This is a genomic window from Colwellia sp. E2M01 (assembly GCF_018860585.1).
Classification (GTDB): domain Bacteria; phylum Pseudomonadota; class Gammaproteobacteria; order Enterobacterales; family Alteromonadaceae; genus Colwellia.
In genome coordinates, this window is sequence record NZ_JAHKPR010000010.1 from 219,479 (window position 1) to 266,514 (window position 47,036).

Consider the following 47,036-nt stretch of genomic DNA (forward strand, 5'->3'; position numbering starts at 1 on the left):
CCTATAAGCCTTTTAACTTTCGCTGAGTGGGAAAGAACTTAATCAACTTGGTATTACTTATTTGCATCTCGTCCTAAGTTTATAAACGTCTTAGTACGAGAGAATACTATGTTGTTATAAACTTGGTGTAGTAACTTTTAGTTCGAGCTAAGCTTGTTGGAGCTAAAGTACCTTGAACTAAGGCACATTTTTTGTTGAGCCAACTTTGAGATATCCATATTTATCCTGACATTGCATTTATTGTGTTACTTTATACTTGTTTTATGTATTAGTAAACACTAATATAAGTAGTATTAGTAAACACTAATATAAGTAGTATTAGTAAATACTAATATTTATAAAAACTTAACTTATTCATCATGTAAGAGTGTTGGATGTAATGAACTGAATAATAGTCAAACTTATTTATTTTACTATGCAGCTAGAGGGAATATGATGTTAAAAACAATACCGGAAGTCGTAGCACATGCGCGAGAATCATTAACCGTTGTTAATGCTGAAGAAGCCGTGCAACAAGCCCAACAACACAATGGTGTTATTATTGATGTTCGTGAACCAAGTGAGTTTTCTGATAAATCAGCGAAAGGGGCAATTAATATTCCCCGCGGTTTATTAGAAATGAAAATGCTGCAATTGTACCCAGATGATCAACAAGTTATCTTTTTGCATTGTGCTACTGGCGCGCGCGCTGTGTTTTCTGCGGAGCAATTAAAACGAGTGGGTTATAAAAATGTTTCAGTAATAACCTCTTGTATTGACGATATTTGTAATGCGTGCCTTTAATAATATTTGTAAATGTATAACAATCAACTTATGAACAATGATAGGAAGTAAAGCATGACAAAGCCTTTGGTTATAGACTATTACAGTGATGTATTATGTGTGTGGGCTTGGATAGCACAACGACGTATTGATGAGCTAAACGAAAAGTTAGGTGATAAAATTGAATTTCGTTACCACTATGTCGACATTTTTGGTGATGCGAGTCATAAAATTCCCAATCAGTGGCGTGATAAAGATGGTTTTTTAGGTTTTGCTAAACACGTACAAGAATCTTCAGCGCCTTATGTTGATGCGCCGACAAATTCTGAACTATGGAAAACTGTGCAGCCAAAGTCATCGGCTAATCCGCACCTTGTATTAAAAGGCATCGCTATAACGCTCGGAGAAAATATCAGTGCTGAAATGGCGTTACTATTTCGTCAGGCATTTTTTATTGAAGCTAAAGATATTAGTCAGTTGAATGTTTTGTTTGCATTGATTGAAAGTGCAGGACATAACGTAGCCGCAGTAAAAGAGGCATTAAATGACGGTAGTGCTATCGGCGCGTTAATGGCTGATTACCAACAAGCTAAGTTATTAATTATAAAGGGTAGTCCAACTTACATTATTGATAATGGTAGACAAGTTCTTTACGGTAATGTTGGTTATCGGGTGTTATTCGCGAATATTGAAGAGCAGTTAAAATCGCCAACTAATGAAGCTAGTTGGTGTTAATTCACTCTTTGCAAAGCTAAAGAGCATAAGCATAATGATAAGCATAGCTTTGTCTTATCATTATGTATTATATAAATTTATTAAAGCTTATCTGCCATACTGCTTTACAAGTATTATAACCAGTCAGGGGTTATATCTTGTTTGATAATATCTTCATAACTTGGGCGAGTTCTTACCACCGCAAATTCATCGCCTTTTACCATCACTTCTGGCGCTAACATACGGGTATTGTAAGTAGACGACATAACCGAGCCGTATGCACCACTGCTCATTATTGCAATTAAATCGCCTATTTCAGCGTCATGCACTTGTCTTGCTTTGGCAAAAGTATCGCCGGTTTCACACACTGGGCCCACAATATCGTAGGTTTTTAAAGGTTCTTCATTATTATCAATACTCGCTTTATCAACGGCGATGATTTGATGATAAGCATCGTACATACTTGGTCTGATCAAATCATTCATGCCCGCATCAATAATTAAAAATTCTCGCTCTTCGCCTTTTTTAACAAATACCACACTGGAAACGAGGATCCCTGCGTTACCTAATAATGAACGTCCAGGCTCAATAATAATTTTACAGTTTAAGTGTCCCAGTTGTGCATGAACCATTTCTGCGTAGGTTTGCTTACTTGGAATAATTTCATCGCTATAAGTAATACCTAAACCGCCACCAACATCTATCACGTTAATGTCATGACCATCTTCTCTTAATTCAACAACGAGCTGGGCGATGTGTTGATATGCTTCTGTAAATGGCGTTAAGTTTGTTAATTGCGAGCCAATGTGTACATCAACACCTTGCACTTTTATACCTGGTAATGCAGCAGCTTCTTTATAGGCAACTCGTGCTTTTGAAATAGGTACGCCAAATTTGTTTTCAGCTTTACCTGTGGAAATTTTTTCATGAGTTTGGGCACAAACATTAGGGTTAATACGAAAAGCAATAGCTGCAGTTTTGTTAAGAGCAGTGGCAACCTTTGAAATTAACGCTAATTCAGGCTCAGACTCTACGTTAAATTGAAATATGCCTAAAGATAGCGCGTAGTTAATTTCTTCTTCTGTTTTAGCAACGCCAGAATAAACAATTTTATTTGCGGGAATACCAGCCATTATTGCCCGTTGAATTTCGCCCATCGAAACCACATCAGCACCAGATCCTAACTTAGACAAGGTTGTTAAAACAGCTTGATTGCTATTGGCTTTTACCGCGTAACAGATTAACGTATCTTGGTTGCTAAAAGCGTTTTGATAGTCTTGAAAACTTGCTTCAATCGCTGTATGTGAATAGCAATAAAAAGGCGTTTGTACTTTTTTGGCGATATCACTAACCGCAATATTTTCAACAAACATTTGATTATTTTTATGCGGGAAATAGCTAGTTGGAGTCATAGAATTATCATTGGGCTTAAAACGAATAGATTGTAGCTAAATTTATGCTAACTCAGAAGACTATTCAAGCGCTAACTGAAGATGGGGTTAAATGAGCAAGGAGGAACAATTATTCAATACTAGCTTGATTAAATAACAGTGTTTCTAGCAAACAGAAAGCTAGGGTGGCATAAAGATCAGAGCAATACTAAATTTTAGCATTGCTCTGAAAAATTAAGTAAAGCTATACAGTAAAAGGTTATAGCTGAGCGACTGCAGCTTTTAATTGTGCAACTATTTCTGGATTAGTCACCGCTTGCTTTTCAATATCAAAGTTTTCATAAAAATTAGGTACCGAAATACTGGCTTTTACATCTGCTGCAAAATAAGGTGCTGAGGCTGTTGCGGCAGCTAAAACTGAACTAGCACCACCTGGGCCTGGTGAGCTTGCTAAAAAAACTACCGGTTTACTTTGAAATAACTTCATGTCTATACGAGAAGTCCAGTCGAATAAATTTTTATAAGCTGTTGTATATGAACCATTATGTTCGGCAAATGAGATGATAATCCCGTCAGCTTGCCCTAGTTTTGCGTAAAATGCTTTGGCTAATTCGGGCTGACCTATTTCAGCTTCTTTATCTTCACTAAACAAAGGCATTTCATAATCATTGATATCTAATATTTCTACCGAAGCGTCTGAAACTAAAGATGTGGCATAACTGGCAAGTTGCTTATTGATAGATTTTGAACTGCTGCTGGCAGCAAAGGCTAATAACTTCATGTGTAGATTCCTTATTTACATTTAAACTCAATTAATTAAAACCAAATACTTGAGAGTAAAGTTACTTTAAACTCGATGTAAAGTGATTATGTTAGTAGTATATAGCTATAATTAAATGTAATTAATAACTTTAAATGATAAAAACTATTTCCATATGACTCATAATGAAGACTCTAAAATTTTCGATGGCATGGTGATATTTACCCAAGTGGTAGAATGCGGTAGCTTTTCAGGCGCGGCTATTACTACAGGGCATTCAAACTCTTTTATAAGTAAAACAATAAATAAGCTTGAAGCGCGTGTTGGTGTGCGTTTACTCAATAGAACCACGCGCTCTATTAGCTTAACGCCAGAAGGGCAGGTGTATTATGAGCAGTGCCAACAATTAGTGCTTGATGCGCAAGACGCGATGGCATTATTAACGCAAAGTAATATTGAGCCGAAAGGGGTATTAAAAGTCAGTTGTCCTACTTCGTTTTCAGAGAGTCATTTGCAAGATGTAGTGTCAGATTTTATGCACCAGTATCCTGCAGTTAACTTAGTCTTAGACTTAAACGATCGCCATGTTGACTTAATTCAAGACGGCTTTGATTTAGTTATTCGTGCTACTACTAAACTTGCTGAATCAAGTTTAGTGTGCCGTAAAATATATAGCTGTAAAGGTTATACTGTCGCATCACATGATTATTTACAACGTTATGGCACGCCAAGCTCACCTGAACAGCTAGTTAACCATCAATGTATTTGTTATAGCAATTTAAAGCAGCCCACTAAATGGGGATATGAAAATAACCAAGGGAAAACTAGCCAAGTAGAGGTGACCAGTAAATTACTGTGCAATAGTGCTAGTATGGAATTGGCTATGGTACTTGCCGGTCATGGTATTTGTCGTTTACCTGAGTTTGTGATGGAAAAAGTCCTTAAAAATAAACAGCTAACGGTGTTGTTTAATGACTACATAGCGCCAACTATTGATGTTTATGCTATTTATCCAAGTCGTAAGTATTTATCACCCAAAGTGCGTTGTTTTATTGATTTGTTGGTGGCTAAAATGCCTAAAGCTTCGCTATAAATAAAGCTTCTCTCACTAAAATATTGTCATAATTAACAACTATTCTGCTAAAACTATTCATACGTTAATTATATTTTTCTGAATAGGCTTTGCACTTTGTTAATAATGAGCAAAATGCATTAAGCTCTCGATCAAGTGCGGTTTCAGGTAAAAATAGGTGATACCCCAATGCACTGTGCAAAAGAGTAGTGTGATGCATAAAAGCTGCTAATGGTCCTTTTAATACTTGGCCACAAGACAGTATGAACGGATCAAAATTTAGTTGGCATTGCGCTAAGGTTAAATAGTCCAATTTAATAGCAAGTGCTAACAAAGGTTTTTGTTCATGAATCAATCGATTAGCTAAACGTGGTGATATTTGTTTTGCTAGTGGAGTTAAATCGACTAAGCGAATAGCAACATACGGCGGTTGAATTTGCGTTAAACCGAAGGTTTCATTCATTAATGCTATGCGCTGAATTTGCTGCCATTCAAGTTGCCATTGACCATATCTATGGTGATATAAAAGACTTTTTGGAGTTAAGCATAAACTATATTGTGGTTGCAGGTACTTTGCCAAACCTGTGATAAAAACAACCAATGCAGATAGATAAATAAAAATAAGCACTAACTTAAACTGTAACCAATAGCCTTGACTAAAAGCTAAGGTAGTAAAAGCGACAAATATCCCAGTTAACATTAAAAAAAGCGCATGGTGATTACTCTGCGCTTTAATATTTATTATAGGTAATTGTGTTTGCATCATAACTACTTAATTACATATTTTAATGTAAGTAGATAAGTGCATTAGGCCACCTAAATTACTAACATTTCGTTTTAATTTGTTTTATTAAATGTTTAGTTTTGTCAGCTAACTCTTGATCACTTGTGTAAGTTCGCTCACCATCAGGAGACATAGTATAAAGTCGGCCTCCTTGTTGATAAATAGCAAGGTTACTTTTTAAGCTATCGCAGTAACGTTGTTTTTCGGTTTCAGTTTCATATTTTTTTATGGCTTGCTTTTTTTTAGCTTGTTGTGCTTGTTGAAAATCTTGTTGCCATTGGCTATTAGGGTTCACTGGTTCAGAAAGGTTAGGATCGCCCGCGGGTTGAAACTGTTCAATATCACCTTCAAAGTGAGGTTTATCGCTATAATGCACAACGCCATCGGTATCGGTCCAAGTATAAACCTCAGCATGTAAGCTAAATGACAATAGATAACTTGTTAGTACAAGGTTGTTTACTACTTTAAGTGCTTTAAAAAATATCATTATACTTCCTTTTTTATTAATGAGTTTCTTGTATGTAGAATAAAATATCCCTCTATTTGCTAAAATATTAACACAGCTTTATTAGAATAGGGCAGCTTGATATCATTAATTCTTTATAAAAAGACTATTTAAGAAGGTTTCAATGAAAATAATGTGTACGTTAATGTGCAGAGGTTGGAATAGCTTATTACTCCTTATGTTAATGGCAAGCATTACCCATTGTTATGCTGGGCAGTTGTACAAATACAAAGATGTTAACGGAGGTTGGGTTTTTAGTGATAAGCCCCCCGAAACAGAAGATGATTTTGAAACCTTAGCCTTTTCTAAGGATAAAAAGTCAACCAGTAAAGTTAAACTGAAATACACTATTGATACTGATGGTTATCGTTTACAAGCTCATAATAAATTTTATGCACCTGTTGAAGTCGAGATTGTAAACCCTGAAACACAAATCAGCATTAGCAAAGTTGTTCCCGCACAAGGTGAAATTGATTTATTTACCCTTAAAAATAAAACGAGCCAATTAAAATTTCGTTGGGCAATGGGAGATCCTAACCTGAAGCCTGATAATTATCCCTATCAACCGCCATTTGATTCACCTAAAGGTCACCAGATAACACAAGGATTTAATGGTAAATTCTCTCACACTAGCGAATACAGTAGATATGCGGTAGATATAGCAATGGATGTAGGCACATATTTAACGGCTGTAAGAGCGGGTACGGTCGTGTGGGTAAAAGATGATTACCACATGAGTGGTACAACCACATATTTTTTAGATAAAGCGAATGTGATTAGAGTGCTACATGATGACGGCACCTTTGCCTCGTATGCTCATATTTTGATGGATACCGCCTTAGTGAAGGCAGGTGATAAAGTAGCTGTCGGTGATAAGCTAGCTCGATCAGGCTCATCGGGCTTTTCAACAGGGCCACATTTACACTTTTCAATTATTCGCAATATAGGTTTGAAAAACGTTTCAATTCCGTTCAAATTTGTAAACCCAGATGGTGAAACTTACACGCCTAAGCGAACGATGTTTATGGTTGGTTCAGTCAAGCCATAAAAAAACAGAAAAGCACTTGGTTATTAATCTAGTGACTTTTTAAATCGCAACGCCGCTACTAGTAAGCCGAAACAGGTAAAAGTAATTAACCAAAGCATATCAAAGCTCATATCTACAACCGCCACATCACGTAATACTACGCCTCTAATTAAACGAATAAAATGAGTGGCGGGTAATGCTTCGGCAATATATTGCGCAGCTAGCGGCATTCCTTCATAAGGGAACATAAAACCTGATAATAATATTGATGGCAGTAAAACAAACACCGTCATTTGCATCGATTGTAATTGGCTTTTGGCGATAGTTGATATCACCAACCCTAAAACTAAACTAGCGCAAATAAACAAAAATGTAGCAATAGCTAGTTGAGTTAGTCCGCCATTAAAAGGCACATTAAAAACCCAATAACCTAAGCCGAGAATAATTGCCACCTGAATAGCACCAATAAAAATATAAGGGACTATTTTGCCAATCATTAACTCAAGAGGAGCGAGCGGGGTAGTTATCAACATTTCCATATTACCGCGTTCTTGCTCACGGACAATAGCGGCAGAGGTAAACATTATCATGGTCATGGTTAATATTACGGCAACAAGTCCAGGAACAATATTCACTACACTGCGCTGCTCAGGATTATAAAGCAAGGTCGTTTCAAAGGTTGCGGTATTTCGATTTGCGGGTTTATCTAAAAGCTCAGTTAGCGGCATGTTGCGTAAGCTTTTAATCGTGCTGGCAATCATAGTATCTGAGCCATCAACTAACCATTGCGCTACTGGTCGGCTAGTTTCTTGTTTGCTTGATGCTGGTAAGCCCAAACCAACACTTGAGCTGCGCACTAAACGTTGACTAACGTCTTGAGGAATTATAAATACAGCGCGTACTTTATTACTGTCGATGGCAATTTGGGCTTCTTCAATTGAAGTGTAGCTATGGGTGAACTTTACAATACCGGTTGCCGACACTGTTTGTTGTAATATACGACTCAGTGATGTTTGGCTGTGATCAAGTACACCAACAGGAATATCTCGAATATTGGTATTGATGGCAAAAGCAAATAAAAGCAGCTGTACAAGTGGGATCATAATCACCATGCCAAAGGTCATTTTATCGCGTTTGAGTTGTAGTAACTCTTTAATAACAATGGATTGTATTCGTAATAATGATGTTTTCATTAACCAATACCTCCTTGACTAGTTGTACTTGAGTCATCGGTTATTTTTTGATTAGTACAACTAACAAATACATCTTCAAGGCTTGGTCTAACAAGTGCCAGTTTATCTGATGTATGTAAACAAGGTTGTTGCTGCAATAAAGCAACAGGATCGTCTTCTGCTTTATTCACTAAAACCCGTAAATGTGTGCCCAGTTGAGCGGCTGAAACCACTTGCGGTAATTGGATTAATTGATCTTTTATGTGTCTTAAGTCTTTAGCGCCAATTTCTACAATTTGTGCTGCCATGTTATCCATTAAATTTTGGGGAGTATCATCGGCTCTTTTAATACCATTTTCTAAAATAGCCAGTTTATGACAGCGCTCGGCTTCGTCCATGTAATGAGTTGAAACTAAAATGGTCGTACCTTGATCACAAAGATCAAATAACTGCTCCCAAAACTCACGTCGATTTTGTGGATCAACCGCCGAGGTTGGCTCGTCTAAAAAAAGTAATTTAGGCTTATGAATGACAGAGGCAGCAAGCGCAAGTCGTTGTTTTTGGCCGCCACTCATACTGTCCGCAAACTGGTTACTTTGCTGTGTTAATTGATGAACACTTAATAATTCACTCAAGCGTGCTTTTTGCTCGTTAGGCGTTAAACCGTAAATTTTACTCACAAATTGCAGATTTTCTTTAACAGTTAAATCGTCATAAAGTGAAAATTTTTGCGTCATGTAACCTATTTTCATACGTAGGTTTTGTGCTTCTTTTGGCAAGTTACAACCTAAAATATTTACCTCGCCACTGCTTGGTTTTAATAACCCAGTAAGTAAACGAATTGCAGTGGTTTTCCCTGAGCCATTGGGGCCTAAAAAACCATAAATAGTTTGTTTCTCAACCTGTAAATCTAAGGCTGAAACAGCCGTTAGGTTACTGAAATTTCGTGTGAGCTGTGTAGCGCTTATTGCATAATCATTTACGTTATCAGTGCCGCTTAACTTATTATTTAGTCTACTCATGGCAATAATACTTGTGCAGGAATACCCATTGGCAGTTCATTTGCACTGTCAGGTAATTGCACTTCAGCTAAATACATTAAATTCGCACGCTCTTCTTGGTTAAGCGCAAAGTAAGGGGTGAATGCTGGCTCAGACGATATCCAAGTTACGGTGCCTGTAAAAGTTTTGCTTAAGCCATCAACTTTTACAGTAAGTTTATCGTCAAGTTTGATATTTACACGATAAGGCTCAGGGATATAAACGCGGGCAAAGGGTGCATTACCTGCTAATACTATTGCCACGGGACTGCCTGTCGTTACACGCTCTCCTAAATTCCATGGCAAGTTATCCAATATACCATCACGTGTGGCAGTAACGGTTAAATCGATAAGCTTCTTTTGCTCGCTAGCTAATACTGCGATTGATGTTGCTAACATAGCTTCAGCAATTTGAATATCTTCAATACGTGCGCCGTTGGTCATTTGTAATAGGTTTTCTTGGGCGCTGTTTAGTTTTGCTTGATTTTCATCTCGAGCAGCAAGGGTTTCATCGAGGGTTGCTTGACTCGCTAATTGTTTTTTTATCAGTACTTGTGCACGTTGATAATTAGCTTCACTTTTAATTAATGCTGCTTTCGCACCTGAAACTTGTGCACTTGCGTTGGCTAACTCTTCTTCACGAACACCGTTACGTACTTTGTCTAAATTGGCTTGGGCTTGTTGCATTTCCGCCTGCGCTTTGGCAACCAGTGCGGTTTGAATGGTATTGTCGAGTTGAACTAAAACGGTGCCTTTTGTAACTTTACTACCAGCACTAACAGGTAATGCAGTGATTACTTCATTTGTTGTCGCAGTATGAGCAATTCGTTCTAGCTCTAATGTGCCTAAAGCAACGCCTGTCTTTTTGTTATCACAAGCACTCAATAAGACTATTAAGCTTACAAAGAGATAATGAAGTACTTTATAAGGAGAGGGAAATAAAACCAGCATAATCATTCATCTTATTGAAATGTAGTATGCTTTTAGTTTAAGTTCGATCAATAAAATGTCAATTTAATAATCAAAATTGAAGTTTATAAGAAGGAGCGTAGTTGACTTTTTGGGAAGGATTTATTTGTAAGCCTAAGCTAATTAAACTCAGACTAGAGATCTAGTCTTCAGCCAGTTAGGGGCTAAGTTATGATATTAAACTAGGGTATTAAGCTAGAGGTATTAAGTTAAGACACTAAGATTAGAAACTAAGCTACTATTTGAACTCAGTGTCTTATATACCCGTTCCACTTGAAGATGCTCGTTTCAGGAAGGCTGAGCGATTCATAACCAAGGCACCTTTTTTATCAAGGGTTGTTCTCTTAAAAAGAAATGTAACGCAGGGTATGATTTGCTCAGTCTTCCCCAAGGGCTGGTTTAGAAACGCTTTATGCCGCGTTATTGATTTTGAGAATGAACAACCATTCTCTACAATCAATGCCTTGCCTAAAGGCGTTTCTAATTCCAGCTGAATCCTGCATCTTCAAGTGGAGCGGGTATAGAGTAGAGGTTTTATGAATATTGTTGCTCAAAGTAACTTTCGATAATTAACCGTGCAGACTCGGCATCTATATTATCTTTTTTCAGGTTTTTAAAACCACCGCGCTCAAAAAGTTGGGCTTTAGCGTCGGCTGTTGTTAAGCGCTCGTCTTGAAACTCTACTTTAATACCAAAACGGCCATGTACACGATTACCAAATTTCCTTGCGTCTAAGGTTAGTTGCTGTTCACTACCGTCCATATTTAACGGTAAACCAATCACGATAAAATCAGGCTGCCATTCGGTTAGAAATTTAGCTAAATTGTCCCAATGAGGAATGCCATCATTAGCTTTAACTGAGCCGAGCGGAGTAGCACTACCAGTCACCTCTTGACCGACCGCAACACCAATATATTTTTTACCAAAATCTAATCCGATAACAGTACGTTGGCCAATTGGCGCTTTTGTTTTAGTCGACATTATTTTCCTTGGAATAGCTAATTAAAGACTGAGTAAAATTTATTTACTCAGTCTTTTAATCGTAAATGGCTAATGATTAGGCATGGCCAACTTCAGAAGATAAATGAGCAAGGTCGATACCTAACTTTTCAGTAGCTTTCTTCCAGCGTAGCTCTATAGGTGTGTTAAATAGTATTTCAATATCAGCAGGTGTTGTTAACCATGAATTTTCTTGTAATTCTTGTTCAAGTTGTCCAGGTCCCCAACCGGCATAACCTAAGGTTACTACAAAGTCTTTGGGCGCTTTTTCAGTACCTAAAGCCATCAAAATATCTTTTGAAGTGGTGATCATCAACTCGTCACTTAATGACAAAGAGCTTGCCCAACCTTGTTGCGAGCTATGTAAAACAAAACCACGCTGTTTGGCAATAGGTCCACCGGTTAATACTAATTGTTCTAAACTATTTGTTAAATCGATGTTACTTTCAGCAATGTTAGTATCAGTTGTTTGGCTATCTGCACTTGCTGATTGTTCATTTTCGTCTGGCTCTATTTGTTTTAATAAATCAGACAAGGTGATATTTACAGGTAGGTTAATGATCAAACCCATAGCACCCTCTTCATTATGCTCACAAATATAAGTGACCGTTTTATTAAAATAAGGATCGCCCAATGTTGGCATTGCGATTAAAAATTGGTTCTCTAAACTTTGCATTGATAAGGACTCGTCGGTTTTAGGTAGATCTGCTTTGGCTGATTTTTCCATCTAATTTACCTTTTATTTTTTTATGTTATCTTCTATCGCGTCCATTAGCTTACCACTAATATTGATTGGATAAGCTGCTTCAATTTCACGAATACAGGTAGGGCTGGTGACGTTAATTTCTGTTACTTTATCGCCAATAACATCTAACCCTACAAAGTATAGCCCACGTTTTTTCAATTCGGGGGCAATCGCGTCAGCAATAGCTTTATCACTAACACTAAGTGGTTGCGCAACACCACGTCCACCAGCAGCTAAATTACCACGGGTTTCACCTTGTGCAGGAATACGCGCTAAACAATAAGGCATTGGCTCGCCGTTAACAATCAGTATGCGTTTGTCGCCATCGACAATTGCCGGCATAAACTCTTGTATCATGGCGTATTGCTGACCATGATTGGTTAAGGTTTCGATAATTACCCCAACATTGGCGTCTTTTTCTTTAATACGGAATATTGACGCGCCACCCATACCATCAAGTGGCTTAATAATCACATCTTTATTGGTTTGATGAAATTCACGGATTTTATCACTGCTGCGTGTAACTAATGTTTTCGGGGTAAATTCGCTAAACCATGCGGTAAATAATTTCTCATTACAGTCACGTAAACTTTGCGGTTTATTCACAATTAATGTGCCTTCAACCTCGGCGCGTTCAAGCATATAAGTCGCGTAAATAAATTCCGTGTCAAAAGGAGGATCTTTACGCATTAATACGGCGTCTAATTCACTTACGGCAATATCTTGTGGGTCTGATAATTCATACCAATGCTCGCTATCATCAAATACCTTCACTTGTTGAGTAGTAGCACGACATTGGCCTTGCTCTAGGTATAAGTCTTTCATTTCCATGTAATAAAGTTCGTAACCCCGTTTTTGTGCTTCAAACATCATGGCCATGGATGAATCTTTGGCGACCTTAACTTTCGAGATAGGGTCCATTACTACGCCAAGTTTTATTACTTTAGTTGTTGTCATTTTTTATCCTGTTCAGCGTTGTTTTAACACTGTAATTGAAAGCTTTAGTAACCTTATGTTTAAGGTTGTGTAAAAGATCATTGCTAAATATTTATGCTGTTAGTGTAAGTCACCAAATCTACATTGTAATGCGGTAATAGCAGTTAAGGCTGCGGTTTCAGTACGTAATACTCTAGGGCCTAATAATACATCATGAAAACCACTTTCATTAGCATCATTTATTTCTTCATCACTTAAACCACCTTCTGGGCCAATAAGTAATCTTACGCGTTTATTTTCCATCGGTAAGCTCATAATCGAGTGTTGAGCTTTAGGATGTAAGTTAATTTTTAGAGCGCTAGTTTCTTGTGCTAACCAATCAGCTAAAAGCATAGGCTCAGCAACAACAGGAACACTAGCACGACCACTTTGCTCACAAGCGCTGATCACAATTTTTTGCCATTGTTGGCGTTTCTTCTCAAGTCGCTCAGCATTTAGTTTAACACCACAACGCTCAGTAAATAGAGGAGTGATGGTATTAACCCCTAATTCAACTGACTTTTGTAGGGTAAAGTCCATTCTATCACCGCGCGAAATACCTTGCCCAAGGTGAATATTCAAAGGAGATTCACTGTGGTTTTCTTGCTGGGAAATAATCTTCACATCCGCTGACTTTTTACTAACATTGCACAGCGCTGCAGTATATTGAAATGCTTCTTCTCCATTAAAAACAGTAATAGCATCGCCTTCTTTTAGGCGTAACACGCGTACAACATGACCGAAAGCATCTTCGGATAAAGCTATTGTTTCATTAACTGTAAATTGACTTGGTTGAAAAATTCTAGGGTTACGCATAAATGGGCTTATAAATGAAACTTAATCATTTAACTAAGGTAAGGGCTGTGGAGGAAAAAAACAATGAAAGGATGGAGAAAGTTATTAATAGATTATTTTAGCTGGTGGTAATTTTTAGAAAGGTAGTCACTTTTAAAAAGCATAAACTTTTAAATAGATCGGTAGAAGCGCCAAAAATAATAAGGGAGCGTATATTATTAACCTCAGAAAACAAAAAACCAGTATACCGGTCAGGCATACTGGTTTTTATAAACTAGCGTTTTAAGCTATTACTTTACGTATAATTTAGCGCTTAAATACCGGCAGCAATACGTAATGCGTCTGCTTTATCTGTTTTTTCCCAGCTAAATGCTGTGAACGTATCATCACCAACAGTCATTTCAAATGGTTCGCGACCAAAGTGACCGTATGCAGCCGTTTGTTGGTACATTGGGTGTAACAAGTCTAACATTTTAGTGATGCCGTAAGGGCGTAGATCAAAATGTTCACGCACTAATTCAACTAAACGCTCTTCTGTTACTTTACCAGTACCAAACGTGTCAATTGAGATAGAAGTTGGCTCAGCAACACCAATAGCATATGACACTTGAATTTCACAACGATCAGCAAGACCAGCAGCCACAATGTTTTTAGCAACATAACGACCTGCATAAGCAGCACTGCGATCAACTTTTGATGGATCTTTACCTGAGAAAGCGCCACCACCGTGACGAGCCATGCCGCCGTAAGTATCAACAATAATTTTACGACCTGTTAAACCACAATCGCCTACTGGACCACCAATAACAAAACGACCCGTTGGGTTGATATGAAATTTTGTGTCACTTGTTAATAACTCTTCAGGTAAAACATGCTTAATAATGTTTTCCATTACCGCATCAACTAAATCTTCTTGTTTAATTTCAGGATTATGCTGAGTAGAAAGTACAACGGTATCAATCGCTACTGGCTTGTTATCTTCATAGATAAAAGTTACTTGTGATTTTGCATCTGGACGTAACCAAGGTAAAACACCCGACTTACGTGCTTCAGCTTGACGCTCAACTAAACGATGGGAGTAATAAAGTGGTGCTGGCATTAAGGTTGGTGTTTCATTGGTTGCATAACCAAACATTAAACCTTGATCGCCTGCGCCTTGATCTTCTGGTTTAGTGCGATCTACACCTTGCGCGATTTCTGGAGACTGTTGACCAATTAAGTTCATGATGCCACAAGTTTCGCCATCAAAACCAACATCTGATGAGGTATAGCCAATATCACTGATCACGTTACGAGTGATAGTTTCTAAATCAACCCAAGCATTAGTTGATACTTCACCAGATATAATAGCAACACCGGTTTTAACCATAGTTTCACAGGCAACACGGGCGTTTTTATCTTTGGCGATGATGGCATCTAATACCGCATCAGAAATTTGATCGGCTATTTTATCAGGATGACCTTCAGAAACAGACTCGGAAGTAAAAAAGTGTCTAGACATAAATCCTCAGAAAAATTTGAGTTGGTGTTTGAACTGTACTTTGAATCGCGTCTTGAATATTAAAGCAGATTATTAGCCAGAGTATTAACCTGAATACTAAACCTGAGTATTAAATATGTGTGTTAAAGCGCAAATCTGTACAAAAAATAATAGGGTGATTCTACACGGGTTAAAAATTATTTTCTAGTGTTTTTACGCCTAGACGGCTAAACGTCTCTTTTTTATTTAGGAGAGTATATTGATGTTTAACTTGTTCTTGTGAAAATACTTATTGAGGGTTGTTTTTTATTGTAATTAAAAATCAAATGGTTATGTTTTTTATCTGTACGTTACCTTGCCATAACTGACAGAATAAACTTTCTTGTTGATGAGCAGCTAATGTACTAAAAAATAAACAATCTCCTTTTTGAGAAGGATTGGCACTTAAATTGTTTTCGGCTAATTTTTTGATTAATTGCTGCGTCACTGGCACCGTTGTTTCAATAATATTTATTTGGCTACCAACAATATTCTGTATTTGTTGTTGTACAAAAGGGTAGTGAGTACAACCAAGCACTAAAGTATCAATGCCTGCTGTAATTAAAGGTTCGATATATTGTTTCAATAAAGAAATACACGCAGAGCTGTTTTGTTGTCCTTGCTCTATAAACTCAACTAAGCCGGGGCACGGGTTAATAATTACCTGTGTGCCATTATTGTGTACGTCAATTAAGGCTTTAAAACGCTTATTTTCACTGGTTGCCTGTGTTGTTAATACCGCAACTTTTTTAGTAATACTTTGCAAAGCCGCAGGTTTAATTGCGGGCTCAACACCAATAATAGGGATATTTACTTGGGCTCGAAGTTGTTCAATAGCATTTACAGTAGCGGTATTACAAGCAATAACAATAGCTTTAACACCTGTTGCCATTAGCTGTTGGGCAATTACGTTAACACGTTCAATAATAAAATCGACCGACTTATCACCATAAGGTGCATACAAGCTATCAGCGATATAAATAATATTTTCATAAGGTAACCGCTCGCTAATGCACTTAGCAATAGAAAGGCCACCGACGCCTGAGTCGAAAATACCAATTGGTGCTGAATTAAATGTGTTGGTTGGCGAAGTAATAAGTTTAAAAACCGAGATAGTTAACTAGATGCAATAAATTGTATTGCCTTTAATAGTGATAAAGCAAACATAATTAATTGCTTAGTTATTTTAACTAGTTTGGTGAGAGGTTACTTTTGATATTTGAATGTTTTTTATAATAGAAAGTAGTTGACGCTTCCAAGGTGCCGCAGCTTACATAGTCCTGAACACCGTGCTTGTCTTTAAGAACGGGTGGGATCATTGATTTGGTATTATGAGAAATAGATTTGAATTCAAATGAATAATAATTGACGCTTCCAAGGTGCCGCAGCTTACATAGTCCTGAATACCGTGCCTGTCTTTAAGAGAGGGTGGGGTTTTCTTTGATATTTGAATGTTTTTTATAATAGAAGGTAGTTGACGCTTCCAAGGTGCCGCAGCTTATATAGCCCAGAACACCGTGCCTGTCTTTAAGAGCGGGCGGGATTATGAGTTTTTAAATAAAATGAGAGTTTTTTATTAGAGAAGTGAGCGCTTCTTATGTTCGGTAAGTGTTGCCGCAGCTTACATAGTCCTGAATATCGTGCTTGTCTTTAAGAGCGGGCGGGATTATGAGTTTTTTGAAATGAGTTTTTTTTAGAGAACTGAGTGCTTCCAAGGTGCCGCAGCTTATATAGTCCAGAACACCGTGCCTGTCTTTAAGAGCGGGCGGGATTATGAGTTTTTTTAGAGAAGTTAGCGCTTCCAAGGTGCCGCAGCTTACATAGTCCTGAACACCGTGTGTTCAGGGCGGGATCATCATGTTAACCGTAGGCTTCCCGATACGAGCCGGGCTTGCACAATAGCTAGCAATCAATTCCCTAAGGTAAAACTTATCGGCTCAGGGACATAGTTCGCATACAAACACCCCAGAAGACAAAATAAGTATAGCTAAAAATGGTGCATCAAATAAGGTTTATTTTGTAATTTCTTGCCAAGTGATGGGTAATTATTCGTTATGTTTTATTTTTAAGCTTTAACTGTAGGCAAGGTAGGCAAGTATAAAAAAATAGGGTGCGGATGATTAATCGTAACTAAATATTTTTGCGGTAATGTAAACTTGTTATATAAGTTTGCAGCTAAGCTCTTTTTTTCTTGGTAGGGGAAAGTGCTTGTTCAATGGTTGATTGTAACAAGGCTATTTTTTGTTGGTTTTCTTGTTGCTCAACTTTTAATTGTTGTTGAGTTTTGATTAAATCATTAGCTAAGTTCAAAGCGGTCATTAATAAACTCTGCTCTGGCGTACTGATCACTTTACTGTTTGATGCTTTTTTTAAACGATCACTTAGCTCTTGCGCTGCCGTTAATAAGGCAGTTTCTTGCCCTATTGGGCAAGCTACTTTTAGCTTGCGATCAACTATGTTGATTTCTACGGTGCGTTGCGACATTTATAAAAATTCCAATTACTTATTAAATACTTATTAAAATCTCTTAATAAGATAGCCATCATTTAGCTATTTTCAGTCCGTTATTTAAATAGTAACGATGCAAGGCTTTAGATGCAAGCGATCATATTAGTTATATTTGCTACGATCGTAATAAAAACAATGATCTTACCCGCATTTAGTTGGCGTTTTCAGTTATTTTCCTTTTCTGATATTTTCGGCAGTGATACCATAAAGCCTATAACTTCCATAACTATATAAAGTATAAAAGCAATCATGAGCGAAATCACTTCAAGTAACGATCCAAAGCAAGACCTAATAGATTTTCCTAGCATGCAAGCCATCATAGCCAGTGAAGGGCTTAACTGCCATGCAAGTGAGTTACATGGCGTTTTAACCGGGCTAGTGTGTGCAGGTTTTGAATTTGAAGATCAAGGTTACCTTACTATCTTAAATGATTTGTTCAATGACGGTGATAGCTTTCCAAGTTCGATAAAAATAGCGCTTAAACAAATGTTTAGTGAATTGTGGAGCAGTATTTTAGACGATACTTATAGCTTTAATCTTTTATTACCAGATGATGATGACTCTATTGTTGAACGTGGTCATGCGTTAGGTGTATGGGTACAAGGTTTTAACTTAGGTTTTGGTTTACAGCAAAAAGATAACCCTGTGGTATCGGAAGAAGTAAAAGAAGTCCTTACTGACTTTGGTGAAATAGCTAACTTGTCTGATGAAATGGAAGAAGATGAAGATACTGAGCAAGCGTACTTTGAAATTGGTGAATATGTGCGTATTTCAGCATTATTATGTTTTAGCGAATTAGCGACACCGCCAAATCGCGAAAGTAATAATGACGCCCCTAAAATACTTCATTAAATTTAACTTAGACGGTGACTACTAATATAGTCACCGTTGTTTGAAAAACATTATCTAATAAAAAGTTAGCTCTTAAAAATCACCACTTACGACAATATAAGCTTTTACAATGACCAAAGCCCAAATAAGCACATTACCGCTAAGCGACTTTACGAAACATCGCACCGCTTTTATCGAAAAAATGGTGAATAACAGTATTGCTATTTTTCCTGCTGCGTCTGAAGTTACCCGTAGCAATGATACTGAATTTGCTTTCTGTCAAAACAAACATTTTTACTATCTAACGGGCTTTAATGAGCCAGATGCGCTACTAGTTTTAATGAAAACAAACGATGGTACAGCGCAATCCGTTTTATTTACCTTGCCTAAAGATCCTTTGCATGAAATTTGGCAAGGTCGCAGAATAGGGCAACTGAAAGCGGTAGAAGATTACGCCGTAGATAAAAGTTTTGAAATTAAAGAAATTGATACGTTAATACCTCAATATTTAGAAGGTAAAAGCCAAGTGTATTTTGGTTTTAACGATCCTGATTTTTCAACTCAAGTTTTTAGTTGGTTAAAGCAAGTAAAAAGTCGTAGTCGCCAAGGCGTAAAAACACCGCAATGTTTATTTGACTCTGATCCCATTGTAGAAGAATTACGTTTAATTAAGTCAGAAAACGAATTAGCGTTAATGCGTCAAGCTAATCATATTTCAGGTTTAGCGCATCAACGTGCTATGCAAAAATGCCAAGTAGGTAAGTTTGAATATCAAATTGAAGCAGAGCTTTTACATGAATTTTCTCGACATGGCGCAAGATACCCCGCATACGCAAGCATTGTAGCAGGTGGCGATAATGCCAATATCTTACATTACACAGCTAATAATGACGCACTCAACAATAACGAATTATTACTGATTGATGCTGGCGCAGAATTATCAGGTTACGCCGCCGATATTACCCGTACGTTCCCTATTAATGGCAAGTTCAATAAAGAGCAAGCAGCGCTATATCAATTGGTACTCGATGCCAAAAACTTAGCCATCAATGCCATTAAGCCGGGTATGACTTTCGCAGAGTTAAATGTAATAACTAATGCATTTTTAACACAAGGTTTACTCGATTTAGGCTTATTTACTGGTGATTTCAACGAACTTCTCAGTGATAAAAAAATAAAGCAATACTTCATTCACGGTCTTGGTCATTGGCTAGGGTTAGATGTTCATGACGTGGGTGATTATCAAAGTAATGATAAACGAGAGCAAACCAGAGCTTTTGAAAAGGGCATGGTAATGACTATAGAGCCAGGGCTTTATATTCCACTTGATGATTTAAGCGTGGCAGAAAAGTGGCGTGGCATTGGTATTCGAATTGAAGACAATATTGCGGTAACTGACACCGGCTTTGAAAACTTAACGGTTAACTCTCCGCAAACAATTGAAGAAATTGAAACCTTAATGGCTACGAGCTAATCATCAATGACAACGACGAAAAACACTAATCAACATTTTGATGTCATTATTTCTGGCAGCGGTTTATCGGGCAGTTTAATGGCATTAAGTTTAAGTAAACTGACTAAACAAGATGGCAGTTTACTTTCTATTGCTATTATCGAAATGCAAACAGTGAGTAAGTCAAAATTAAATAATGACAGCAGCTTATTTGATGAGCGTGTTTTAGCCTTATCGCATGGTAGTGCAAAATACCTCAATGAATTAGGGGCATGGCACTATTTAAAAAGCGACGCGTGCGCTATCACTGATATTGATATTTCTGATCGTGGTCACTTTGGTAAAGCACGGTTAGCAGCAAAAGAACATAACGTAAACGCTTTAGGTTACGTTGTTGCTATGGAAAAAATAGGCAAAGCACAGTTAAATGCACTGAAAAATAGTCAAGCGGATAATACGAAGGCGGATAATACTAAGGCGAATAATACTCAAGCGGATAATATACAGTGGTTTAGTCCTGACTCAATTTCAGCTATTGACTGGCATACCGAAAATGCAAATCAAGCTCAAGTAAGGGTTACCTTAAACTCAAACAAAATTTTATCAGCAAGTTTAATCCTCGCTTGCGATGGCGTGCAATCTCCCGTTAGAAAACTCGCTAATATCAAGGTTAATGCTGAAAATTATCAGCAAGTTGCGCTTATTACTAATGTTTCTACAAGTAAACATCATCAAAACAAAGCGTTTGAACGTTTTACTGAATTTGGTCCAATTGCCATGCTGCCGTTAACGAATGCTGTTGTTAATTCCAGTGGCAATAGTACGGACTCTAACCGTTGTTCTTTGGTGTGGACTATGACGCCTGAGCAAGGAAAGGTTATTAATCAATTAGATGACACGGCTTTTAAAACAGAGCTTGAGCGCGCCTTTGGCAGTTATCTTGGCACTATTACTCAGGTAGGAAAACGTCATACTTATCCGCTAGTGTTATTACAAGCACAACAACAAACTTATCATCGCATGGCGCTAGTTGGTAACTCCTCACATACTATTCACCCAATTGCAGGACAGGGGTTTAATTTAGGTTTGCGCGATGTCAAAGTGATGGCAAAATTAATTGAAGAAGCGTTGCTTGCAAACCAAGATATCGGTAGTTTTTCCTTATTACAGACTTATCAAACAAATAGAGCTAAAGATCAGCGTGATGTCATTGCATTAACCGACTCATTAGTGACTTTATTTGCTAATGATCTACCGCCATTAGTGCTTGGCAGAAATATAGCCTTACAAGGGTTGAATTTTATGTCGCCGCTTAAAAATGCCTTAGTTAAAAAAACGATGGGCTATTAACAAAATTGAAGAAGATAAAACATGCAAAAATTTGATGTGTTAATTGTTGGTGCCGGTATGGTGGGTTTAACGCTAGCACTAGCGTTGCGTAAAACAAGCCAATTAACAATTGCTATGGTCGACACACAAGCAGTAACGGAACTTGATGACAACATTGACGTAAGAGTAAGTGCCATTAATGTTGCCAGCAAGAACATCTTTTCAAACATTGGCGTATGGCAAACGATAGAAGCAAGTCGCGCACAAGGTTATCAGCACATGCATGTTTGGGATAAGTCGGGTTTAGGTAAACTAGACTTTTCAGCACAAGACAGTACTATTTTTCCAACCGAAAATAATTTAGGCTGGATCATCGAAAACAAAATGATCCGCCATGCTTTATGGCAACAAGCCGAACGTGATGAAGGTATTCATTTTTTTACGGGTAACAAACTTGCCAGTATTAGTCATGGTGAAAGCGAAATATTTGCTACGTTTGAACAAACATCAGATAGCCCAATGACAACACCTATTATTAGTAAATTAGTAGTTGGTGCCGACGGTGCTAACTCTTGGGTTAGAAAACAAATGAACATGGAGATGATTTTTAAAGATTATGATCATCACGCCATTGTTGCGACGGTTCAATGTCCACAAGGTCATAAAAATACCGCTTGGCAAGTTTTTCTTCCATCAGGACCTTTAGCCTTTCTGCCTTTACAGTCTCCAAGTACTGCAAGTGAAAACAAAGATTTATGCTCTATTGTTTACTCTACTTCGCCAGAAGACGCTAAGCGTTTAATTGCTCTTGATGATATTGAATTTTCTAAAGAATTAACCGCAGCAAGTGACGGAAAATTAGGTGATATAAAACTAGTTAGCGAGCGATTTACCTACCCACTTACCATGCGTTTAGCACAAGACTTTGTTAAAAATCGCGTAGTATTGGTTGGTGATGCTGCACACACCATTCATCCTCTTGCGGGACAAGGTGTTAATTTAGGTTTGTTAGATGCTGCAGCATTAGCGGAAACTTTAACAGTAAAGCTTAATGAGCATGATGAAAGTCAAAGTGACTTTGTAAACTTTACTGATCTCAAAGCCTTCTCACGCTGGCGTAAAAGTGAGGCCACAGAGATGATTGCCGCAATGGCAGGTATTAAACAAGCATTTACTCCGCAACAATCGCCAATCAAATTATTGCGCGGTGTTGGTATGAATTTAATCAACAACTTGGCTCCAGCTAAAAACAAGCTTATTGCGCAAGCGCTAGGCATAAAAACAGACTTACCAGCTCTAGCTTATTCAAAAGATACTTTATAAAAGATTTAAGGTATTAGGATCTAGAGCCTAGAATCTAACTCCTAGAACCTAGGTCTTATCTCTAGCCTTTATCTGAAGTGATATTACAACATCAAATCACCTGCATAGCATTACGTCATTCCCGAAGTTACTTGTCGGGAATCCATGTTCTTTATTGCTAAATTACTTCCCGATCATTTCTTCAATTAACTCGCCAAACTAACTTAAAAATCAACTAAACAATAAGCTCAAAAATAAGTTATATCACACTTTCGGTTTTTATTTGTTTTATTGATTATTTACTTATATTTAATTGTTTTTAATTTTTATTTTTTGTGTTTATAAAAATAAAATTCGGTCATGCTCGTTAAGGCTGTTATATGTTCTTTTAACCTTGCTTTTTGTTGTTGAATCAACAAAAGTGCAGCGCTATAATTAGCCAACTTTTTAATAAGCATTACCTAAGTCTTATTAGTTAAATTTTTGTTCGTTAACCTTTAGGTGAAACAGATGACCAGTAAAACAGTATTACATGCCAAGCACATAGCTGCGGGCGCAAAAATGGTTGATTTCTATGGCTGGGAAATGCCAATTAACTACGGCTCTCAAATTGAAGAGCATAATGCAGTAAGAACTCAATCTGGTATGTTCGACGTTTCACACATGACAATTGTTGATGTACAAGGTACAGACGCCAAAGCATTCCTACGTCGTTTAGTTACTAACGATGTTGCAAAACTTACAGTAAAAGGCAAAGCCCTTTATGCTGGTATGTTAAATGAGCAAGGCGGGGTAATTGACGATTTAATTATCTATTTCTTCTCAGATACTGATTACCGTTTAGTGGTTAACTCAGCAACACGCGAAAAAGATTTATCGTGGATGGAACAACAAGCAGCAGGGTTTGACCTTAGCATTATCGAACGCCCAGAATTTGGCATGATCGCCGTGCAAGGCCCAGAAGCAAAAGCGCAAGTTGCTAAGTTATTAACACCAACTCAACTTGAAGCTATTGCCGACATGAAGCCATTTTTTGGTGTTCAAGCAGATGATTTATTCATTGCGACCACAGGTTACACAGGTGAAGAGGGTTATGAAATTATCATTCCTGAAAATGCAACCGAAGATTTTTGGCAAAAATTATTAGATTTAGGCGTTGCTCCTTGTGGTTTAGGTGCACGTGATACCTTGCGTTTAGAAGCAGGTATGAACCTTTACGGTTTAGATATGGACGAAACCATTTCGCCACTTGCCGCTAACATGGCGTGGACAATTAGCTGGGAGCCAAGCGATCGTGATTTTATTGGTCGTGATGTATTAGCGGCGCAAAATGCTGCCGGTGAACAGCCTAAGCTTGTTGGTTTAATATTAACTGAAAAGGGCGTATTACGTTCACATCAAGTGGTTGTTACCGAATTTGGTAATGGTGAAATTACTTCAGGTACTTTCTCGCCAACATTAGGTCACAGTGTTGCTTTAGCGCGTGTACCGCGTAATGTAAATATTGGTGATGTGGTTGAAGTTGAAATGCGTAAGAAATTAGTAAAAGTTACAGTGACTAAGCCTAGCTTCGTACGTAACGGTAAAAAAGTATTCTAATTCATCCGTCATATTTGAAACCGCAGTTTTATTGTCTACGCTGCTCGGCGCAATCACTTAGTAAACTAAGCTCAGCGCCTCGCAACTTGACCGCTTCACTGCGATTCCAACTATTTAGAATTAAATTCGTCCCGCTTGAAATGGCTGAAAATGATGAATATTAAGTTTTTAAGAAAAAATAATTAGTTCATAGCTTTTATGCTATAAAATTGAATAAAATTTACTCTACCTTAACTCTATTAAGAATAGGAAAATAAAATGAGCAACACTCCATCTGAATTAAAATATGTAGCTACGCACGAATGGGTTCGTGTAGAAGGTAACGGCATTGTTACTATTGGTATTACTGAGCATGCGCAAGAGCTTTTAGGTGATATGGTATTTGTTGAGTTACCAGAAGTAGGCGATCAAATAGCTACGGGTGATGATGTTGCTGTTGCAGAATCGGTTAAAGCGGCTTCTGATATTTACGCGCCAATCACAGGTGAAGTAGTTGAAATAAACGAAGAGCTTGAAGATGCGCCAGAATTAGTTAACTCAGATGCGTTTGGTGACGGTTGGTTGTTTAAAATGAAAGTTGAAGATGAGAGTGAGTTAGATGCTCTTCTAGATGCAGAGGCATACGCCACTTCAATCGAAGACTAATTTTTAACGTCGCTAATCCAGTTTAGTCGGCATTACTCTTCGCTACTCGCCTTGTTACGTACTAAAGTACGCGCCAACGGCTCGCAGCTTGAGTGCTTTGTCTAAAGCTTGATTATCTTAGTTAAAGTTTTCGGTCACACTCAACGTTTATGCGGCGTTGCTAAAGTTCTTATTAGGTATCACTTAGCGGACTAAGCTCAGTCAAATCAGAATAAAAGCGCCTTGCCTAAACACTGACTATTTTCAAAAAACGTCTGTCTCAATTGCAGATATTTAAATTACATGCTCAAGTAATTAATTCAGCTAAATTCTGAATACGTCATCTTCGAAGTTTCTGATCGAAGATCCATGATGTTTTTAGTAACTGGGTCCCCGATTAATACATTACGGGGATGACGAAGCTTAGCTAAATGCATAAGTAATTGCATAAGTAAATGCACAAGCATGTAAAGATATTAAATTAAAACCTTGAACAATGTAGTTCGAGGTTTTCTTTTTCCAAAATTAACAATATTTATTTAAGTGAAACTGTTATGACCTCAGAAAATACGGGTAATTCTAACGCTTTGTCGTTAAATCAATTAGAGCAAAAACAAGACTTTATTCGTCGCCACATCGGTTCAAATGAAGTGCAAACACAAGGTATGCTAGCAGATCTTGGTGTTGATTCAGTTGACGCCTTAATTGATGAAATTGTACCAAGCGCTATTCGTTTAGCTGACTTACCAAATATTCAAGAGAGCAAAACAGAAGTGCAAGCATTGGCTGATTTAAAAGCCGTTGCTAGCTTAAATAAAGTAAACGACACCTATATTGGTTTAGGTTACTACGGCACGTTAACACCAAACGTTATTTTGCGTAACGTGTTAGAAAATCCAGGCTGGTACACTGCCTACACGCCATACCAACCTGAAATTGCCCAAGGTCGTTTAGAGTCATTATTAAACTATCAGCAAATGTGTATCGACCTTACCGGTCTTGAACTGGCTTCTGCGTCGTTATTAGATGAAGGCACAGCCGCCGCCGAAGCAATGGCATTAGCTAAGCGTGTTTCTAAAAACAAAAAATCAAACTTATTCTTTATCTCAAGTGATGTTTACCCACAAACCATCGACGTTGTTAAACAACGTGCTGATATGTTTGGTTTTGACGTTGTTATTGCACCTGCAGAAGACGTAGTTAATCACGATGTATTTGGCGCATTATTACAATACCCAAGTGCAACGGGTGAACTACGTGATATTTCAGACCTTATCGCGCAAGTACATGAGAAAAAAGGTATTGTTGCTGTAGCTGCCGACATTATGAGCTTAGTGCTATTAAAAGCGCCGGGTGAATTAGGGGCAGATGCCGTTATTGGTTCAAGCCAACGTTTTGGTGTGCCTATGGGCTATGGTGGTCCACATGCTGCGTTCTTTACCACGTCAGACAAATACAAGCGTTCTTTACCGGGTCGTATTATTGGTGTTTCAAAAGACACACGCGGTAATGCAGCTTTACGTATGGCAATGCAAACGCGTGAGCAACATATTCGCCGCGAAAAAGCCAACTCAAACATCTGTACGGCACAAGTATTATTAGCCAACATGGCAGCGTTTTACGCGATTTATCACGGCCCACAAGGTTTAAAAACCATTGCTAATCGTATTCACCGTTTAACTGATATTTTATGTTTAGGTACGGCGATGAACGGCGTTACCGCTATTCATGCGAACTACTTTGATACTTTAACATTCAATTTAGATAATAAAGCGGATGTTGTTGCCCGCGCATTAGCTGCAGGTGTAAATTTTAGAACTGATGTAGAAGGTCAAATTTCAATTTCAATTGACGAAACCACCACCCGTGAAAATGTCGCTGAGCTTTTCGATATTTTATTAGGCGAAGGGCATGGCTTAAACGTGGCAGAGCTTGATGATAAAATTGTTGCCTGTGGTCATTCATCAATTCCTGCATCACTTATTCGTGAGTCAGAAATTTTAACGCACCCAGTATTTAACTCGTATCACAGCGAAACTGAAATGCTGCGTTACATTAAAAAATTAGAAAACAAAGATTTAGCCTTAAATCACTCAATGATTTCGCTTGGCTCTTGTACCATGAAGTTAAATGCAACCGCGCAGATGATCCCAGTATCATGGCCAGAATTCGCTAACATGCATCCGTTTGCGCCAATCGACCAAGCGCAAGGTTACAAGCAAATGATTGACGAGCTAGCCGACTGGTTAGTTGAGTTAACAGGTTACGACAAAATGTCGATGCAACCAAACTCTGGCGCGCAAGGTGAATACGCAGGTTTAATTTCAATTGTTAAATATCACGAAAGCCGTGGTGATTCTCATCGTAATATTTGTTTAATTCCATCTTCAGCACATGGCACAAACCCAGCAACCGCACAAATGGTTGGTTTTAAAGTGGTTGTAGTAGATTGTGACAAAGAAGGTAACGTTGACATGGCCGACTTAACAGCCAAAGCTGAAGAGTTACGTGACAACCTAGCATGTATCATGATCACTTACCCATCAACACACGGTGTTTATGAAACTACAATCGCCGAAATTTGTAATATAGTTCACGACAATGGTGGTCAAGTTTACCTTGATGGCGCCAACATGAACGCGCAAGTTGGCTTAACGTCACCAGGCTTTATTGGCGCTGATGTTTCGCATCTTAACTTACACAAAACTTTCGCTATTCCACACGGTGGCGGTGGTCCAGGTATGGGTCCTATCGGCGTTAAAGCGCATTTAGCACCGTTCTTACCTGATCACGCAATTATCAATGTAGATGCAAGTACAGCAGGCAACGGCGCAGTATCAGCAGCACCATTTGGTAGCGCAGGTATTTTATGTATCTCATACCTATATTGTGCAATGTTAGGTAAGCAAGGTGTTACCGATGCAACTAAATACGCCATTACTAATGCGAACTATGTAGCCACTAAACTTAGCCAACATTACCCGTTGTTATACACAGGTAAAAATGGCCGAGTAGCACACGAATGTATTATTGATTTACGTCCGCTTAAAGCATCATCTGGTATTACCGAAGTTGATATTGCTAAGCGTTTAATCGACTACGGGTTCCACGCGCCAACTATGTCGTTCCCAGTTGCAGGCACGTTCATGATTGAGCCAACAGAGTCTGAATCGAAAGTTGAATTAGATCGCTTTATTGAGGCTATGGTTTGTATTCGTGATGAAGTACGTAAAGTAGAATCAGGCGAATGGACGTTAGACAACAACCCATTACACAACGCACCACATACGTTAGCTGATATTACTGATGTATGGGAGCGCGGTTATACCGTTGCCGAAGCAGTATTTCCTGTGCCAGCCGCTGCGGCGAATAAATTCTGGCCAACGGTTAACAGAATTGATGATGTGTATGGGGATCGAAATTTGGTGTGTAGTTGTCCACCGATTGAGACTTATGTGGATTAGTTAACTCTTGATCACAACAGATCAAGTTGGAAACCGGTAACATCAAGTTGGAAACTGCAAATGTAGTTGGAAACTTTAGATAAATCTTATATAGGCGAACCAGAAATGGTTCGCCTTTTTCTTTTGTTAAAAGCAATATTCGTCTAAGAGTAAAAGACTAAAAAATAGTTACTACTAAGTTATCTATTATAGTAGTGTTATGTCGGTCGATAATGGAAACAGATTTAAATTAAGACGGATATAAAACTCTCTTAATATATTTCCAAATTAAACATTAGTTTGTACTGAAAGGTGTTGTAAAAAATATGGAAAGAAACCTGAGAGATAAAGACTTAGAGCAAGTATCCAAAATAGTAAAGGATAAAATATTTGTACCTAAAAATGAAAAACAAGTTACTGTTTTTCTATGCGGTGCTGATATTAAAAATAATAAAACTGCAAGATCAAAAATGGCATCATTATTTTCATCAGTTGCAAGGTATGAGCTTTTATATCCTGAAGATATCTTTGATGATTTACTTGCTGGTGCGGGAAAACATAGCCTATTAACATTGGAAAATGTTCTAGCAGGAAGTGTCGATGCAATTGTGATTTTTCCTGAAAGTCCAGGCTCTTTTGCTGAATTAGGTGCGTTTTCGAATAATGAAAAATTGGCTGAAAAGATGATTGTTTTAGCCAATAAAAAGTACGAACGTGATAAAAGCTTTATTAATTATGGTCCTAATCGGTTAGTAAAAGCATCAGATACAGGGAAAGTATTTCATTTGAATTATGGCGACTTTTCTGATGAAGATAATAAAAAAGATTTATATAAGAAAGTAAATGATCAAATTACTAAAATTAGAAAGGCTCATCCAGTCCCTAAGAATGTAGCTAACTTACTTGAGACTGAAAATTTTATTTTACCCTGTATTTACCTTATTGACGAAATTGATCATGGAAAACTTTACAAACTTTTAGAATTTGCAACGGATCACAATAAGCAGCTATGCGAAATAGCTACAAAGTCTTCATTGGGGCGCTTAGTCTCCAAAAATTACATTACCCGAACACCTAAAGGATTTAAAGTTACAGAGCTTGGTGCTGACTATGTTCGTAAAACTTTTAAAGATCAATCTCTTGATAAAGCTAGAATAGAGATCTTGAATACAGAAAATCGTAGAAACTCTAGTGTGAGCTATGGTAGAGTTCAGTAGGCGCACATCCTTAGCGAGTGAGGTCAAACTCACTGGGTAGTGTTTCGCTATCCTGCACATAAACTAGAACAATGCCGCATATAAATATGCAGAACAAGCGACTCGTCGCTTGAGCTGCATTTTTATATCCAGAACTTAAGACGTAAGGATGTTGCGCCACATGACAATTAACAATATATATCGATTGAAAAATATTGGTCTACCGGTTATGCAATCTATTGAAGACTTAGCTAAACACGCAAGGCTATCAATAGAAAAAATTAGATATTTATCTGTAAGAGCAGAATTTATATATCTCACATATGAATTGCCTAAAACTAATGGAAAGACACGAGAAATTGCTCAACCATCTCGCGAATTAAAAGCTATCCAAAGTTGGATTTTACGAAATATCTTAGATAAACTTTCACCCTCAATTTACTCTAAGGGCTTTGAAAAAGGCACTTCTATACTAGATAATGCATTCCCACATATTGGATCTACATTTGTATTGACCATTGATTTAGAAAATTTTTTTCCAACTGTAAAGGCATCTAAGGTTTTTACTCTTTTTAAGTCAGTCGGTTACAATAAAGAAATGTGTGTGTTATTAACTAATTTATGTGTGTACAAAGGTGGATTACCCCAAGGTGCGCCGACATCACCTAAATTATCCAATTTAATCTGTGATAAGCTGGATTCTAGAATAAATGGTTATGCTGGTCCTAAGGGAATTGTTTATACTAGGTATGCAGATGATATAACATTATCTGCCAACAATATCCAAAAGCTACAAAAAGCAAAGGACTTTATAGGTACGATAATATCGGATGAAAATTTTAAAATTAATAAATCCAAGACGAAATTATGTGGAACTAAAAGGCAAAAAATGATTACTGGTCTTGTATTATCTGAATCAAGTGCTGGAATAGGAAGAGTTAAATTAAGAGAAATCAGGGCCAAAATACATCATGCTTTCGTTGGTAAGCATAATGAATTTGACCATATAAATGGATTGTTATCGTTTACTTATTCGGTAGACAAATCTTCATACAAAAAACTTTATCGTTTTATTGATAAAATGAATAAAGATTATCCGGATTCATTAGCTGTATTAGAATTACATAAAAATCTTCTAAAAAAACAGCTACAATAAGTTAAGTACATTTCCATTTATCCGTAGTGATAGCTTATTCATCACTCATCCTCCAGATATGCAATCTATTCCTCATACCACTTTCTAGCATCCAAATCTCATCCTCACCATTGACTGCTTGAACAATCGACTGTACTAAGTAAACGGGGATAAGTAAACGGGGACACCCATCTATTAAGTAAACGGGGACACCCATCTATTAAGTAAACGGGGACACCCATCTATTATTGAATAAATAAAGCTTTTTTACTATGGTTAAGTAACAACCTAAGGAGAGGTTTTATGACTCAATCACGTAGTAAGCAAATATCACTGGAAGATACCCGTTATTATCACTTAATTTCTCGCTGTGTTCGCCGCGCTTATCTTTGTGGTGAAGATGCCTATTCTAAACAAAGCTATGAACATCGCCGCCAATGGATGGTTGATCGTATCCGTTTTTTAACAACAGTTTTTGCTATAGATGTTGCCGCTTATGCCGTGATGTCAAATCATTATCATATTGTTGTGTATGTAGATGAAGAGCAAGCTAAATTGTGGTGTGATGAGGAAGTTTGTCAACGTTGGCTGCAACTATACCATGGTCACCCTCTAGTTGAACGATTGCAATCGGGTATGAGTAGCTGCCAAGCTGAAATAGATAAAGCACAAGAAATTATTGATAAATGGCGAGAGCGTTTAGTTGATCTCTCGTGGTTTATGAGAAACCTGAATGAATATGTTGCGCGTAAAGCCAATGATGAAGATAGCTGTAAAGGTCGGTTTTGGGAGGGGCGCTTTAAATCGCAAGCGTTACTCGATGAAAAAGCCGTTTTAGCGTGTATGGCCTATGTTGATTTAAACCCAGTTAGGGCTAAGATGGCTCAAACGATACAAACATCACAATACACATCCATTTTTGAGCGTATTCATGATAAGGCAAGTGATATTGATACCCCATCACAATTGTCATTTCCGATAAAACCCTTATTAGGCTTTATCGGAAATGACCATCAAAATTCATCCAAAGGTATCACTTACTCTTTACTTGATTATTTAACGCTAGTTGAAGAAACAGGGAAAATAATTCGAGAAGATAAGCTTGGTGCAATCAACTTGCAAGGTATGTCGTTATTGCAGCAATTAGGTATTAATCAAGAAAACTGGCTGAATTTGGCCCAACACTTTGGTAAACAATATCATTATGCTGTTGGTTCATTAGAAGAGTTATCGGAATTTGCCTTACATACGAATAAAAACTGGATAAGCGGTCAGCGACGGCAAGCTCAAGTATTTAAGTAAGTTTTAGTTATTTTATCTTATTAGTTTCTTTGTCATACAAGCCATTTGTAAAGGGGGACTTGCCTAAAAAATGTTGATTTCGATGAAAAATAGATAGTTAACATTAAATAGGTTAAGTTTTGTTGCTGCTGTATTATTTTTGAATAGTTTTATTAGGTTTATTTTGAGCGTGTGTGATGATTTAAATTTATGGCTGTCCTTATTTGTTTTCCTTATTTGTTTAAGACTTAAAAACTCAACGGTCATCGTTATCTGTAATAGCTGCCAAGAACACCAATTCCGTCTCAGTGAATAAATATCAATTTTGTAAAGTGTCAGTCAAGCTGAGCCATGGATGGCGAAGACTGCCGCTTTTCATGGACGAATATCGGCAGGTATTGACTGTAAACTCAAAATTGTGATTTATGCTTTTCACTGAGCGGACGCCGCAGGGGTTCCAAGGGGAGGCGCGGCGGTACGTCGCCCCTTGGGTGTGGTCGCCACCGCGACGCCAAGCAGAAAATGTAAATTTCAAGCCATGCAGTTAATAAAATTAACCCCAAAAACTGGATCCCCGACCAAGACACCACGGGGATGACGAGCAAAAGTTAGGTGCTTATTATCTCTATGTCATTCCCGAAGTACTTTGTCGGGAATCCATGTAATTTAAATTTATGGCTGTCCTTATTTGTTTTCGTATCAGTGTTGTTGAGTATTACGAAAACCAGTTGTTAGAAAAAGGGGAAGTTAGATTATCTTGTAATAGGTAAATAGGGACATATATGTCCCTATTTATTTGTTGTCCTTATTTGTTCTTCTTGATCGCCGGACGTTTACGAATATTTAAAATTCAGATAATGTATTAAAAAAATAGACAAACTTCGGTTTGTCTATTTTTTGTTTGAAGAACAGTTAATATTTAGCTGAGTATATGTACTTTGAATTACGCATTAGAAAAATGTGCTAATATCAAATCAAATACATCTGTTTGTTTATAGTTTTTATTTTTCAGTAGTGATTTTTCAGAGGCTATGAGTATTGCCCCTAGGTTTTTATCATCAGTAATACGTCCATGGCTACCCTTGATAAGATCAGCATCTAGCGGAATAACATCCATTAAATAGCGAAAACCTAATTTCTTACGTAGCACTTTACTCGCTACTTTTAACAACGGAAATTGAATGTCAGGATCAATAAACATCTCTACAGGGTCATAACCAATTTTCCTGTGTATATCTACGGTTCGAGCAAACTCAGGGGCTTTGTTATCGTCTAACCAGAAGTAATAAGTAAACCACGCATCCGCATTGCTTATTGCTACCAAATCACCACTACGTTGATGTGCTAAACCGTATTTTTTTTGTTCTTCTTTATCTAATACTTCATCGATTCCGTCTATAGATAACAACAAGTTTTTAACCTTATCACTATTGTGTTTATTCTTAATGTAAACGTGAGCACATTGATGGTCTGATACCGCGAATACTTCAGAAGCGGCACAATCAATATTTTCAATTGTTTGTTTTTTACTGAGTTGAGTTTCACGTATTTCAATATAACCTTGCTCACGTAAAATTCGATTAATATGGATGGGCTTATTAACGGCGGTAATGCCGTATTCAGATACGATCATAAATTCTGCTTCGTATTGCTGGTAAGCATCAATGATTTCGCCAACTACTTTATCGATTGCTAAAATTTCAGCTGGAATAGAAGTATGTTCTGGCCCCAATTTTTGTAAACAATAATCCAGATGAGGTAAGTAGACTAATTGTAAATCGGGTTTATTAAGTTCAAACTCTTTTACTGCTGCTTTAGCAATCCACTGACTTGCGCCAATACCTGCCTTGGGACCCCAAAAGTTAAAAAAGGGGAATTTTCCAATATCACTTTCAATATTTTGATGAAGACCATTAGGTGAAGAATACAAATCAAATATTTTATTACCATCGGCTAAATAATGCGGCCTTGGGGTCATACTGTTATCAACATTGGCGTACATGTTGTACCACCAAAATAATTTAGACACTTTTAAAGCAGGGTTCTTTTTCTTTAAAACATCCCAAATTTTATCTGATTGAACAAGCTGATTCGCCTGTTTCCAAAAGCCAACTTCGGCCAGTTCATGAAAATACCAACCGTTGCCAACAATACCGTGCTCAGAGGCTTGTTTACCGGTAACCATTGCCGATTGAGCAGTAGTAGTAACGGCTGGAAACTCAACAGCTAACGACTGACTTTGATAACCTTTGTCTAATAATTTATTTAAATTAGGGGTGTGTTCACCAAGCATGTAAGGGCTTAAACCAACCACGTTTAATACTACTAATGGAGCTGACATATTATTCCTGTATATACATTAAATGCATGAGATAAGTGTTGTTATTAAAGTAAGTTTTTATTTGTTAAAGCGGCTTCGAGCCAATAAAATTCTGCTGCTAAACCGTCATGTAAATCTATTACTTGTTTATCTCCCGTACTTAAAAAATTTAGCCAAGTGTAAGTTTCAATTTCAAGGCAAGGTTGTAGCTTTTTATTCACTGTTAAAAAGTCCAGTGTTTCTAGAATTGATGCCTGTGTAGATGACAAAAAGGCATAAGGAAAATCTGATTCCGTTTGATTAATAGGAATATGATAATGCACTTTCGCGTTTAGTACTAAATCACTATGTTGTGATGACTTATTTGTTGATTGCTTAGTTATTGATGAATTAGTTGTTACTGATTTACCCGTCATCGATTGAGTTATTACAGCGTTTGTTGTTAACGATTTAGCTGAAAATAGGGTGTTGGAGACAAGATCGGATAATTGGTTTTCTTCTAAATCGGCTAGCTCTGAAATCAAAGTATTCTTTGAAAAAACTTTGGTTTGATGCAAAAATTTTTGGTCTTTAAATAACGCGGTTAATTGTTTTACTTTTTCAAGTGAGTCTATCTCGGCATTAACAGCGTTAGATATTTGAATTTTTGCGATATCAATACCTAGCGTTGTAATAGCCGTTAACGAATCAGTAATATTCTCATTCATTACCGCTTGATGGCAGGTATCATAACAACAGCCAATATAACGTAATAGCGTTGCTTTAGTGAGGCCTGACGTTATTGCTGCAGGCACCAAATCATTTTTAAAAAATTTAACAAGTTCATGAGTGTGCTGTAAAACACAATCAGGCTCCATTTCAATGCAAATAACAATTTTCTTACCTGTTTTAACTTCTAATTCAGCTAGATATTGTGCTAATTCAATGAATTGATTAATGGCTAATTGATGTTGAGATTCATCCCAAGTATCAGCGTAAGCTAAGGGGAGCGTTGATATTGCTCCTTTATGGCATTGCTCGGGTAAACAAGTTGCCAAAATAGTGGCTAGATTTTTAGTATATTGTAAACGCTCGGCTTGCGCCCAAGTTGGCAAGTACACATTTTGCTTAACGACAGCTTGATGAAAATCCCCATAAGGAAAGCCATTTAAGCTGGTTAATAATACGCCATACTCATTGAGTGATTGTTTAAATAAATACAGTAACTCAGGCTCTTCAAGTAACTCGTTAACCGCCTTAGCCGATAACCAAAGTCCTGAAGCCATTTCTTTGAGTTTTCGTTTTTCACGAACACTTGAAAAATGCTGTTTGATATTGTTAATAACAGAAGAAACATCTTCGCCTGGATGTACATTACTGCAATAGGCGAGATGCTTTTTGGAAAAATTCATTATCCAGAACTCAGGTTAACTAATTATTTAGCTGATGTTTCAATAATCGGCTCTTGACCACGTAACACTTTATTATCTTCAAACGTTTTAGTTTGATCAATTAAAGGTTTTTTCACCATATCTAAAGAAATACGGCCACTTTGTGCAAAGAAGTTAATTGGGTTGTTAAAGGTTACTTTTTCAACTTGCTCTTTGGTAAAACCCTGTTCTAACATTGCTTGGCCTGTTTTTGGTACCTTAAGCGGATCACTACAACCCCAATCAGCAGCACTGTTAACGATCATTTTATCAATGCCGTATTGCTGTAATAGTTTTACCATTCGAGATTCAGACATTTTAGTATTTGGGTAAATACTATGACCACGCCAACATTCGGTTTCTAATACTAATGGTAGCGTTTGTTCAGTTAAATGATCAACTAGTACCATATGCTCGGCAATACCACTTTCTTTAATCACATCAAGAGTACGTTTTGTACCGTTCACTTTATCGCGATGCGGCGTGTGAATAAGTACCGGTAAATTCATCTCTTTCGCAAGCTGCAATTGTTCGCCTAAGAAACGGTCTTCTTCTGGCGTGATATCGTCATAACCAATTTCACCCACACCAACAACATTATCTTTTTGGCAATAACGCGGTAAAATTTTCATCACCGCTTCAGCAAGCTCAACATCATTCGATTCTTTAGGGTTTAGGCCCATAGTACAAAAGTGCATAATACCGAATTGTGATGCTCTAAAGTGTTCCCAGCCAATTAGCGTGTCAAAATAATCAATAAATGAACCCACTTGCGTGCGTGGTTGCCCTAACCAAAAAGCAGGTTCAACAATACCAACAATACCAGCAGCAGCCATATTTTCATAATCATCAGTGGTACGCGCTAACATGTGAATGTGTGGGTCAAAATATTTCATTATCATTCCTTAAGTCATTTGTTATAGACATAGGTTTAACTATGCTCTTTATGATCAGTTTTATTATCAGTTTCGTTAGGTTTTTGAGTGAGATAAGATCTAATCACTCATCATAAAGTTCATCACTTTCTAAGAAAGCTAATAGTCCTTTAATGTGGTATTATCACACTTTACAAAAGTGAGTTCTTGAAGTTCAATTAACCTAGCAATAGTGTCTTTATGATGTGCATCGTGTTGTGAAAAATGCTGAATATAGTGTTCAAAATCAGCTTGATGCTCAGTGGTTAAATCTACATATTTTATCGCTAACCACAATGAAGCTGGTGGTATACGTTCAGCTAAAGCTTGTTCAACAGCATATGAAAAACACATATTACTCAACGATGAATTGCATCTTTCGGACAATAATAAAAGCTCATCTATCGCTAAACCCATAAACAATGTTTTTAATACTAATTGATTAAAGTTTAATTCAGGGAAAAAAGTACCAGGGTAGGCATTGTTTAAGGCTAATGCGGTGTATTCATCAACACTGTTACAACGTGTCGCGTTTATCGCTACATTAACGGCTTCGCCCTTTTCATCAAGTAACAACAAACCTTTAAGTAAAGCTGACTTTTCAGCGCTATCTCCGCCTTGGTAATATTTTTTTAAAAACGAGGCGAGGTTTACTATGTTTGGCGTTACATTAGGAGTTGAATTAGATGCTGTATCCGTTGTTGTTTGCGAAGCGTTAAGCGCCGTTAGCAAGAAAAATATTCTGAACACTTCAACACTGTCACAATGTTTAAGCTCAGTAAATTGTATTTTCAGCTCGGTTTGGATTTTGCGTTTAACAAAAACAGAGGCGTCTAGTATGTCATTATTTATATCGGTGCTATTACGTAGAGTTTGCACTGTGCTGCTAAGCCACTGCAGCTCCTCTTGTGATAGCTGTGCGTATAATTCACGTTCTAAATCTTGGTATAACATCATTGATTAAATTTTATTTCGTTGAAAAATTAAGTCACGTATAAGTATTTATTAAGCATACGGCAAGGGGGTAACAAAGCCAAAATAAGTAGACTCAAGATATATTCACCTGATAGAGCCACAATAAGTGCATCAAGTGGAATAACACCGATGACCATGAACCCAATAAGTTGTTGAATATTAGCCGGAGTAAACGCTTTAAAAACATTCAATAATTTATTTAGCATAAGCATTGCCCAAATAAACATTAGAGAATAAGCAATTGTTAGCTCAACAGTACTCAAGATAAAAACTACATTAATTAAATAAATGCTCGCTAAACCCGTTAAGACTAACATGCTACCACAAAATACAACGCTGTTTTTGTTGCGAGCGTGAGTCTCTTGTTTACTTAAGAAAGTTAATCCGGTGATATAAAAGAATATTGGTAACGCTAATAAAAAACTTTCGCTACTTAACGCAACAAAACTAGCACCTAGCAGCCAATTTAAGTAACGGCAACTCGCCATACACATTGAGCCGAGCAGACCTTCTTTAATGAAGCCGTTATATAAAAAAATAGTGGTTGTTAATGCAATACCAATAACACCTGAAACCACACTGTAACTAAATGAGAATGCTAATCCTGCTAAGATAAAACTAGCTCCCAACATCCAAGCTGATTTTAATGAGATATCGCCATTAGGAATAGGTCTTTGGGGTCTTTCAGCTAAATCTTCTTTGTAGTCAAAGCAATCATTTAAAATCATACCGGCAAAATAAAATAACACGCTGGCCATTATTAAGAGTAAAACATCCCAACGAAGATTAGCTTGGCTGGTAATAATAGAGGCTGCCAAAATGTTTGACATAGCCGTAATACCAGCAGGCGCACGCATCAGCTTTAAAACGGTTAAAAGGGTAATCATGGTTATAAGCTCTTTAATTGCTCAATGGCTTGAACCATTAATACTTCGTCAATTACGTTAACTTCAAAACCAGTTCCAATGTTACTTAATAACGTGATACATAAGTCGCCGCCGAGGTGTTCTTTAAATTCAGCTAATGCTTTTGATATATCAAGCTTACTTAATATTGAATGGTTTAATTCAAAACCAACGTCTTTTAATAAAGCTAAAATATTTTGCAATTCATCAGTTGATAGGTGTCCAGCTAACATAGAATATATACTATCTATAGCGATACCTATGGCAACAGCTTCACCATGACGTAATTCATTATTACTTAATTCTTCTAGTTTATGCGCAGACCAGTGGCCAAAATCTAATGGTCGTGCAGAGCCCAATTCAAAAGGATCACCACTGGTTGCTATATGATTTAAATGCCACTTGGCACCCTTAATAATCATATTTTGCATGGGGGCGTCTTCGAATTTAGCTAACTCATGTCTACTCTGGTACAGCTCGGTAAAAAAAACGTTGTCTTTAATTAACGCCACTTTAATTGCTTCAGAAATACCGGAACGTTTATCTCTATCGCTCAATGTCGTTAATAAATCAAAGTCGTTTATAACGGCAAATGGTGGTGCGAAAGTGCCAATATAATTTTTTCTATGATGGTAATTGACGGCATTTTTCACTCCGACTCCTGCATCATTTTGCCCTAAAACTGTTGTGGGTATTCTAATTAATCGAATTCCTCGGTGCGCCGTAGCGGCTGCAAAACCTATAGCGTCAACAACAGCACCACCACCTAACACCAATATATAAGAATGGCGATCTATAGCATGTGTCTCTACCGCTTGATAAATACTATCAATGAGTTGTTCGTCATTTTTACAGGCTTCGCCACCAGGTACTATTATTTCAGGTAATACATTAATTTCGTGTAATTCTAAATAATCGGCAATTTGTTGCGGTAATAATGGATTGCTATCGCATAACCCTTGGTCAATAACAGCCATAACCTTTGGAGACTCATTTCTATTATCAATTAGGTCGATTAAAATATTATTGTTCTGGTCAAAAACTTCTCGGGTAAATAATACTGGGTACTCATAATGGAGTGTGAATTTTTGTTTTATTGTATACTGCTCAAGCGTGTTTACATCAGACATAACACTAAACCTCTAACTACTATTTTTAACTGACTTTCTTACCCATTTTTATACCAATCTTTATATGAAAAAAGATACTCATTAAGCTTGTGTAAGTGTGTTGAAAATTTAAAAAAAGACAGGCTTTGACTATTTTATGTATTATCAATTTGCAGGTAAATTATGGATATTGTATATATTTAATTGTTGCGGGTAAATCATTAATTAACTACCATTTAGTTCTATAAAATATGCCATTGAATCAATATCTAGACATGGTTTTATTATTTAAAATCAGTCAATTCTCATCAGTTGAATTCTCATCAGTTGAATTAAAAAGTGTAGCTTAATAATAGTGGTGTATTGCCTTGTTGTAACGTGAGTACCTCGTTATATTTGAGTTGCCCGATTCATAATTACCAGGTTTTATTAACTCACCATTGTCTATATCTTCAGCGTCATTGTGAATACAGCAGATAAAAAGCGGAAAGGGTAGAGATTTTAAACATGAGTTACTGCCTAATAACTGGCTATTAGGATTGAAAGCAACGATGTTATTGAATATTTAGACCCTTTTAAAAGATTATTTACTAAACAACCACCGTCTTTAGATGGTGTTTGTTTATTGTTAACATTAACAATGTTGACAAAGTTTGTTTTGTAGGTTTAAAGTAGCGATGTAAATAAAACATCAGTATGTTTTTTAAACAGAATAACACTGATTTGTGTTGAATGAGCTTCAAGTGATAGCAGTATGGCTAAAGTTAATGATCAAGATGTTGTAACAGGTATTGAATTTGAAGAGGCTATCGAAGTTAGTTATAAATTTGATTCAGGTGTTTTTTGCGCTAACTTATCTGTGACACAAGTATTAACATAATTATAATTTGGTAAAGTATTTACTTACTTGCCTTATTAGTTAACGCTTCATTTGAAGCGGTATTTTTTATGTAATTTATAGAGATTTATTCCTCAGTATATGTTTGTTGCAATACGAGGCTCTGTAAAATATCTGTCTAGTTCAATTATAACCTTATGGTTATCAGTTTTAATTTACCAGTCGAAAATATTATAAATATCAAATTTTTACATCTGACGTGATTATTTTAATTCACTTATAAATCAATACAATAAGAGTTGTTATATGACTATTTCTAGGTTCAAATCTTTATTATACCTCACCCTAATTTTACAGTTTGGTTGTGAAAATAAAACGCTTGAAGAGAGGGATGCACATTCCGTTGAGAGCGCTAAACAAAATATGGTGGAATCAACATCATCAACTCAGCAGTCAGGAAAAAAATCAGCCAAAACACTAGAAAAGAAACATGAGCATCAACACGGTCATAATTTTCAACAAGTTGTCGGTCTTTCTCCAAAGGAATCTCATGCAGCCATTGTCGTTCAAGATGGTTTTAAAACTGAACTTGTAGCACATGAGCCTATGGTTGAAGAGCCTGTGTTAATGACATTTGATGGTAAGGGCCGAATGTACGTTGCTGAAATGTTAACTTATATGCAAGATGCTGATGGTAGCGGGCAAATGGAGCCACTTAGCCGTATTAAGCGTTTAGAAGATACTAATAATGATGGTGTTGCTGATAGTTTTACTATTTTTGCCGATAACTTACTGTTACCTAGAATGGTGTTGGCATTAGAGGACGGTAAAATATTAGTGCGTGAAACGAACACCTTCGATTTGTTATTAATTGAAGATTTAGATGGAGACGGCATTTCTGATAAACGGACAACTATTTTTAAAGGCGGTAAACGAGGTGGCAATTTAGAACATCAACCTAGCGGACTCATTTGGGGCATTGATAACTGGTTATATGTTACTTATACCAATAAAAGATACCGTATTAACAAGGGGGAAGTTACTAGCCAAACTATCCGTTATGGTGGTGGTCAATGGGGCCTCGGGCAAGATGAAGCGGGTAGAATGTATTATTCTGCGGCCAGCGCAGAGCAACCTGTTTTTGCCTTTCAGTTCCCCAGTGTATACGGCATGATTCCGATTAAAGGGGAAACAACAGAAGGGTTCAATGAAGTTTTTCCTATTGAAAACATTCCTGATGTACAGGGCGGGAAAATTCGTTTACGTGCAGATAATACGTTAAATGCCTTTACTGGCGTTGCAGGACAAAGTATTTATTTAGGTGATAAATTACCAGAGATTTACGGTAATTACATCCTACCTGAGCCTGTCGGTAACTTGATTCGTAGTGCTAAAAGGGTGCGAGAAGATGGGTATACCGTCATCAGCCACCCTTATCAAGCCGAGAAAAAAGAATTTATCGCTTCTACAGACACAGCCTTTAGGCCTGTTTGGAGTGAAACCGGACCCGATGGTACGCTTTATATTGTGGATATGTACCGAGGTATCATCCAGGAAGGTAACTGGACTAAGAAAGGTTCATTTTTGCGCGGTATAATTGAACAATTTGGCTTGGCTGAAATAACGGGAGGCGGGCGAATATACCGTGTAACCAAACCGGGTGTAGATCTTGGTGAAAAGCCTAATATGTATGCGGAAACACCTATTGAATTAACAAAACACCTTAGTCATGAAAATCAGTGGTGGCGAATTAACGCCCAAAAACTAATTGTCTTAGCGCAAGACATGTCCGTTGTACCTGAACTTAAAAGCATAGTTAAAACGCATAACAATGCAATGGCTCGTTTGCACGCGCTCTGGACACTTGAAGGCCTAGGTATTATTGACCAAGATTTATTAATCGCAGCGTTCACCGATTCAGACAGTAATGTTCGCACAGCCGCTGTTCGCATATCAGAGCAACTTGTTAGTAAGTCTGAACAAGGTATCGTTAAGGTTTGGAAATCTCTTATAGCTACTGCAGACATCGAGTTAGCACAGCAAATCTTATTATCGACTTCTTATGTTGATATCCCTGAAGCATTGAGTAAATCAGTTCGCGATACAGTAATGGTTAAATATCCTAATAAAAAAGGGCCGTTAGCGATAAACAAAGCAATTCTGTATCAAGAGAAAGCTCAGGCAAAATATGACGCTTTGGCGAAAGGTAATCAAGCACTAGCAAAAGCGTTAAAACGTGGCGAACAAAATTTTGAATCACTTTGCGCCAGTTGTCATGGTGCAGATGGCAAAGGAGCCCCGGCAGGCGATAAATTGATCGCTCCATCTTTTTACAATAATCCTAGGGTTTCAGGCGATTTGGCGACACTTGGGCGAATTGTTTTACAGGGATTATCAGGACCTATTGACGGTGAAACATATGTTGGCGGTGTAATGGCATCCATAGCCTCGAACGAGGACCAATGGATTGCTGATGTACTTACCTATATAAGAAATAACTTTGATAATAAAAGTTCAATAGTAACGGCTGAGCAAGTCAAATCGTTAAAAGAAATGAGCGCGAGAACAGCGCCATGGTCCTTGCCTGAGTTAAGTGAATTGTATAGTCATAAATTAACCAATAAAAAAGCATGGAAATTCAGTGCTAGCCACAACAATAAAGACTTTGGTGCGTTGATCGACGGCAAAGCTGACTGGGCAAAATGGGACAGTGGAGACCTGCAATCCATTGGAATGTGGTTGCAAATTGAATTACCAGGCACCTATCGTATCAGTCAAGTTGATATGGATTGTGGAAAATGGACATGGCTTTGTGCAACCCCGTTTGATTTGTCTTTTTCTGTTGATGGTGAACACTGGGAAACGATAGATAAAAACATTCAAACAAGCGGTAAGCGTATCAGTGAAACACTGGGGCATGAAGCCAAGTTCATTCGTTTTACACTGAAAAATGGTAGTGTAAAACAGAACTGGGTGATTTCAGAAGTTGATGTATTTGGTAGTGCTATCAACTAATTTACTTTGGTATGTTCTAAACGCCGAATTTCAATATAACTTATACCCGAGTAACTTGGGTATATACCTGTATACATGATTTATATATTAGGAGTCTATGGTGACTTGTCATTTTTACCGAGGATGCTCTTTAGCATTTATTTTATTACTTTCTGCGTGTAGCAACATGCCGTCTCATCTTGCAAATAAACAGCAAGCTGCAGACTACCTAGACAAAGACTGGGAAAACCCTGCGGTTATCTCACGTAATCGTTTACCAACCCGCGCTATGCCTTACTCTTATTCCACAAGCGAAGCTGCATTACTTAGCTTAAGTTCAGAAGCTGGTCGTGAAAAAAGTGATTACCTAAACTTGAATGGCCAATGGCAGTTTAGTTATCAAGAAGATGACGAATCTATTGATAACTCTTTTGTTGCTAGTGATTTTGACTCTTCAGCGTGGACAGAAATTCCAGTTCCCTCAAATATAGAATTACTTGGTTATGGTATCCCTTATTACACTAATACTGAATTACCTTTTTATTCTGGCGGCGGCACTTCTTCTATTCCTGATACCAGCCCAAACATAGCTAAAGAAAACCCTGTTTCTTTTTACATTAAATCGTTCGACTTACCTAAAGGTTGGAATGAAAAACAAGTTATTTTACATTTTGGCGGTATATCTTCAGCTTTTTATGTTTGGGTTAATGGACAAAAAGTTGGCTACAGCCAAGGCAGCCGATTACCAGCAGAGTTTGATGTGTCAAACTTTGTGCAACAAGGCAAAAACAAAATAGCGTTACAGGTTATGCGCTGGAGTGACGGCAGTTATCTTGAAGGTCAAGACATGTGGAAAATTAGCGGTATTCACCGTGAAGTACTGCTACTGGCACAACCTAAAACTGCGATCAGAGACTTTTTTGCGAAACCTAAGTTAAGTGATGATTACCAGTCTGCGGAATTACAAATTCGTCCGTTTTTAACGCAAAGTGATAATGAAAAAATGGCCGGTTGGACATTAACAGCTGATTTATTTGATGCAAAGAACAACAAAGTAAACCAAGTGAGTATTAATGCTGACACGGTAATGCAGTCATATCCACAACGTGAAAATATTCAATTTGACCTAATTAACATTAAAGTAAATAAACCAAAACTTTGGACTGCAGAAACGCCTTATTTATATAGCTTGGTATTAACATTAGCTGATGATAAAGGGCAAGTGATAGAAGCTAAAAGTAGTAAAGTTGGCTTTAAAGACGTAAAGATTGACGCTAACACTGGTGAGTTATTAGTTAACGGTAAAAGTATTAAAATTATCGGGGTAAATCGCCATGACCATAATGCGATAAGGGGCAAAGCCCTGACTCGTGAAGATATGCGCAATGATGTTATTTTAATGAAGCAAAATAACTTTAACGCGGTACGTACAGCTCATTACCCTAACGACCCTTACTTTCTCGATTTATGCGACGAGTATGGCCTTTATGTTATGGATGAAGCTAATGTTGAAAGCCATTTATTTGGTGGTCAATTTTCAAATAGCCCACAATGGGTGCCTGCCATCATGGACAGAATTATGCGTATGGTAGAAAGAGACAAGAACCATGCGTCAATTATTTCCTGGTCTTTAGGTAATGAATCAGGCATGGGGCCTGGTCATGCAGCTGCCGCCGGTTGGATAAAAGATTATGACTCAACACGTTTTGTTCATTATGAAGGCGCGCAAGGTGTACCTGAACACCCAGAGTTTATTCAACCACCACGTGGTTGGTATTGGGTACCTGAAACTATGGAGAAACTTGGCCGCATAACGCCGATGGCTAACCCTACAGATCCACCGTATGTGGATGTTATTTCACGTATGTATCCAAGTATTGAATACTTAAAAGGCATGTCAGACAACCCATACATGAAACGTCCTATTTTAATGTGTGAATATGAGCACGCCATGGGTAACTCAATGGGCAACCTTGATGAATTTTGGGATCTCATTTATCAACGTAAAAATTTAATTGGTGGTTACATTTGGGATTGGATGGATCAAGGGTTAGAGCACAAAACAGAAGGCGGTGAAACCTTTCTTGCTTACGGTGGTGATTTTGGTGATACCCCTAATTCACATGCCTTTAACCAAAACGGCATTGTTGATTCATATGGTAACGCCAGCCCAGAACTACACCATGCTAAATATGTATTTCAACCCGTAAAATTTGAAACGGTTAATTTAGCTCAAGTATTGACATCAGGCACGGCCAAAATCAAAATTACTAACCGTTATTTCCACCGAGCGATTAATTTAGAAAATATCCGTTGGCAGTTAATGGCTGATAATGAAGTGATTGACCAAGGAACATTAGCTAAAAACAGTCTTGACGCGGGCGATACTAAAACGATTAACATTAAATTATCCGCTATTGAAGAGCAAAGTGGTGTTCGTTACTGGTTACGTTTAAGTGCGCATACTGCTAATGATGCTCCTTGGGCAGAAGCAGGTTATGAAATTGCTAAAGAAAAGTTTGAATTAGTGTCAGCTTCACCAAAAATATTAAAAAAATCGACAACAGCTTTAAAAGCAGCTCAAGACGTAACCTTGATAGAAACTACCAATAAAGTTGCAATCAACAATTCATTGTTTACTGTTGAATTTGATACAGAGAAAGGTCAACTGACGCAATATATTGTGAATAATGAAGCCATGATTAAATCACCTTTAACCATGAACTTTTGGCGCGCACAAACGGATAATGATCGCATTGGTTGGAGAACGCATGAAACTTTAGGCTTTTGGAAAACAGCGGCAGACTCTTTAGTATTAACTGATTTTTCAGTTAAAAAATTAAATGAGCAACAAGTGCAAATTACAGTCACGTCAGCAATTGATACTAAGTTAACCGTTATCAATAACTATACCATTAATAGCTTGGGTGAAATTGCCGTATCAACCCAAGTTGATGCCGATAAATCTTTACCTGTTATCCCAAGAATAGGCATGCAAGTTGGCATTAATCAGAACTTGAGTGATGTTACTTATTACGGGCGTGGACCGTTCGAAAACTATAGTGATCGTAATAAAGGTGCTGAAATTGGTATTTATAAAGGACAAGTTGATACATTAACTTATCCGTATATGGTGCCGCAAGAAAACGGTAATAGAACCGATGTGGATTGGTGGCAGTTAACACAAGCAACGTCTAACGTGGGTATTATCATTAACGGTAGTGAAAACCTCAGCATGTCAGTGTGGCCTTGGTCACAAAAGAATATCGATGAAGCTAAACACCCTTATGAGTTAGTTGAGCAAGGTTTTACTACGCTAAATATTGATCATAAACAAATGGGCGTTGGCGGTACTGACTCATGGTCCTCGCTAGCCGCACCTATAGCTAAGTATCAAATACCCGCAGGTAAGTATAACTACAGCTTTACGATTAATGTGGTTGGTAAGTAGTGACAGTTCATCTATAACGTTAAGCGCCTTGGGCTACTTCATCCCAAGGCGTTTTGTTGTTGAGCGTTGTTGATGTTGTTGAACCTTGTGTGGTTTGGCTATCGCAGTTTCACAATAGTTCATATATACCCGTTACCATTCAAAGTGCTGTATTTCAGTGGGAATTAAAATGTCTTTAAGCGGCGGTAAATA

The 47,036-nt window shown here is 37.5% G+C and carries 37 protein-coding genes and 1 other RNA gene; 17 read left to right on the forward strand and 21 right to left on the reverse strand.

The window, feature by feature from the left end:
* Positions 1–435: 435 nt before the first annotated feature.
* On the forward strand, positions 436–783 hold the full coding sequence (locus KO502_RS01715; RefSeq protein WP_216020822.1) for a rhodanese-like domain-containing protein: 348 nt from the start codon (positions 436–438) through the stop codon (positions 781–783).
* Positions 784–837: 54 nt separating this feature from the next.
* A complete protein-coding gene (locus KO502_RS01720) occupies positions 838–1,497 on the forward strand; it encodes a DsbA family protein (protein ID WP_216020823.1) in 660 nt (219 codons plus the stop codon).
* 113 nt (positions 1,498–1,610) lie between these two features.
* Here KO502_RS01720 and lysA read toward each other — a convergent pair whose 3' ends face one another.
* Together lysA and KO502_RS01730 are read right to left on the reverse strand one after the other, a co-directional pair.
* Entirely contained in the window at positions 1,611–2,888 is a 1,278-nt protein-coding gene (gene lysA / locus KO502_RS01725) for a diaminopimelate decarboxylase (protein ID WP_216020824.1), read from the reverse strand.
* Positions 2,889–3,126: 238 nt separating this feature from the next.
* Positions 3,127–3,648: an NADPH-dependent FMN reductase gene (locus KO502_RS01730; RefSeq protein WP_216020825.1), complete on the reverse strand. Its 522-nt coding sequence runs from the start codon at positions 3,646–3,648 to the stop codon at positions 3,127–3,129.
* Between the two features lie 154 nt (positions 3,649–3,802).
* Between KO502_RS01730 and KO502_RS01735 the strand changes: the two genes are divergently transcribed.
* Positions 3,803–4,720 (forward strand): LysR family transcriptional regulator, encoded by a 918-nt coding sequence (locus KO502_RS01735; RefSeq protein ID WP_216020826.1) that lies wholly within the window; start codon positions 3,803–3,805, stop codon positions 4,718–4,720.
* A 64-nt stretch (positions 4,721–4,784) separates the two neighbouring features.
* Here KO502_RS01735 and KO502_RS01740 read toward each other — a convergent pair whose 3' ends face one another.
* Positions 4,785–5,462, reverse strand: a complete 678-nt coding sequence (locus tag KO502_RS01740) for a DUF2982 domain-containing protein (protein WP_216020827.1) — start codon at positions 5,460–5,462, stop codon at positions 4,785–4,787.
* 61 nt (positions 5,463–5,523) lie between these two features.
* A complete protein-coding gene (locus KO502_RS01745; protein WP_216020828.1) occupies positions 5,524–5,970 on the reverse strand; it encodes a DUF4124 domain-containing protein in 447 nt (148 codons plus the stop codon).
* A gap of 142 nt (positions 5,971–6,112) precedes the next feature.
* Between KO502_RS01745 and KO502_RS01750 the strand changes: the two genes are divergently transcribed.
* The gene (locus tag KO502_RS01750; protein WP_252730440.1) at positions 6,113–7,036 is read left to right on the forward strand and encodes a M23 family metallopeptidase; all 924 of its coding nucleotides are present in this window, start codon (positions 6,113–6,115) and stop codon (positions 7,034–7,036) included.
* Positions 7,037–7,059: 23 nt separating this feature from the next.
* Here the strand turns inward: KO502_RS01750 and KO502_RS01755 are convergent, their stop codons facing one another.
* The 11 genes from KO502_RS01755 to KO502_RS01805 all read right to left on the reverse strand — a co-directional run bounded on the left by KO502_RS01755 (position 7,060) and on the right by KO502_RS01805 (position 17,712).
* Positions 7,060–8,208 carry an ABC transporter permease gene (locus KO502_RS01755; RefSeq protein ID WP_216020829.1) on the reverse strand — a complete coding sequence of 383 codons (1,149 nt, stop codon included), beginning with the start codon at positions 8,206–8,208 and terminating at the stop codon, positions 7,060–7,062.
* Positions 8,208–9,209, reverse strand: coding sequence for an ABC transporter ATP-binding protein (locus KO502_RS01760; RefSeq protein WP_216020830.1), 1,002 nt, complete (start codon positions 9,207–9,209; stop codon positions 8,208–8,210). Before KO502_RS01760 ends, KO502_RS01755 begins: the two co-directional genes overlap by 1 nt.
* Positions 9,206–10,177: an HlyD family efflux transporter periplasmic adaptor subunit gene (locus KO502_RS01765; protein WP_216020831.1), complete on the reverse strand. Its 972-nt coding sequence runs from the start codon at positions 10,175–10,177 to the stop codon at positions 9,206–9,208. The genes KO502_RS01760 and KO502_RS01765 overlap by 4 nt, the downstream gene beginning before the upstream one ends.
* A 552-nt stretch (positions 10,178–10,729) precedes the next feature.
* The gene (gene ruvX, locus KO502_RS01770; protein ID WP_216020832.1) at positions 10,730–11,176 is read right to left on the reverse strand and encodes a Holliday junction resolvase RuvX; all 447 of its coding nucleotides are present in this window, start codon (positions 11,174–11,176) and stop codon (positions 10,730–10,732) included.
* Positions 11,177–11,252: 76 nt separating this feature from the next.
* Complete coding sequence (locus KO502_RS01775) at positions 11,253–11,870, reverse strand: YqgE/AlgH family protein (RefSeq protein ID WP_216020900.1); 618 nt, start codon at positions 11,868–11,870, stop codon at positions 11,253–11,255.
* Positions 11,871–11,933: 63 nt separating this feature from the next.
* Complete coding sequence (gene gshB / locus KO502_RS01780; protein WP_216020833.1) at positions 11,934–12,896, reverse strand: glutathione synthase; 963 nt, start codon at positions 12,894–12,896, stop codon at positions 11,934–11,936.
* Between the two features lie 99 nt (positions 12,897–12,995).
* A complete protein-coding gene (gene rsmE / locus KO502_RS01785) occupies positions 12,996–13,730 on the reverse strand; it encodes a 16S rRNA (uracil(1498)-N(3))-methyltransferase (protein WP_216020834.1) in 735 nt (244 codons plus the stop codon).
* 292 nt (positions 13,731–14,022) lie between these two features.
* On the reverse strand, positions 14,023–15,210 hold the full coding sequence (gene metK, locus KO502_RS01790; RefSeq protein WP_216020835.1) for a methionine adenosyltransferase: 1,188 nt from the start codon (positions 15,208–15,210) through the stop codon (positions 14,023–14,025).
* Between the two features lie 301 nt (positions 15,211–15,511).
* Positions 15,512–16,342 (reverse strand): glutamate racemase, encoded by an 831-nt coding sequence (gene murI, locus KO502_RS01795; protein ID WP_354668292.1) that lies wholly within the window; start codon positions 16,340–16,342, stop codon positions 15,512–15,514.
* 680 nt (positions 16,343–17,022) lie between these two features.
* A non-coding RNA gene (gene ssrS, locus KO502_RS01800) (6S RNA) lies at positions 17,023–17,203 on the reverse strand.
* A gap of 200 nt (positions 17,204–17,403) precedes the next feature.
* Complete coding sequence (locus KO502_RS01805; protein WP_216020836.1) at positions 17,404–17,712, reverse strand: cell division protein ZapA; 309 nt, start codon at positions 17,710–17,712, stop codon at positions 17,404–17,406.
* A 273-nt stretch (positions 17,713–17,985) separates the two neighbouring features.
* Here KO502_RS01805 and KO502_RS01810 point away from each other — a divergent pair, with 273 nt between their 5' ends.
* The 10 genes from KO502_RS01810 (at position 17,986) to KO502_RS01855 (ending at position 31,950) form a co-directional block, all read left to right on the forward strand.
* Positions 17,986–18,588: a UPF0149 family protein gene (locus KO502_RS01810; RefSeq protein WP_216020837.1), complete on the forward strand. Its 603-nt coding sequence runs from the start codon at positions 17,986–17,988 to the stop codon at positions 18,586–18,588.
* A 109-nt stretch (positions 18,589–18,697) separates the two neighbouring features.
* Complete coding sequence (gene pepP / locus KO502_RS01815; protein ID WP_216020838.1) at positions 18,698–20,041, forward strand: Xaa-Pro aminopeptidase; 1,344 nt, start codon at positions 18,698–18,700, stop codon at positions 20,039–20,041.
* Positions 20,042–20,047: 6 nt separating this feature from the next.
* Positions 20,048–21,370 carry a 2-octaprenyl-6-methoxyphenyl hydroxylase gene (gene ubiH / locus KO502_RS01820; RefSeq protein ID WP_216020839.1) on the forward strand — a complete coding sequence of 441 codons (1,323 nt, stop codon included), beginning with the start codon at positions 20,048–20,050 and terminating at the stop codon, positions 21,368–21,370.
* A 21-nt stretch (positions 21,371–21,391) separates the two neighbouring features.
* Positions 21,392–22,672 carry an FAD-dependent monooxygenase gene (locus KO502_RS01825; protein WP_216020840.1) on the forward strand — a complete coding sequence of 427 codons (1,281 nt, stop codon included), beginning with the start codon at positions 21,392–21,394 and terminating at the stop codon, positions 22,670–22,672.
* Between the two features lie 489 nt (positions 22,673–23,161).
* Entirely contained in the window at positions 23,162–24,250 is a 1,089-nt protein-coding gene (gene gcvT, locus KO502_RS01830) for a glycine cleavage system aminomethyltransferase GcvT (protein WP_216020841.1), read from the forward strand.
* A gap of 258 nt (positions 24,251–24,508) precedes the next feature.
* The gene (gcvH, locus tag KO502_RS01835) at positions 24,509–24,895 is read left to right on the forward strand and encodes a glycine cleavage system protein GcvH (protein WP_216020842.1); all 387 of its coding nucleotides are present in this window, start codon (positions 24,509–24,511) and stop codon (positions 24,893–24,895) included.
* A gap of 533 nt (positions 24,896–25,428) precedes the next feature.
* A complete protein-coding gene (gene gcvP / locus KO502_RS01840) occupies positions 25,429–28,338 on the forward strand; it encodes an aminomethyl-transferring glycine dehydrogenase (protein ID WP_216020843.1) in 2,910 nt (969 codons plus the stop codon).
* A gap of 305 nt (positions 28,339–28,643) precedes the next feature.
* Complete coding sequence (locus KO502_RS01845) at positions 28,644–29,534, forward strand: retron St85 family effector protein (protein ID WP_216020844.1); 891 nt, start codon at positions 28,644–28,646, stop codon at positions 29,532–29,534.
* Between the two features lie 160 nt (positions 29,535–29,694).
* Positions 29,695–30,669, forward strand: coding sequence for a retron St85 family RNA-directed DNA polymerase (locus KO502_RS01850; RefSeq protein ID WP_216020845.1), 975 nt, complete (start codon positions 29,695–29,697; stop codon positions 30,667–30,669).
* Positions 30,670–30,951: 282 nt separating this feature from the next.
* Complete coding sequence (locus KO502_RS01855) at positions 30,952–31,950, forward strand: transposase (RefSeq protein ID WP_216020846.1); 999 nt, start codon at positions 30,952–30,954, stop codon at positions 31,948–31,950.
* Positions 31,951–32,872: 922 nt separating this feature from the next.
* On the opposite strand, the gene KO502_RS01860 is transcribed toward KO502_RS01855, so the two are convergent.
* The 6 genes from KO502_RS01860 to KO502_RS01885 form a co-directional block, all read right to left on the reverse strand.
* Positions 32,873–34,270: a nucleotide pyrophosphatase/phosphodiesterase family protein gene (locus KO502_RS01860; protein ID WP_216020847.1), complete on the reverse strand. Its 1,398-nt coding sequence runs from the start codon at positions 34,268–34,270 to the stop codon at positions 32,873–32,875.
* Between the two features lie 44 nt (positions 34,271–34,314).
* Positions 34,315–35,640 carry a metabolite traffic protein EboE gene (gene eboE / locus KO502_RS01865; RefSeq protein ID WP_216020848.1) on the reverse strand — a complete coding sequence of 442 codons (1,326 nt, stop codon included), beginning with the start codon at positions 35,638–35,640 and terminating at the stop codon, positions 34,315–34,317.
* 23 nt (positions 35,641–35,663) lie between these two features.
* Complete coding sequence (locus tag KO502_RS01870) at positions 35,664–36,554, reverse strand: TatD family hydrolase (RefSeq protein WP_216020849.1); 891 nt, start codon at positions 36,552–36,554, stop codon at positions 35,664–35,666.
* Between the two features lie 138 nt (positions 36,555–36,692).
* Complete coding sequence (locus KO502_RS01875) at positions 36,693–37,529, reverse strand: EboA domain-containing protein (RefSeq protein WP_216020850.1); 837 nt, start codon at positions 37,527–37,529, stop codon at positions 36,693–36,695.
* Positions 37,530–37,555: 26 nt separating this feature from the next.
* Positions 37,556–38,434, reverse strand: a complete 879-nt coding sequence (locus tag KO502_RS01880) for a UbiA family prenyltransferase (RefSeq protein ID WP_216020851.1) — start codon at positions 38,432–38,434, stop codon at positions 37,556–37,558.
* Positions 38,435–38,436: 2 nt separating this feature from the next.
* On the reverse strand, positions 38,437–39,582 hold the full coding sequence (locus tag KO502_RS01885; protein ID WP_216020852.1) for a 3-dehydroquinate synthase: 1,146 nt from the start codon (positions 39,580–39,582) through the stop codon (positions 38,437–38,439).
* A gap of 733 nt (positions 39,583–40,315) precedes the next feature.
* On the opposite strand from KO502_RS01885, the gene KO502_RS17180 reads away from it, so the two are divergent.
* The 3 genes from KO502_RS17180 (at position 40,316) to KO502_RS01895 (ending at position 46,844) form a co-directional block, all read left to right on the forward strand.
* Complete coding sequence (locus KO502_RS17180) at positions 40,316–40,441, forward strand: hypothetical protein (RefSeq protein WP_289846763.1); 126 nt, start codon at positions 40,316–40,318, stop codon at positions 40,439–40,441.
* Positions 40,442–40,705: 264 nt separating this feature from the next.
* On the forward strand, positions 40,706–43,414 hold the full coding sequence (locus KO502_RS01890) for a discoidin domain-containing protein (protein ID WP_252730441.1): 2,709 nt from the start codon (positions 40,706–40,708) through the stop codon (positions 43,412–43,414).
* A gap of 166 nt (positions 43,415–43,580) precedes the next feature.
* Complete coding sequence (locus KO502_RS01895; protein ID WP_216020853.1) at positions 43,581–46,844, forward strand: glycoside hydrolase family 2 TIM barrel-domain containing protein; 3,264 nt, start codon at positions 43,581–43,583, stop codon at positions 46,842–46,844.
* Positions 46,845–47,036 lie beyond the last annotated feature (192 nt).

Coding starts and splice junctions, on each gene's coding strand:
- KO502_RS01715 (WP_216020822.1), top strand. CDS start 436: ATGTTAAAAACAATACCGGAAGTCGTAGCACATGCGCGAGAATCATTA.
- metK (WP_216020835.1), bottom strand. CDS start 15,210: ATGTCTAGACACTTTTTTACTTCCGAGTCTGTTTCTGAAGGTCATCCT.
- KO502_RS01765 (WP_216020831.1), bottom strand. CDS start 10,177: ATGCTGGTTTTATTTCCCTCTCCTTATAAAGTACTTCATTATCTCTTT.
- gcvP (WP_216020843.1), top strand. CDS start 25,429: ATGACCTCAGAAAATACGGGTAATTCTAACGCTTTGTCGTTAAATCAA.
- KO502_RS01885 (WP_216020852.1), bottom strand. CDS start 39,582: ATGTCTGATGTAAACACGCTTGAGCAGTATACAATAAAACAAAAATTC.
- ubiH (WP_216020839.1), top strand. CDS start 20,048: ATGACAACGACGAAAAACACTAATCAACATTTTGATGTCATTATTTCT.
- KO502_RS01880 (WP_216020851.1), bottom strand. CDS start 38,434: ATGATTACCCTTTTAACCGTTTTAAAGCTGATGCGTGCGCCTGCTGGT.
- gcvH (WP_216020842.1), top strand. CDS start 24,509: ATGAGCAACACTCCATCTGAATTAAAATATGTAGCTACGCACGAATGG.
- KO502_RS01825 (WP_216020840.1), top strand. CDS start 21,392: ATGCAAAAATTTGATGTGTTAATTGTTGGTGCCGGTATGGTGGGTTTA.
- rsmE (WP_216020834.1), bottom strand. CDS start 13,730: ATGCGTAACCCTAGAATTTTTCAACCAAGTCAATTTACAGTTAATGAA.
- gcvT (WP_216020841.1), top strand. CDS start 23,162: ATGACCAGTAAAACAGTATTACATGCCAAGCACATAGCTGCGGGCGCA.
- KO502_RS01850 (WP_216020845.1), top strand. CDS start 29,695: ATGACAATTAACAATATATATCGATTGAAAAATATTGGTCTACCGGTT.
- eboE (WP_216020848.1), bottom strand. CDS start 35,640: ATGAATTTTTCCAAAAAGCATCTCGCCTATTGCAGTAATGTACATCCA.
- KO502_RS01805 (WP_216020836.1), bottom strand. CDS start 17,712: ATGTCGCAACGCACCGTAGAAATCAACATAGTTGATCGCAAGCTAAAA.
- KO502_RS01740 (WP_216020827.1), bottom strand. CDS start 5,462: ATGCAAACACAATTACCTATAATAAATATTAAAGCGCAGAGTAATCAC.
- ruvX (WP_216020832.1), bottom strand. CDS start 11,176: ATGTCGACTAAAACAAAAGCGCCAATTGGCCAACGTACTGTTATCGGA.
- KO502_RS01855 (WP_216020846.1), top strand. CDS start 30,952: ATGACTCAATCACGTAGTAAGCAAATATCACTGGAAGATACCCGTTAT.
- KO502_RS01745 (WP_216020828.1), bottom strand. CDS start 5,970: ATGATATTTTTTAAAGCACTTAAAGTAGTAAACAACCTTGTACTAACA.
- KO502_RS17180 (WP_289846763.1), top strand. CDS start 40,316: ATGGCTAAAGTTAATGATCAAGATGTTGTAACAGGTATTGAATTTGAA.
- KO502_RS01845 (WP_216020844.1), top strand. CDS start 28,644: ATGGAAAGAAACCTGAGAGATAAAGACTTAGAGCAAGTATCCAAAATA.
- KO502_RS01775 (WP_216020900.1), bottom strand. CDS start 11,870: ATGCAAAGTTTAGAGAACCAATTTTTAATCGCAATGCCAACATTGGGC.
- KO502_RS01810 (WP_216020837.1), top strand. CDS start 17,986: ATGAGCGAAATCACTTCAAGTAACGATCCAAAGCAAGACCTAATAGAT.
- gshB (WP_216020833.1), bottom strand. CDS start 12,896: ATGACAACAACTAAAGTAATAAAACTTGGCGTAGTAATGGACCCTATC.
- KO502_RS01760 (WP_216020830.1), bottom strand. CDS start 9,209: ATGAGTAGACTAAATAATAAGTTAAGCGGCACTGATAACGTAAATGAT.
- lysA (WP_216020824.1), bottom strand. CDS start 2,888: ATGACTCCAACTAGCTATTTCCCGCATAAAAATAATCAAATGTTTGTT.
- KO502_RS01870 (WP_216020849.1), bottom strand. CDS start 36,554: ATGAAATATTTTGACCCACACATTCACATGTTAGCGCGTACCACTGAT.
- KO502_RS01895 (WP_216020853.1), top strand. CDS start 43,581: ATGCCGTCTCATCTTGCAAATAAACAGCAAGCTGCAGACTACCTAGAC.
- KO502_RS01730 (WP_216020825.1), bottom strand. CDS start 3,648: ATGAAGTTATTAGCCTTTGCTGCCAGCAGCAGTTCAAAATCTATCAAT.
- KO502_RS01720 (WP_216020823.1), top strand. CDS start 838: ATGACAAAGCCTTTGGTTATAGACTATTACAGTGATGTATTATGTGTG.
- KO502_RS01860 (WP_216020847.1), bottom strand. CDS start 34,270: ATGTCAGCTCCATTAGTAGTATTAAACGTGGTTGGTTTAAGCCCTTAC.
- KO502_RS01875 (WP_216020850.1), bottom strand. CDS start 37,529: ATGATGTTATACCAAGATTTAGAACGTGAATTATACGCACAGCTATCA.
- KO502_RS01750 (WP_252730440.1), top strand. CDS start 6,113: ATGAAAATAATGTGTACGTTAATGTGCAGAGGTTGGAATAGCTTATTA.
- KO502_RS01890 (WP_252730441.1), top strand. CDS start 40,706: ATGACTATTTCTAGGTTCAAATCTTTATTATACCTCACCCTAATTTTA.
- KO502_RS01735 (WP_216020826.1), top strand. CDS start 3,803: ATGACTCATAATGAAGACTCTAAAATTTTCGATGGCATGGTGATATTT.
- pepP (WP_216020838.1), top strand. CDS start 18,698: ATGACCAAAGCCCAAATAAGCACATTACCGCTAAGCGACTTTACGAAA.
- KO502_RS01755 (WP_216020829.1), bottom strand. CDS start 8,208: ATGAAAACATCATTATTACGAATACAATCCATTGTTATTAAAGAGTTA.